The 57,671-nt window shown below is 33.2% G+C and carries 60 protein-coding genes and 6 tRNA genes (2 of these 66 cut by a window edge); 26 read left to right on the forward strand and 40 right to left on the reverse strand.

The features are described from left to right. Positions 1 to 137: the final stretch of a T9SS type B sorting domain-containing protein gene (locus DMZ43_RS00250; RefSeq protein ID WP_131505734.1), read on the forward strand. The gene continues 2,047 nt to the left of window position 1, outside the view; 137 of the gene's 2,184 nt are visible here — the last part of the coding sequence; its start codon lies beyond the left edge, outside the window; it ends in the stop codon at positions 135 to 137. Positions 138 to 148: 11 nt separating this feature from the next. Here the strand turns inward: DMZ43_RS00250 and ftsY are convergent, their stop codons facing one another. The 9 genes from ftsY to DMZ43_RS00295 all read right to left on the reverse strand — a co-directional run bounded on the left by ftsY (position 149) and on the right by DMZ43_RS00295 (position 5,889). Next, positions 149 to 1,102 carry a signal recognition particle-docking protein FtsY gene (gene ftsY, locus DMZ43_RS00255; RefSeq protein WP_131505735.1) on the reverse strand — a complete coding sequence of 318 codons (954 nt, stop codon included), beginning with the start codon at positions 1,100 to 1,102 and terminating at the stop codon, positions 149 to 151. A gap of 139 nt (positions 1,103 to 1,241) precedes the next feature. Further along, positions 1,242 to 1,394 carry a DUF4295 domain-containing protein gene (locus DMZ43_RS00260; RefSeq protein ID WP_129759011.1) on the reverse strand — a complete coding sequence of 51 codons (153 nt, stop codon included), beginning with the start codon at positions 1,392 to 1,394 and terminating at the stop codon, positions 1,242 to 1,244. Positions 1,395 to 1,401: 7 nt separating this feature from the next. Further along, positions 1,402 to 1,584 (reverse strand): 50S ribosomal protein L33, encoded by a 183-nt coding sequence (rpmG, locus tag DMZ43_RS00265; RefSeq protein ID WP_091426518.1) that lies wholly within the window; start codon positions 1,582 to 1,584, stop codon positions 1,402 to 1,404. A 27-nt stretch (positions 1,585 to 1,611) separates the two neighbouring features. Beyond that, complete coding sequence (gene rpmB, locus DMZ43_RS00270; protein ID WP_129759012.1) at positions 1,612 to 1,848, reverse strand: 50S ribosomal protein L28; 237 nt, start codon at positions 1,846 to 1,848, stop codon at positions 1,612 to 1,614. Positions 1,849 to 1,937: 89 nt separating this feature from the next. Continuing rightward, on the reverse strand, positions 1,938 to 3,176 hold the full coding sequence (locus tag DMZ43_RS00275) for a competence/damage-inducible protein A (protein WP_131505736.1): 1,239 nt from the start codon (positions 3,174 to 3,176) through the stop codon (positions 1,938 to 1,940). Next, entirely contained in the window at positions 3,176 to 3,517 is a 342-nt protein-coding gene (locus DMZ43_RS00280; RefSeq protein ID WP_131505737.1) for an Hpt domain-containing protein, read from the reverse strand. The genes DMZ43_RS00275 and DMZ43_RS00280 overlap by 1 nt, the downstream gene beginning before the upstream one ends. Beyond that, on the reverse strand, positions 3,518 to 4,129 hold the full coding sequence (locus DMZ43_RS00285) for a fumarylacetoacetate hydrolase family protein (RefSeq protein WP_129759015.1): 612 nt from the start codon (positions 4,127 to 4,129) through the stop codon (positions 3,518 to 3,520). It abuts the gene before it with no gap. 45 nt (positions 4,130 to 4,174) lie between these two features. Beyond that, the gene (locus tag DMZ43_RS00290; protein WP_131505738.1) at positions 4,175 to 5,077 is read right to left on the reverse strand and encodes a carboxypeptidase-like regulatory domain-containing protein; all 903 of its coding nucleotides are present in this window, start codon (positions 5,075 to 5,077) and stop codon (positions 4,175 to 4,177) included. A 35-nt stretch (positions 5,078 to 5,112) separates the two neighbouring features. Then, complete coding sequence (locus DMZ43_RS00295) at positions 5,113 to 5,889, reverse strand: 3'-5' exonuclease (protein WP_131505739.1); 777 nt, start codon at positions 5,887 to 5,889, stop codon at positions 5,113 to 5,115. A gap of 153 nt (positions 5,890 to 6,042) precedes the next feature. Between DMZ43_RS00295 and DMZ43_RS00300 the strand changes: the two genes are divergently transcribed. Beyond that, positions 6,043 to 7,332: a deoxyribodipyrimidine photo-lyase gene (locus DMZ43_RS00300; RefSeq protein WP_370450266.1), complete on the forward strand. Its 1,290-nt coding sequence runs from the start codon at positions 6,043 to 6,045 to the stop codon at positions 7,330 to 7,332. Between the two features lie 55 nt (positions 7,333 to 7,387). Here the strand turns inward: DMZ43_RS00300 and DMZ43_RS00305 are convergent, their stop codons facing one another. The 4 genes from DMZ43_RS00305 to DMZ43_RS00320 all read right to left on the reverse strand — a co-directional run bounded on the left by DMZ43_RS00305 (position 7,388) and on the right by DMZ43_RS00320 (position 13,140). After that, positions 7,388 to 8,710: a dihydrolipoamide acetyltransferase family protein gene (locus DMZ43_RS00305; protein ID WP_131505741.1), complete on the reverse strand. Its 1,323-nt coding sequence runs from the start codon at positions 8,708 to 8,710 to the stop codon at positions 7,388 to 7,390. Positions 8,711 to 8,790: 80 nt separating this feature from the next. Continuing rightward, positions 8,791 to 9,897 (reverse strand): glycosyltransferase family 2 protein, encoded by a 1,107-nt coding sequence (locus tag DMZ43_RS00310; RefSeq protein ID WP_131505742.1) that lies wholly within the window; start codon positions 9,895 to 9,897, stop codon positions 8,791 to 8,793. Positions 9,898 to 9,904: 7 nt separating this feature from the next. Further along, a complete protein-coding gene (gene recR, locus DMZ43_RS00315; RefSeq protein WP_131505743.1) occupies positions 9,905 to 10,522 on the reverse strand; it encodes a recombination mediator RecR in 618 nt (205 codons plus the stop codon). A gap of 95 nt (positions 10,523 to 10,617) precedes the next feature. After that, on the reverse strand, positions 10,618 to 13,140 hold the full coding sequence (locus DMZ43_RS00320) for a T9SS type A sorting domain-containing protein (RefSeq protein ID WP_131505744.1): 2,523 nt from the start codon (positions 13,138 to 13,140) through the stop codon (positions 10,618 to 10,620). Positions 13,141 to 13,223: 83 nt separating this feature from the next. On the opposite strand from DMZ43_RS00320, the gene DMZ43_RS00325 reads away from it, so the two are divergent. After that, positions 13,224 to 14,672, forward strand: coding sequence for a sodium:solute symporter (locus tag DMZ43_RS00325; protein ID WP_131505745.1), 1,449 nt, complete (start codon positions 13,224 to 13,226; stop codon positions 14,670 to 14,672). On the opposite strand, the gene DMZ43_RS00330 is transcribed toward DMZ43_RS00325, so the two are convergent. Further along, positions 14,643 to 15,005, reverse strand: a complete 363-nt coding sequence (locus DMZ43_RS00330; RefSeq protein ID WP_131505746.1) for a CoA-binding protein — start codon at positions 15,003 to 15,005, stop codon at positions 14,643 to 14,645. The genes DMZ43_RS00325 and DMZ43_RS00330 overlap by 30 nt on opposite strands. A 105-nt stretch (positions 15,006 to 15,110) precedes the next feature. On the opposite strand from DMZ43_RS00330, the gene DMZ43_RS00335 reads away from it, so the two are divergent. After that, a complete protein-coding gene (locus DMZ43_RS00335; RefSeq protein ID WP_131505747.1) occupies positions 15,111 to 17,492 on the forward strand; it encodes an outer membrane beta-barrel family protein in 2,382 nt (793 codons plus the stop codon). Positions 17,493 to 18,162: 670 nt separating this feature from the next. On the opposite strand, the gene DMZ43_RS00340 is transcribed toward DMZ43_RS00335, so the two are convergent. Further along, positions 18,163 to 19,173 (reverse strand): 3-oxoacyl-ACP synthase III family protein, encoded by a 1,011-nt coding sequence (locus tag DMZ43_RS00340; RefSeq protein WP_131506507.1) that lies wholly within the window; start codon positions 19,171 to 19,173, stop codon positions 18,163 to 18,165. A 178-nt stretch (positions 19,174 to 19,351) separates the two neighbouring features. On the opposite strand from DMZ43_RS00340, the gene htpG reads away from it, so the two are divergent. From htpG to DMZ43_RS00370, 6 genes are all read left to right on the forward strand, one after another. After that, positions 19,352 to 21,238, forward strand: coding sequence for a molecular chaperone HtpG (gene htpG / locus DMZ43_RS00345; RefSeq protein WP_131505748.1), 1,887 nt, complete (start codon positions 19,352 to 19,354; stop codon positions 21,236 to 21,238). A 190-nt stretch (positions 21,239 to 21,428) separates the two neighbouring features. Beyond that, positions 21,429 to 22,106, forward strand: coding sequence for a carboxypeptidase-like regulatory domain-containing protein (locus DMZ43_RS00350; RefSeq protein ID WP_238155744.1), 678 nt, complete (start codon positions 21,429 to 21,431; stop codon positions 22,104 to 22,106). Positions 22,107 to 22,114: 8 nt separating this feature from the next. Beyond that, positions 22,115 to 23,116 (forward strand): transglutaminase domain-containing protein, encoded by a 1,002-nt coding sequence (locus DMZ43_RS00355; RefSeq protein ID WP_131505749.1) that lies wholly within the window; start codon positions 22,115 to 22,117, stop codon positions 23,114 to 23,116. A 70-nt stretch (positions 23,117 to 23,186) separates the two neighbouring features. Further along, entirely contained in the window at positions 23,187 to 24,851 is a 1,665-nt protein-coding gene (locus DMZ43_RS00360) for a serine hydrolase (RefSeq protein WP_238155745.1), read from the forward strand. Between the two features lie 70 nt (positions 24,852 to 24,921). Continuing rightward, the gene (locus DMZ43_RS00365) at positions 24,922 to 25,836 is read left to right on the forward strand and encodes a bestrophin family protein (RefSeq protein ID WP_131505750.1); all 915 of its coding nucleotides are present in this window, start codon (positions 24,922 to 24,924) and stop codon (positions 25,834 to 25,836) included. A gap of 2 nt (positions 25,837 to 25,838) precedes the next feature. Continuing rightward, entirely contained in the window at positions 25,839 to 26,315 is a 477-nt protein-coding gene (locus DMZ43_RS00370; protein ID WP_131505751.1) for a nucleoside deaminase, read from the forward strand. On the opposite strand, the gene DMZ43_RS00375 is transcribed toward DMZ43_RS00370, so the two are convergent. Then, positions 26,312 to 26,728: a hypothetical protein gene (locus tag DMZ43_RS00375; RefSeq protein ID WP_131505752.1), complete on the reverse strand. Its 417-nt coding sequence runs from the start codon at positions 26,726 to 26,728 to the stop codon at positions 26,312 to 26,314. The genes DMZ43_RS00370 and DMZ43_RS00375 overlap by 4 nt on opposite strands. Further along, the gene (locus tag DMZ43_RS00380; RefSeq protein ID WP_370450246.1) at positions 26,709 to 27,374 is read right to left on the reverse strand and encodes an RNA polymerase sigma factor; all 666 of its coding nucleotides are present in this window, start codon (positions 27,372 to 27,374) and stop codon (positions 26,709 to 26,711) included. The genes DMZ43_RS00375 and DMZ43_RS00380 overlap by 20 nt, the downstream gene beginning before the upstream one ends. 63 nt (positions 27,375 to 27,437) lie before the next feature. On the opposite strand from DMZ43_RS00380, the gene DMZ43_RS00385 reads away from it, so the two are divergent. The 6 genes from DMZ43_RS00385 to DMZ43_RS00410 all read left to right on the forward strand — a co-directional run bounded on the left by DMZ43_RS00385 (position 27,438) and on the right by DMZ43_RS00410 (position 32,263). Further along, positions 27,438 to 27,785, forward strand: coding sequence for a DUF6249 domain-containing protein (locus DMZ43_RS00385; RefSeq protein WP_131505753.1), 348 nt, complete (start codon positions 27,438 to 27,440; stop codon positions 27,783 to 27,785). Between the two features lie 116 nt (positions 27,786 to 27,901). Next, positions 27,902 to 29,695, forward strand: coding sequence for a DUF885 family protein (locus DMZ43_RS00390; protein ID WP_131505754.1), 1,794 nt, complete (start codon positions 27,902 to 27,904; stop codon positions 29,693 to 29,695). 1 nt (position 29,696) lies between these two features. Continuing rightward, on the forward strand, positions 29,697 to 30,683 hold the full coding sequence (locus tag DMZ43_RS00395; RefSeq protein ID WP_131505755.1) for a hypothetical protein: 987 nt from the start codon (positions 29,697 to 29,699) through the stop codon (positions 30,681 to 30,683). Further along, positions 30,676 to 31,029, forward strand: coding sequence for a DoxX family protein (locus tag DMZ43_RS00400; protein ID WP_131505756.1), 354 nt, complete (start codon positions 30,676 to 30,678; stop codon positions 31,027 to 31,029). The genes DMZ43_RS00395 and DMZ43_RS00400 overlap by 8 nt, the downstream gene beginning before the upstream one ends. 64 nt (positions 31,030 to 31,093) lie before the next feature. Beyond that, on the forward strand, positions 31,094 to 31,537 hold the full coding sequence (locus tag DMZ43_RS00405; protein ID WP_129759032.1) for a hypothetical protein: 444 nt from the start codon (positions 31,094 to 31,096) through the stop codon (positions 31,535 to 31,537). 177 nt (positions 31,538 to 31,714) lie between these two features. Further along, positions 31,715 to 32,263, forward strand: coding sequence for a hypothetical protein (locus tag DMZ43_RS00410; protein ID WP_131505757.1), 549 nt, complete (start codon positions 31,715 to 31,717; stop codon positions 32,261 to 32,263). A gap of 12 nt (positions 32,264 to 32,275) precedes the next feature. On the opposite strand, the gene DMZ43_RS00415 is transcribed toward DMZ43_RS00410, so the two are convergent. Further along, positions 32,276 to 32,956: a M15 family metallopeptidase gene (locus DMZ43_RS00415; protein ID WP_131505758.1), complete on the reverse strand. Its 681-nt coding sequence runs from the start codon at positions 32,954 to 32,956 to the stop codon at positions 32,276 to 32,278. A 33-nt stretch (positions 32,957 to 32,989) separates the two neighbouring features. Here DMZ43_RS00415 and DMZ43_RS00420 point away from each other — a divergent pair, with 33 nt between their 5' ends. From DMZ43_RS00420 to DMZ43_RS00455, 8 genes are all read left to right on the forward strand, one after another. Then, complete coding sequence (locus tag DMZ43_RS00420) at positions 32,990 to 33,589, forward strand: alpha-ketoglutarate-dependent dioxygenase AlkB (RefSeq protein ID WP_131505759.1); 600 nt, start codon at positions 32,990 to 32,992, stop codon at positions 33,587 to 33,589. A gap of 374 nt (positions 33,590 to 33,963) precedes the next feature. Then, entirely contained in the window at positions 33,964 to 34,890 is a 927-nt protein-coding gene (locus tag DMZ43_RS00425) for an alpha/beta hydrolase (protein WP_131505760.1), read from the forward strand. Positions 34,891 to 35,132: 242 nt separating this feature from the next. Next, positions 35,133 to 35,993, forward strand: coding sequence for an SPFH domain-containing protein (locus tag DMZ43_RS00430; protein WP_131505761.1), 861 nt, complete (start codon positions 35,133 to 35,135; stop codon positions 35,991 to 35,993). A 4-nt stretch (positions 35,994 to 35,997) separates the two neighbouring features. Next, entirely contained in the window at positions 35,998 to 36,165 is a 168-nt protein-coding gene (locus tag DMZ43_RS00435) for a DUF4177 domain-containing protein (protein ID WP_129759039.1), read from the forward strand. After that, positions 36,165 to 36,674 (forward strand): hypothetical protein, encoded by a 510-nt coding sequence (locus tag DMZ43_RS14905; protein ID WP_187347828.1) that lies wholly within the window; start codon positions 36,165 to 36,167, stop codon positions 36,672 to 36,674. Before DMZ43_RS00435 ends, DMZ43_RS14905 begins: the two co-directional genes overlap by 1 nt. After that, entirely contained in the window at positions 36,667 to 36,846 is a 180-nt protein-coding gene (locus DMZ43_RS00445; RefSeq protein ID WP_129759040.1) for an Arc family DNA binding domain-containing protein, read from the forward strand. Before DMZ43_RS14905 ends, DMZ43_RS00445 begins: the two co-directional genes overlap by 8 nt. Before the next feature lie 58 nt (positions 36,847 to 36,904). Continuing rightward, positions 36,905 to 38,236 carry a DUF819 domain-containing protein gene (locus DMZ43_RS00450; RefSeq protein ID WP_131505762.1) on the forward strand — a complete coding sequence of 444 codons (1,332 nt, stop codon included), beginning with the start codon at positions 36,905 to 36,907 and terminating at the stop codon, positions 38,234 to 38,236. 23 nt (positions 38,237 to 38,259) lie between these two features. Continuing rightward, the gene (locus DMZ43_RS00455; RefSeq protein ID WP_131505763.1) at positions 38,260 to 38,982 is read left to right on the forward strand and encodes a DUF4369 domain-containing protein; all 723 of its coding nucleotides are present in this window, start codon (positions 38,260 to 38,262) and stop codon (positions 38,980 to 38,982) included. 148 nt (positions 38,983 to 39,130) lie between these two features. Here the strand turns inward: DMZ43_RS00455 and DMZ43_RS00460 are convergent. The 5 genes from DMZ43_RS00460 to idi form a co-directional block, all read right to left on the reverse strand. Next, positions 39,131 to 39,204: transfer RNA gene (locus tag DMZ43_RS00460), tRNA-Thr, on the reverse strand. A gap of 56 nt (positions 39,205 to 39,260) precedes the next feature. Then, positions 39,261 to 39,530 carry a hypothetical protein gene (locus DMZ43_RS00465; protein WP_129759043.1) on the reverse strand — a complete coding sequence of 90 codons (270 nt, stop codon included), beginning with the start codon at positions 39,528 to 39,530 and terminating at the stop codon, positions 39,261 to 39,263. A gap of 26 nt (positions 39,531 to 39,556) precedes the next feature. Then, on the reverse strand, positions 39,557 to 40,528 hold the full coding sequence (locus DMZ43_RS00470; protein ID WP_129759044.1) for a type I phosphomannose isomerase catalytic subunit: 972 nt from the start codon (positions 40,526 to 40,528) through the stop codon (positions 39,557 to 39,559). Between the two features lie 3 nt (positions 40,529 to 40,531). Continuing rightward, positions 40,532 to 40,942, reverse strand: coding sequence for a 6-carboxytetrahydropterin synthase (locus DMZ43_RS00475; RefSeq protein WP_131505764.1), 411 nt, complete (start codon positions 40,940 to 40,942; stop codon positions 40,532 to 40,534). Further along, entirely contained in the window at positions 40,939 to 41,463 is a 525-nt protein-coding gene (idi, locus tag DMZ43_RS00480) for an isopentenyl-diphosphate Delta-isomerase (RefSeq protein ID WP_131505765.1), read from the reverse strand. Before idi ends, DMZ43_RS00475 begins: the two co-directional genes overlap by 4 nt. 111 nt (positions 41,464 to 41,574) lie before the next feature. Here idi and DMZ43_RS00485 point away from each other — a divergent pair, with 111 nt between their 5' ends. Further along, positions 41,575 to 43,161: a peptide chain release factor 3 gene (locus DMZ43_RS00485; RefSeq protein WP_131505766.1), complete on the forward strand. Its 1,587-nt coding sequence runs from the start codon at positions 41,575 to 41,577 to the stop codon at positions 43,159 to 43,161. Positions 43,162 to 43,303: 142 nt separating this feature from the next. Beyond that, the gene (locus tag DMZ43_RS00490) at positions 43,304 to 43,531 is read left to right on the forward strand and encodes a (4Fe-4S)-binding protein (protein WP_131505767.1); all 228 of its coding nucleotides are present in this window, start codon (positions 43,304 to 43,306) and stop codon (positions 43,529 to 43,531) included. A 129-nt stretch (positions 43,532 to 43,660) separates the two neighbouring features. Here the strand turns inward: DMZ43_RS00490 and DMZ43_RS00495 are convergent, their stop codons facing one another. The 17 genes from DMZ43_RS00495 to DMZ43_RS00575 form a co-directional block, all read right to left on the reverse strand. Further along, the gene (locus tag DMZ43_RS00495; protein ID WP_131505768.1) at positions 43,661 to 43,978 is read right to left on the reverse strand and encodes a DUF3467 domain-containing protein; all 318 of its coding nucleotides are present in this window, start codon (positions 43,976 to 43,978) and stop codon (positions 43,661 to 43,663) included. A 200-nt stretch (positions 43,979 to 44,178) separates the two neighbouring features. After that, positions 44,179 to 48,480 carry a DNA-directed RNA polymerase subunit beta' gene (gene rpoC, locus DMZ43_RS00500; protein WP_131505769.1) on the reverse strand — a complete coding sequence of 1,434 codons (4,302 nt, stop codon included), beginning with the start codon at positions 48,478 to 48,480 and terminating at the stop codon, positions 44,179 to 44,181. A gap of 72 nt (positions 48,481 to 48,552) precedes the next feature. Further along, on the reverse strand, positions 48,553 to 52,365 hold the full coding sequence (gene rpoB, locus DMZ43_RS00505) for a DNA-directed RNA polymerase subunit beta (RefSeq protein ID WP_129759051.1): 3,813 nt from the start codon (positions 52,363 to 52,365) through the stop codon (positions 48,553 to 48,555). Positions 52,366 to 52,489: 124 nt separating this feature from the next. After that, positions 52,490 to 52,867: a 50S ribosomal protein L7/L12 gene (rplL, locus tag DMZ43_RS00510; RefSeq protein WP_129759052.1), complete on the reverse strand. Its 378-nt coding sequence runs from the start codon at positions 52,865 to 52,867 to the stop codon at positions 52,490 to 52,492. A gap of 63 nt (positions 52,868 to 52,930) precedes the next feature. Further along, positions 52,931 to 53,452 carry a 50S ribosomal protein L10 gene (gene rplJ, locus DMZ43_RS00515; RefSeq protein ID WP_129759053.1) on the reverse strand — a complete coding sequence of 174 codons (522 nt, stop codon included), beginning with the start codon at positions 53,450 to 53,452 and terminating at the stop codon, positions 52,931 to 52,933. 18 nt (positions 53,453 to 53,470) lie between these two features. Then, complete coding sequence (gene rplA / locus DMZ43_RS00520) at positions 53,471 to 54,160, reverse strand: 50S ribosomal protein L1 (protein WP_129759054.1); 690 nt, start codon at positions 54,158 to 54,160, stop codon at positions 53,471 to 53,473. 12 nt (positions 54,161 to 54,172) lie between these two features. Continuing rightward, positions 54,173 to 54,613, reverse strand: a complete 441-nt coding sequence (gene rplK, locus DMZ43_RS00525) for a 50S ribosomal protein L11 (protein WP_129759055.1) — start codon at positions 54,611 to 54,613, stop codon at positions 54,173 to 54,175. 70 nt (positions 54,614 to 54,683) lie between these two features. After that, positions 54,684 to 55,241, reverse strand: a complete 558-nt coding sequence (gene nusG, locus DMZ43_RS00530; protein ID WP_129759056.1) for a transcription termination/antitermination protein NusG — start codon at positions 55,239 to 55,241, stop codon at positions 54,684 to 54,686. A gap of 10 nt (positions 55,242 to 55,251) precedes the next feature. Then, positions 55,252 to 55,446, reverse strand: a complete 195-nt coding sequence (secE, locus tag DMZ43_RS00535) for a preprotein translocase subunit SecE (protein WP_129759057.1) — start codon at positions 55,444 to 55,446, stop codon at positions 55,252 to 55,254. Positions 55,447 to 55,462: 16 nt separating this feature from the next. After that, a tRNA-Trp gene (locus DMZ43_RS00540) sits at positions 55,463 to 55,535 on the reverse strand. A gap of 64 nt (positions 55,536 to 55,599) precedes the next feature. After that, entirely contained in the window at positions 55,600 to 56,787 is a 1,188-nt protein-coding gene (gene tuf / locus DMZ43_RS00545; RefSeq protein ID WP_129759058.1) for an elongation factor Tu, read from the reverse strand. 60 nt (positions 56,788 to 56,847) lie between these two features. Further along, positions 56,848 to 56,919, reverse strand: a tRNA-Thr gene (locus DMZ43_RS00550). Between the two features lie 9 nt (positions 56,920 to 56,928). Beyond that, a tRNA-Gly gene (locus tag DMZ43_RS00555) sits at positions 56,929 to 57,001 on the reverse strand. 31 nt (positions 57,002 to 57,032) lie between these two features. Beyond that, positions 57,033 to 57,115, reverse strand: a tRNA-Tyr gene (locus tag DMZ43_RS00560). Positions 57,116 to 57,147: 32 nt separating this feature from the next. Then, positions 57,148 to 57,221 (reverse strand) — tRNA-Thr (locus DMZ43_RS00565). Between the two features lie 101 nt (positions 57,222 to 57,322). Next, complete coding sequence (gene hpf / locus DMZ43_RS00570) at positions 57,323 to 57,625, reverse strand: ribosome hibernation-promoting factor, HPF/YfiA family (protein WP_129759059.1); 303 nt, start codon at positions 57,623 to 57,625, stop codon at positions 57,323 to 57,325. A 39-nt stretch (positions 57,626 to 57,664) separates the two neighbouring features. Beyond that, a protein-coding gene (locus tag DMZ43_RS00575) for a tyrosine-type recombinase/integrase (RefSeq protein WP_131505770.1) crosses the window boundary here: on the reverse strand, positions 57,665 to 57,671 show its 3' portion. 884 nt of this gene lie beyond the right edge of the window; the window shows 7 of its 891 coding nt (coding positions 885-891); its start codon lies beyond the right edge, outside the window; its stop codon occupies positions 57,665 to 57,667.

The following is a 57,671-nucleotide window of genomic DNA, read 5'->3' on the forward strand; positions in this document are numbered from 1 at the left end:
TTTTAAAACACCTAAACGCGACGTCTCGTTGGGATGGTACATACAATGGCAAATTAATGCCAACTAATGACTATTGGTTTGTCGTTACAAGAGAGAATGGTAAAACATACAAAGGACATTTTACTTTAAAAAGATAAAAAGTCTATAATTATTTAAAGAACGAATCTACAAACTCATATTTATTAAATACTTGTAAGTCTTCAATACCTTCTCCTACTCCAATATATTTTACTGGGATTTGAAATTGGTCTGAAATACCAATTACCACACCACCTTTAGCTGTACCATCTAACTTGGTTACTGCCAATGATGTTACTTCGGTTGCAGCTGTAAATTGCTTAGCTTGTTCAAATGCATTTTGACCTGTAGAACCATCTAAAACCAAAAGCACATCGTGTGGTGCATCACCAACTACTTTTTGCATTACACGTTTTACTTTAGTCAGCTCATTCATTAAATTGACTTTATTGTGCAAACGTCCTGCAGTATCAATAATGATAACATCAGCATTTTGGTTAACACCAGACTGTAATGCGTCAAAAGCTACAGAAGCTGGATCACTTCCCATGTCTTGTCTTACCATAGGCACATCTACACGATCTGCCCAAACCTGAAGTTGATCAATTGCAGCAGCTCTAAAGGTGTCAGCAGCACCAAGTACTACTTTTAATCCTTGCTTTTTAAACTGATAGGCTAACTTACCAATGGTTGTTGTTTTACCAACACCATTAACACCTACGACCATTAATACATAAGGTTTTTTATCGCTTGGTATTACAAAATCAGTTTCTTCACCTGAGTTGGTTTCACTTAGCAAACTAGCAATTTCCTCGCGAAGAATTTTATTTAACTCATCAGTACCTAAGTATTTATCTTTAGCTACACGAGCTTCAATACGTTCAATAACCTTAAGTGTGGTATTAACACCAACATCACTTGATACTAAAACCTCTTCTAGATTATCTAAAACTTCATCATCAACTTTAGATTTTCCGGCAACAGCTTTACTTAGCTTACCAAAAAAACTAGTATTGGATTTTTCGAGACCTTTGTTTAAGGTTTCTTTTTTTTCAGAAGAAAATATTTTTTTAAAAAAACTCATGACCTAAAATTTGTAATGTCTATGCAAAAATCTAGCCTAAAATAAATACTGCTATTCTGTCATAATAGGCTGTCAAATATAGACATAAAAAAACTGCTTTCAAATGAAAGCAGTTATAGAATTAAATATGATTATTTAATTATTTTGTCTTTAAAAAATCATCAACAAATTCTGGTGCCATAACTGACTCAACGAACATATAAGCTCCAGTTTTTGGTGATTTTACCATCTTTATGGCTTTAGTTAATCTTTTAGATCCTGTTTGTAACGATGCTACTGCTTTCTTTGCCATGATTCAATTATTTTATCTCTTTATGAATAGTCATACGCTTAAGGATAGGATTAAATTTTTTAATCTCCATTCTATCTGGCGTATTCTTTTTGTTCTTAGTTGTAATGTAACGAGAAGTTCCTGGTTGTCCAGACTCTTTGTGCTCAGTACATTCTAATATCACTTGTATTCTATTACCTTTCTTTGCCATTGTAACGTATCTTTATGCGTTATGCTTTTATTTTAAAAATCCTTTAGCTTTAGCTTCTTTTAATGCTGCTGTGATACCAATTTTATTGATAGTCTTTAACGCAGATGTAGAAACTCTTAAAGTTACCCATTTATCTTCTTCAGGAATATAAAAACGCTTTTTGATTAAATTCGCATCAAATTTACGTTTAGTTTTATTCATAGCGTGAGAAACATTGTTTCCAACCATCGCTTTCTTTCCAGTAAGTTCACAAACTCTTGACATTCTTTCTAACTTTAAATGTTGTTATTTTAAAACAGGCTGCAAATTTAGTAAATCTTTATAATATCAACAAACTAATATCGTTACTTTTTTTAAATTTCTTTTTGAATCATTTCAAAAGCTTTGTTTACCGCCTTTTTTATGACTTTTGTTCTATGGTTTCCAAAGTTAAATTCTTGAGAATATACTTTGTCTTTTGTAGCTATTGCAATAAATACTGTTCCAACTTCTGCATCGGCATCTCCTTTTGATGGTCCTGCATTTCCTGTTGTAGCAATAGCATAATCGGTATTGAACAATTGTAAAACTGAGGTTGCCATAGCTTCAGCAACTTGCGCACTAACCACAGAGTACTTCTTAATTAAAGCTTCATCAATCTTTAATACGTTTATTTTAGCTTCGGTAGCATAACTTACCACACTTCCTTTAAAATACTGTGATGCTCCTGCATTTGCAGTAAACGATTCTGCAATTTTTCCTCCTGTACAACTTTCAGCAGTTGCAATGGTTTTATTTAATTTTACTAAATGTTTACCTATAATTTCTTCTAGCAAGCCTTCATCTTCAAAGCCAACAAAAATATCTTCTATTTGAGGCAATAACTTATTAATTTCTTCTTGTATAGTGGTTTCCACCAACTCTTTATCTTGATGCTTAGCAGACAATCTTAAACGTACTCGACCTAAACTAGGTAAATAAGCCAGTTTTAAAAATTGAGGTAAGTTATCTTCCCATTCTTCAATTCTTTCTGCAAGAGTACTTTCTCCCAACCCATTAGTTAAAACCGTTTTGTGCTTTATATAAGGAAATTGAAACTGCTCTCTCAGTCTTGGCATCACTTCGTCTTTAATTAACGCCTTCATTTCAAAAGGCACACCAGGAAGCGAAACAAATACTTTTCCGTTTTTTTCAAACCACATTCCTGGAGCGCTACCATACTTATTCATTAACACTTTAGATTTGGTAGGCACTAAGGCTTGGTCAATATTAACCTGAGATAGTGGTTTTTTAATGTAATGCTCCCAAAGAAACTCGATATTTTTTCTAACTGAAAGGTCTTCGACCAATTTGTCATCAAAATATTCAGCAATAGTTTTTTTAGTAATATCGTCTTTGGTTGGTCCTAAACCACCAGTAATAATAATGATGTCTGCATTTTCTTCAGCTTCAGCTAAAGATTTTAAAATATGCGCTCTATCATCTTGAACCGAAGTAATTTGATAGACAGACACTCCTATTTTATTTAATTGTTCAGCAATAAACGCTGAATTGGTATCAATAACCTGACCGATGAGAATCTCATCACCAATAGTAATTATTTCTGCTTGCATTATAAGTTGAAGTCCGTTTTTAACTCGGCGGTTGCATTTTCAACAGCGTTTAAAACAAGTTCTAGTTCTTTGGAAATATCATCTCCAGTTTTTTCAAACTTCCCCCAATCTTGTACTGTTATTAAATCTTGTAAAACACCAAGCTCAAAAAGATCTACTGTTGGTTTCATTTTATGAGCTGCCTGGTAAGTAGTATAATAGTCATTATCTGCTACAGCGTTCTTTAATCGCTCAGCATCTTCTGGTACTTCTTCGAGAAAAGCTTCGGCTAATGACTTTACAAAATCTTCGTCACCACCTGCTAATTCTCTTACTCTAAATAGTTTATAATGTTGTTCCATTTATTTAACAGTTATTGAAAACATTTGTTTGTTTTCCAAAAATCCATCAAGCTTGTCGTTTGCAATTACCTTGCCAACACCTGATGGAGTTCCCGTAAAGATAATATCTCCAATCTTTAAAGTAAAATATTTTGACACATATTCGATGATTTCATCAATTTTCCACAGCATCAGGTTTGTATTACCTTTTTGTACTACTTCGCCATTTTTTTCTAAAGTGAAGGACAAATTATTAACATCTTTAAACTGCTGTTTATCAACCCAATTACCTACTACTGCTGCTCCATCAAAGGCTTTGGCTTTCTCCCAAGGTAATCCTTTGGCTTTTAATTGCGCTTGTAAATCGCGAGCAGTAAAGTCTATACCCAAACCTATTTGGTCATAATATTTATGTGCAAATTTTTTATCAATATACTTACCAACTTTATTAATTTTTACCAAAACTTCTACTTCATGATGCACATCGTTGGAAAAATCTGGAATAAAAAAAGGCTGTTTCTTTAAAAGAATTGCTGTATCAGGTTTTAAAAACACAACAGGATCGGTTGGTTTTTCGTTTTCTAGTTCTTTTATATGGTCAGTATAATTTCGACCTATGCAAATGAGTTTCATAACATCTTACCAAACCCTCTCTACAAGAGAAGGGATTTTTATTAATTAGTTTGACAAAGTTAATGTTATAGCTGGAACAGTTTTTAAATCACTTTGAAATTTATTTGAAGAATGGACTTTCCACTCTCCAGAAATATATGCTGCCATTTTGTATTTGCCTTCTTCTGCACAAATACCAGAAATTATAGGATTATGCCTTATACGTTTTTCCTTTTTTTTATTGTTTTTACCAAAATGAAATGTAACCTCCTCTTCGTTAAAAGGTATGTACAACCATTCAAAAGCCACATATAATCCTTCTCTTGGAAAAATTATAGCGTAGTCAGAAACATCTATATCTACAGTTTTTTGCTTCTTTTTTAGGGTAACTATTACATTTTCTTTTAGTAAATCTTTCTGCGGAAGACCATCATTTCCTATAGTGTACAAACGAAGTCTAAACTTTGCTTTATTGTTTTTAAAATTTCCAAAATGAAACCTAACAGACTTTAAGTACTCTGTATTTTCGTAATGTTCTTCGAAAGGAAAATATAAGGCTAATATCCAAGGGTTTCTAAAAGATGAACTAAAGCCTTGGCACAAATCATCTTCGGTAATTTTATTAATTTCTAAAGTTTTTTCTTCAAACTTTTTTGAAATTACAACTTCGTCTAGCTGCTCGTTTAAAGGCTGTAAAACTAGCTTTGAAACCTTTAAAAATGAAGATACTAAAAGTGTAGTGTCTTTATAACCCAACGAAGACAACTTAACATTTTTACGCAAGTTATTATTCTCTATAGCAAGTGTATAATTTCCTTCTTCATCGCTTGAAGTTCCTATTTCAGACTCAAGAACACTTATATTAACATAAGGAATTGGTAAATTCGTATCACCATCAACCACCACTCCTTTTGCTAATTGCTCTTGAGATAAAACAAAAAATGGAAAAAGAAATATTAAAAACTTCATCTTATAAAAATGGGATTTCTATCTTTCCTTAAAAGTTAGCTCAACTTATTATTAAACGCTCTTAACTTAATAGCTGTAAGCACTTTTTTGGTATACAAAGGAAAATCGGCATTTAACAACCAACCAAAATAACCTGGTTCATCATTAAGAACAGCCTCAACAGTTTTTCCTTTATGTTTTCCAAAAGAAAAGCATTCTTCTCCCTTTTTATTGTATGCAATAAAACCTGCAAAATCTGCAAACTTTTTACGAGAACTAAACTCTGCTAAAAACTTTGTATCGTTTTCTAAGTCGTCATATTTTGCAACTTGAGCTTTTAAAACTTCGTATGTAGCTAAAGTATCAGCTTCGGCACTATGGGCATCATCTAAATTTTTATCGCAGTAAAACTTATATGCAGCACTTAAAGTACGTTGTTCCATTTTATGAAAAATAGTTTGCACATCAACGGCAACCCTTCCTTTCATGTCAAAATCAACATCTGCGCGAAGCATTTCTTCTGCTAGTAATGGAATATCAAACCTGTTGGAGTTAAAACCTCCTAAATCGGCATCTTTAATAAGGTTATGTACTTCTTTAGAAATTTCTTTAAATGTTGGTGCATTGGCTACATCAGCATCTGAAATACCATGAACTTTAGTAACTTCTGGCGGAATTGGAATTGTTGGATTGACACGCTTGGTGTAAGTTTCCTCTTTACCATCAGGATATACTTTAAGAATAGAAATTTCAACAATCCTATCGCTAGAAATATTTATTCCAGTAGTTTCTAAGTCAAAAAAACAGATAGGTTTTGTAAGATTAAGCTGCATGTTATTAATTTTTAGGCAAAGATAATGAGATAAAACAAACCTTGAGTATGGTATTTGATTTTATCAAATAATTAACCGAAATTCGTTTTAATACTTAACAAACAGTTTTGAAACGATATTTTATGATTCAAAATTGCATTTAACACATTAATTATCAAAGAAAAAGTTACACTATTTTGGTTTAGAAGAGATTTACGCTTTGAAGACAATCATGCCTTATGGAAAGCTCAACAAAGCGAATATCCTGTACTTCCTGTTTTTATTTTTGACACCAATATTATTGAAGAATTGGATGAAGCAGACTCTAGAGTTACATTTATTCATAATTTACTTACTCAACTATCCAACAGCTTAAAATCGCACTCAAAAAGTTTGTATTGCAAAGTTGAAGATCCAATTAAAGTATGGGAAGAGATTGTAAATACGTTTGATGTACAAACCGTTTTTGCTAATGAAGATTACGAACCTTATGCTATTACTAGAGATAAGAACGTTAAACAATTGCTAGCAAAACATGATGTTAACTTTACCTTATTAAAAGACCAGGTTATTTTTGAAAAAAATGAAGTATTAAAAGCCGACAATACACCTTACACTGTTTACACACCTTACAAAAACAAGTGGCTTGAAAATTTTAATACTAAACATTTAAATTCTTACGCTTCAAACTCTGAAACTAACTTTTTAGATTCTGATTTTAAACTACCATCGCTATCTGAGTTAGGTTTTAAACGTTCTTCTATTACAGTTAAAGACTACGATTTAGAATCTCTAGAAGATTATAAAAAAGTAAGAGATTTTCCAGCTTTAGACCAAACGAGCCATTTATCACCTCATTTAAGATTTGGCACTATTAGTATTAGAAAGGTTATTAAAAAAACATTAAAACATCAAGCCTTTTTAAACGAACTCATATGGCGTGAATTTTTCATGCAAATTCTTTTTCACTTTCCTAAAGTTGTGGACTCAAACTTTAAAAGCAAGTATGATAACATAAAATGGAGAAACAATACTGAAGAATTTGAAAAGTGGAAAAAAGGACAAACAGGTTACCCAATGGTTGATGCTGGCATGAGAGAATTAAACGCTACAGGCTACATGCACAATCGCGTTAGAATGATTGTTGCTGGTTTTTTATGTAAACATTTATTAATTGATTGGAAATGGGGAGAAGCTTATTTTGCTGAAAAACTATTAGATTATGAACTGTCTTCAAATAATGGCAATTGGCAATGGGCTGCAGGAACTGGTTGTGATGCTGCTCCATACTTTAGAGTATTTAATCCCACAACACAAATAAAGAAATTTGACCCTAAATTAACTTATATCAATTCGTGGATTCCAGAACTAAACTCTTTAGAATATCCTACACCAATGGTAGAACATAAAGACGCTAGAGAACGTGCTATTGAAACCTACAAAGTAGGACTAAATAACACTTAAGACATAAAAAAAAGCACAATCTAGGATTGTGCTTTTTTATATGATTTATAGAATTTTAAATTTCTCTGTTAGAATCCCAAGCTTCAAGATAATCTTTTACAGCCTTAACAAATTGTCCTCCTAACGCTCCATTTACAACTCTATGGTCATAAGAGTGCGATAAGAACATTTTATAACGAATCCCAATAAAATCACCTTCAGGAGTTTCAACAACTGCAGGTACTTTTCGGATAGCTCCTAATGCTAAAATACCTACTTGAGGTTGATTAATAATTGGTGTTCCCATAATACTACCAAAGGTTCCTACATTAGTTACAGTATAGGTTCCTCCTTGTATATCGTCTGGTTTTAATTTATTATCTCTTGCTCTAGTTGCTAAGTCATTTACTTTTTTGGTCATACCAACCAAGTTAAGTTGGTCAGCATCTTTTATAACTGGCACAATAAGGTTTCCATCTGGTAATGCAGCTGCCATACCTAAATTGATATGCTTTTTCTTAATGATGCTATCACCTTGAACTGAAATATTCATCATAGGAAAATCTCTTAATGCTTTAGCTACAGCTTCCATAAAAATTGGTGTAAAGGTTAGGTTTTCACCTTCTCTCTTTAGGAAAGCATCTTTCACCTTTTTTCTCCAGTTCCATATTTTAGTAACATCAGCTTCAATAAAACTTTGCACGTGAGCAGAAGTTTGTACTGACTCCACCATATGATGTGCAATTAATTTGCCCATTCTAGTCATTTCAATAATCTCATCGTCTCCACTACTTACTACTGGAGCAGCTTTTGGTTGTGCAACTCCATTGTTTTGCGTTGGAGCTACTTTAGCTACTTCTTGAACAGGTTTAGGTTGTGAGTCTCTATTTTCAATATAAGATAACATATCATTTTTAGTGACACGTCCTTCTTTTCCTGTACCAGGAATAGCATCTAACTCTGCTTGACTAATACCTTCTTGTTTTGCCATATTTTTTACTAATGGCGAATAAAAACGGTCTCCAGAAGATACTACAGGAGCTACAGTTTCTTTAGCAACCTCAACGGTTTTTGCAACTTCAGCAACTGCTACTTGTTCAGCTTTTTCTTCTTTAACAGGCTCAGTAGTTACAGCAGGAGCCTCAGCTGAAACTTCTCCTTCAGTTTCAATAATAGCAATAGTTTGACCAACTTGCACAACATCATCAGCATTGAAAAGTTTTTCTACTAAAACACCATCTACTTCACTTGGAACTTCACTATCCACTTTATCTGTAGCAATTTCAAGAACAGCCTCATCAGCCTCAATAGTATCACCAACTTCTTTTAACCAAGATGTTATTGTTGCTTCTGCTACGCTTTCTCCCATCTTAGGGAGTTTTAATTCAAATTTTGCCATATTAATAATGAAAAAGTGTTTTTGGGTTTTTCGTTTGCAAAATTAATAAAAAAACATCTAATCTGTTGTTGTTTCTTCAATTAATCTTTTTTAAAATGGATAACTTCACCTCTGTTTTTAGAGCTATTGCTTCCGATGATAAAATTAGCATTTTTTGGTAAAATCTTAAAAAATGCCTTATTATTAATTTCAGGATTTGAAATATGCTCAATTATAGATTTATAGGTTACATATTCAGCATCAAAAATTATTTCGGTATACTCTTCAACCGTATCAATTGATGCCACTTGTGTAATAGGTTTATTTAAAGCTTCTTTTAAACCTCTAGGAATATCTTTAGAAACTAATGTATAACTATCTATTCTGTTTTTAGCAACTAAAGGTTCAGATCGCATTAAATAAGCGCCTCTAATCCCTAACCAAACCAATGAATTGAATATAAAATTGCTTTTAAAATGCTTTTTGTAAAAAATTTGCATTGCACCATAAAAACGCTTGGCATAGTTAAGGTCTTTTAATGTGCTCTCACCTTTATAATGAATAATAGTAGTGTTACCATTATAATAGTTGTCATAACCAGCTTTTAGGACTTTGTATGATAAATCCACATCTTCTCCATACATAAAATAGTCCTCATCAAACCCACCTACTTCTTTATACACCTCTTTTTTCAATATCATAAAAGCACCAACAAAAACAGGAACTTCACCTACCGCTTCTTCTTCAATTTGTGTTGCATAATACGATTGAGGTTTACCAAGCAGCTTTTTAAGCGCTACATTGGGTTTTGGGATGTTTCGCTTGCTTTCTGGTAAAAAGTGACCTGTACCATCTACTAACCTGCAACCTAAAATACCTAAGTTTTCAATGCCATTAGCAAACTCTAAAAGTATCTTAAATGTGTCTTCAGCAACAATCGTATCTGGATTTAAAACACATAAGTACTCTCCTTTGGCTTGTGATACACCAATATTATTTCCTTTGGAAAATCCTGAGTTTTCTTTATTCTCTATTAAAACAACATCAGGAAAATGCGTTTTTACCATATCACAACTTCTATCACTAGAGTTGTTATCTACTACAATTATTTCGGCTTCAATACCATCAATAGCTTTTTGAACACTTTTTAAACAGGATTCTAAAAAGTATTGCACATTATAGTTTAATATGACAACTGATAATTTCAATATAACTTTACGATTTTAAAGAGGTTTCAAAAGGAATTCTGTTAATGATACTTCTACCTAAGGTGATTTCGTCAGTATATTCTAACTCATTACCTACCGAAATACCTCTAGCAATAGTAGATGTAGTGATATTAAACTCTTGTATTTGCTTATAAATATAGAAATTAGTGGTATCGCCTTCCATAGTTGAACCCAAGGCAAAAATAAGCTCTTTGATTTTTCCTTCTCTAGCTTTTTGAACCAATGGTTCAATGTTTAAATCGTTAGGACCAACACCATCCATAGGAGAAATTTTGCCTCCAAGCACATGATACAATCCTTTAAAAGAACTTGTGTTTTCAATTGCCATTACATCCCTAATATCTTCAACTACACAAATAACATCTTCTACTCTATTAGGGTTTGAGCAAATTTCGCATAAATCGGTATCGCTAATATTATTACAGTTTTTACAAAACTTAATATCATTACGCATAGTGTTTAATGCTTCGGCTAACTGAAATGTATTTTCTTTTGGCTGTCCCAATAAATGTAGTACTAAACGTAACGCAGTACGCTTACCAACACCTGGCAATTGAGACATTTCATCAACAGCTTTTTCTAATAATTTTGAAGAAAATTCCATACAAGCAAAGGTACTACAATTTATGAGTTTATTACTTACAAAAAACCCAATACTCTTTTTTACAGTATTGGGTTTTTATAATGTTTTATAAAGCTTTATTCTATAATAAGCTTTTTAGTTACCACTCCATTTAAGGTGTTTACTTTAACAAAATAAAGACCAGAAGCGTATTGAGCAACATCTATTGTGTAAGTATCTAAAAGATTTTCATCCTTAGCATAGTACATTAATTTACCAATAGAGTTATAGATTCTTATTGACACGTCATCTCCTTTATCCCAACGTAGATTAATTTGAGTTTTTGCTGGGTTAGGATACATATTTAACGATTGTAAGTCAAACTCACTAACACTTAAGCTAGCATCATACAAATTAGATCTCCACACACCTCTACCATAAGTAGCTGCATAAATTTTGTTTTCAACTGTATTTATTTCAAGCTCGCTAATAATTACATTAGGTAAGTTATTACTAAATGGTTGCCAGCTATTTCCTGTAGTATTATCAATATAATATACACCATAGTTCATACCTAAGTATAAACCATCCTCACCATTGTCATGCCAGGTTAAAGCCTGAGCGCTAAAGTTAGGTAAATCAAATCCATAAGGCGTCCAAGTTATTCCTCCATTTGAAGACACATATACTTTTTGAGTAGATGTTGTAGCTATTGCTACTTTATTTGGATCTGTTGGATGAATTGCTATCGAATTTACAGAACCCGAAAACCCAGAGAGCTGCGACCAACTGTTAACAATACCTACAAATGTATTTTTATATAAGTTTCCATTTATTGACAAGTACATATAGCTACTATTTGAAGGCGCTACTTTTAAATTATCTATATTAGCACCAAAGTTTTGCGACACTGAAGTCCAACTTGTACCTCCATTACTAGACATATAAACCTCGTCAAAAGCAATATAAATAGTATTTTGAACAAGTGGATCTTGCTCAAAAGGTACAACCCAATTGTAACTATTTTGACCTCCTTTTCCGTCAGGCTTAACTAAATTAGATATGTTTGATCCTCCATTAATAGTTTTGTATGTAGTACCATATTGAGAAGTACCATACATTATATTGCTATTATTCTTATCAACAAACGACTCCATTCCATCTGCACCTAACCAATCAATCCAATCTCCATTAGCCAAATACGCTGACGTTCCATTATCTTGAGAACCTCCACTAATAATTACAGGATCAGACTGCGTAATACCAAACTTATAAAACTGCTTGATACTCATTCCAGCAGATAAATCAGTATAAAAATTTGCTGTTAATGCTGAAGAAGGGTTATTAGCAACATAAATACCTCCATCAGTTCCTGCATATAACTTATCACCTACAAACTCCAAAATATCTACATCAGCATGACAATACCCAATCCCCTGTGCTGCAGCATTCTGCGGAATCCACTGAGAAGAAATATTAAATGAAACACCTCCATCTAAAGAGCGCCACGTATTAATACCAGCAATATGTACTTCATTTGCATCTGCTGGATTAACTGTTATATCCATATCTCTAGGTGCTTGACCAGAACCAACATCGCTTGGATCTTCAGGGTCAGAGCTATATCCAAAATAATTTTTACCATCGTGGTCTAACTCACTAAAAGTAATAGCACTATCTGTCGATTTGTACAAGCTTCCGAATGCACTTCCACTGGCTTCAATAACATATACTGTTGAAGGACTATTAGCTGAAACACCTATCATCTTAGGTCCATTTGAAAATACACCTGTAATTTCAGAAAAGTTAGTTCCTCCATCTGTTGACACAAATACACCTTGCCCTGAAGCATAAATGGTATTAGAATCTCCTGGTTTAAACTCAACATCATAACCATTTGTTGCAGACTCGTTTATTAATGTCCAGTTAGCTCCAGCATTTGAAGATTTAAAAATACCTCCACTTTGCACACTGCAATACATTTTGTTAGAATTTGCCGGATCAATAATGATTTTATTTACACTTCCATTTCCAGTATCAGACCAAAAATTCCATGTAGCTCCTGCATCAGTAGACTTAAATATATTTCCGCTTGTGGTTCCCCAATAATATGTTGATGAGTCATTAGGATCTATTGCTAATGCATATACATATAAATTCGACATATTGTCTGTTAACACCTCCCAAGTAGCGCCTCCATCAAGAGTTTTCCAAACACCTCCAGAGTTTGCTCCTGCAATAATATGATTAGAGTTTGAAGCATCTACAGCAATAGATGTTACTCTTCCTACTCCTGGATTCCATCCACTTGTTTGGTTCCAATTTGTTGGTCCTAATTGCTCCCAAGTACCAACAGTAGTTCTTGCTAATCCTGAATTTTGATTAATATAATTATTGTAGTTTTCAAGTTCTTCAAAATAAAACTCAGGCGTTTTAAGCATTCCGTTTTCATCCATATTTCTCAAGGCTTGGTATTCCCATCTTTTGTAAGGTTTGTAACCTTTACCTTGTCCAGTTCCTTCTATTGCAAAATAAGCTTCAGCCTCAGCTATGATTTCTTCTACAGTGTAGGTACCTGCATCCATCATTCTTTTATATTCTTGAGACCAAGATGTCATCATGAATAATGAGAAAACTAAAGAAATGTAAATTTTTTTCATTTTAATTTAGTTAATATTGTGTTTTATTAAATTTTTCAAAAATAGTATTTTAAAAACAATAGTATTGTTAATATTTCATTTTTATGTCTCCTAGTTCAATAGCGCTACTTATCATTGGTTACTTTGTCGTATTAATTTTAATTTCTTACTTCACAAGTAAAGAAGATTCTAACGAAGCGTTCTTTAAAGCCAATAAATCTGCTCCTTGGTACCTTGTTGCTTTTGGAATGATTGGTGCTTCACTTTCGGGAGTTACTTTTATTTCGGTTCCTGGTGCTGTAGAGAGTAAGCAGTTTGGTTATCTACAAGTTGTTTTTGGGTATTTGTTTGGCTACCTAGTAATTGCCTATGTATTATTACCTATTTACTACAGGCTAAACCTAACTTCAATTTACACCTATTTAAGAGATAGATTTGGAAACACGAGTTATAAAACCGGTTCTGTTGCTTTTTTAATTTCAAGAACTGTTGGTGCTGCATTTCGTTTATTTTTAGTAGCAAAAGTGCTACAATTACTAATTTTTAATCAGTTTGAAATTCCTTTTTTTATAACGGTTATCATCACTATTGCGCTTATTTGGCTCTATACTTTTAAAGGCGGAATTAAAACCATCATATTTACTGATACGCTTCAAACACTTTTCATGTTGGTTTCAGTAGTTGTTACTATTGTATTTTTAGCGTCTGCACTAGACTTAAATAGTGTTTCTGATATTTATAGTAATGTAAAAGAAAGCACAATGAGTAAAGTATTCTTTTTTGAAGATGTAAATGATGCTCAATATTTCGCTAAAAGCTTTTTGGCAGGTATGTTCATAACTATTACCATGACTGGACTTGACCAAGATATGATGCAAAAAAACCTAACCTGTAAAAACCTAAAAGAAGCTCAAAAAAACATGGTAAGCTTTAGTGTGGTTTTAATTTTTGTAAACATTCTCTTTTTAGTGCTTGGTCTTTTACTTACTCAATATGCACAACAAAATAGTATTACTGCAAGCAAAGACGACCTTTTTCCAACCATAGCTATGCTACCTGAAATAGGAATCATAACTTCAGCATTTTTTATTCTTGGTTTAATCGCTGCTGCTTACTCTAGTGCAGACTCAGCGCTTACTTCACTAACGACTTCGTTTTGCATTGATATTATTGAGCTAGACAAAAAACCAAAAGAACAACAAAAGAAAATCAGAAAAAGAGTACATATTTTCACAAGTATAGTTTTAGTACTTGTAATTATACTTTTTGATTTAATTTTTAAAGATGTTTCTGTTATCTGGGAATTATTTAAAGCTGCTGGTTACACCTATGGACCATTACTTGGGTTGTTTGCTTTTGGTATTCTAACCAAATCTCAAATAAAAGACAAACATGTATGGATTATTGCTATAATTGCTCCTATTGTATCTTATCTTTTAAACGCCTATTCCGAAACTTTATTCAACGGTTATCAAATTGGCTTTGAAATCCTTATTATAAATGGGTTACTAACCTATTTAGGATTAATATTGATTCGTAGACAAAAGCACTAAAGTGCAAGACGCTTCATGAGGAATATTGTGCTTATCTAATAATTTATAAAACTCATCATTTTCGGTTCCAGGGTTGAAAATAACTCGCTCAGGTTTAAGTCTAATAATATAATCGTAATACTGTTTTTGAACTGTTGGGTTAAGATAAAGTGTAACAGTATTTAAATCTTTATAAGGTAATAATTCAGTATCAATTTCTACTCCTGAAATCGTCCCACTTTTGCTTCCATAAGCTACTACCTCATGGTTATTATTCACTAATCGTTCTACAGCATAGTTTGAATATCTATTAGGCTTAATAGAGGCTCCAAATACTAAGGTTTTTTTGCTCATATGTTAAAATGTTGTTAAGTAGTGTTAAAAAGAGTAACACAAAATTCATAAAGGCGTCTATCAAATACAATCGTAAAAAAACAAAACTAATCAATCAATCAAAAAATGAAAAAGTTATTATTGCTTTGTCTATTTGCTTTTACCCTATCTTTAACTGCAAATGCTACATTAGCTAACACTGAAAAAGATGGAACCGTGACCGGAAAAGTATTAGACGTAAACCTCAACCAACCCTTACCTTACGTAAACATTATTATTAAAAATGCTGCTGGTACAACTATTACTGGTGGGATTACTGATGACCAAGGTAATTTTGAAATTAAAAACATACCTGAAGGTAAAAGTTTTTTAAGCGCTCAATACATTGGTTACAAAACAGTAACCAAAGAAATAATTGTCGATAAAGGCAGTTACAGAATTGACCTTGGTAATATTATGCTTGAAGAAGATATTGCAAGCCTTGACGAAGTGACTGTTGTAGCAGAAGTATCTTCAATTCAACAAAAAGTTGACAGAAAAGTCATTACTATTGGTAAAGACCTTACTACTACTGGAGCAACTGCTTCAGAAATCATGAACAATCTCCCTGCAGTAAGTGTTGACAGCCAAAACGGAAACATTAGTTTGCGTGGTAATGAAAATGTACGTGTACTTGTAGACGGTAAACCAACCAATGTACCTGCAGCTCAATTGTTAAAACAAATTCCTTCTACATCAATTAAAAGTGTTGAGTTAATTACAAACCCATCAGCTAAATACAATCCTGAAGGAATGAGTGGTATTATCAACATCATTCTTCATAAAAACACAAACATTGGTTTTAATGGTAATGTAAACATAGGTTTCGCTAAAGAAATCAGTCCTAACTTCAACAGTTCAATTGATATGAACTACAGAAATGGAAAGCTTAACTTTTACGGAAACTACGGTAACAATATTGGGAAAAGTACTAACTACGGAATGATAGAGCGATTTGACAACAATACTGAGCAATTGTTCGATTTTGGTAACAACAACAAATCGCACCTTTATAAAATTGGAGTAGATTACTATATTAACGATCGTAATACACTTTCATTTTACACCAATCAAAATATATACGACGGTAAAGGTAACGGAACTACAGATGTATTATATTTAAATAATGATTTTCCTGATTTCCGTCAGGTGTTCAATAACTCAAATGAAAATAACACTTCAACCTACAATGGAGCTTATAAACACGACTTCAAAAAAGAAGGTCATAATATAAGTTTAGAAGCTGACTATAGCACGTTTGATAGTGATGAGTTTGCTAACTTCGCGTTTAATGACAACACTGGTTATATTGATGTTGTTGATAACAAAAGAGACAATACTGTTATAAATTTAGACTATGTTAACCCTTTATCTGAAAAGGCTAAACTAGAAATTGGTGCAGAATACAGATCTAATAACTCTGATAATATTTATGACACTACAAATGCTAATTTATTCGATTCTAATTATGAGTACAATAGAAGCATATATTCGTTTTACACCACTTATGGTAAAACGTTCGAAAAATGGTCTTACCAAGTTGGAGCGCGTTTAGAGCAGTATGAAGTTGAAGCTAACTTTGCTCAAGACACTCAAGACAATGCCAAATTTACTGATGAGCAATTCAGTATTTACCCATCGGTATTTGCAACCTATAATCTTTCAGAAAAAAACACTTTACAATTTAGTTATAGTAGACGTGTTGATCGTCCTGGTTTAGGGCAAATTAACCCAATTAGAGAATGGAGTACACCTCGAGTAACTTCAATTGGTAACCCTGAATTAAGACAACAGTTCACCAATTCATTTGAAATTAACTACACTAAAATCATAAAAGGTGGTAGCATAACCGCTGGTACATTTTACAGAAATATTGAAGATGAAATTAACAGAGCTGTTTATATAGATCCAGAAGATCCAACAGGAGAAAGCGTAATATTAACTTACGATAACTTTGACAACAATTCAGCTTATGGTGTTGAAGCCTCTACAAACTACAGACCAACAAAATGGTGGAGTTTAAATGCAAGTGCTGAGTTTTATTACAGAACTGTAAGAGGTGTTGTAGAACAAGAAAACGTTGATGTAGACAACTCTACTTTTAACTTTAGAATGAACAACAACTTTAAAGTTACTAAAAGCTTGAATTTATCTGTTTTTGGAATGTATAGAGGGCAAGAAAAAGGGCTTCAAAACACAAGAAAACCAATGACATTAGTTAACACAGGTTTACGTTACACGTTCCTTGAGGACAAAGCAACTTTTAGTTTTAGCTACAATGATATTTTCAACTCAATGAAATTTGCTTTTGATGGTACAAGACCTTTTCCTACTGAAGGCGAATTTAACTGGGAAAGCAACCAATGGCGCATAGGATTATCTTACCGATTTGGTGGTGGAAAATACAGAGCGTTAAGCAGAAAACAAAGAGATGATAATGAAACCCAAGGAAGTGGTGGTTTCATGTAAAAATATTTGATAGCCAGCGTAATAGTTGATGGTTAGTGTTAATGCTTGGTTATTGAATAAGAAAACCCGGAACATTTTTGTTTCGGGTTTTTACTTTTTATAAAGTTAATAAAATGTTATTCTTCATTATTTATGAAGGATAAATCACCAAAAAGTCATTTTTTTGCAGTCATAATGTAATCGACAAGTTTAAGTTAATTTGAATTAGCCTTCATAAACTATAAAAAGCTTGAAAACAGCACATTATACACAAAAGCTCAAAGTGAAAACTTTGGGCTTTTTTTCTTTAAAAATTTATTAAAAACTGTAATACATACGCAATTAACTCGTCTATTATATAACTAGCTACTTTCTTAAAGAATTTAGATTAATTTGAATTAGCCTTCATCAATCAAAATTCAAAAAATAGTAGTAAGTGTTAAACTTAAAACCCAAGGTTATTGCTTTGGGTTTTTTAATTTTTGTTAATTGATAGTTAAAAGTGTTAACGAATGAAATAAATTTTAATTTTCTACGTCTAAGATATAGTGATAAGTTTTAAAGTTAATCAATTAAAATATCACTGTTTTATAGTTTAGTGTTAGTAAGTTGGTTAATAGCGAAAAAACCCGAAACTTTAAAACGTTTCGGGTTTTTTTATGGTTATAAATTTTACTTTTTTATTGAGCCTTTACCACTTTATAATAGCGCTTCCCCAAGTAAATCCACTTCCAAAGGCAGCAAGAACTACAGTATCGCCTTCTTTTATTTTTCCTTGTTCCCAAGCTTCAGTTAAAGCAATAGGAATAGAAGCTGCTGTTGTGTTTCCGTATTTTTGAATATTATTAAATACTTGGTCGTCTTCCAATTGGAATTTCTTTTGAATAAACTGCGCAATACGCAAGTTGGCTTGATGCGGAATTAACATATCAATGTCATTTACCTGCAACTTGTTTTTCATTAAGCCTTCCATAATTACTTCACTAAAACGAACTACAGCATTTTTAAATACAAACTGCCCGTTCATGTAAGGATAGTAGCTCTCATCATCAGGATTATTATCTGCTATAATATCATTTACCCAGCGTTTTCCCATTCCTGGAGCTATCAAGCTTAACTCTTCGGCATGTTCTCCTTGAGAATGCAAGTGCGTTGATAAAATACCTTTACTATTATCTTCTTCACGTGTTAAAACTGCTGCTCCTGCTCCATCTCCAAAAATCACCGAAACACCTCTTCCACGAGTAGTTCTATCTAATCCGTGAGAATGTAATTCACTTCCAATAACAAGCACGTTTTTATACATTCCTGTTTTTATAAAATTATCAGCAACCGATAATCCATAAACAAAACCAGAACATTGATTACGTACATCTAATGCACCAACTGTTTTTATGTCTAATTCTTTTTGAACGGTAACTCCTGGTCCAGGAAAGTAATAATCTGGACTTAAGGTTGCAAAAATGATAAAATCAATGTCATCTTTATCAATTCCTGCACGTTCTATAGCAACTTTAGCTGCTTTTACACCCATTGCAGATGTGGTATCACCACTTCCTGGTTTTACCCAACGACGCTCTTTAATTCCTGTTCGCTCTTGAATCCATTCATCACTGGTATCCATCAACTTGGTTAAATCATCATTGGTAACCACATTATCAGGCACATAAGAACCTAAACCTATTATTTTTGAATTATACATATCATAAAAATTAGCTTCGCAATTTAAATATTTCAAAATAAAACCTCTTTAAAAAAAATAATCTATCGTTATGCATGCATAACATTTTATATAATGTCACTTTGTCACTTTTTTGGGCTTGGTATTTTTTTTGTCTTTAGAAAGAGCATAATTATAAATACAATAAAACACATATATTATGGCAAAAGGAAACATTAATGTATCGGTAGAAAACATCTTCCCGCTCATTAAAAAATTCTTATACAGTGACCACGAAATCTTTTTACGTGAGTTAATTAGTAATGCAACTGATGCAACTTTAAAGCTTAAGCACTTAACCAGTATTGGTGAAGCTAGCGTTGAATACGGCAATCCGCAAATTGAAGTAAAAGTTGATAAAGACGGTAAAAAACTTCACATTATTGACCAAGGATTGGGGATGACTGCTGACGAAGTTGAAAAATACATCAACCAAGTTGCTTTTTCTGGTGCCGAAGAATTTCTTGACAAATACAAAGATTCTGCAAAAGATTCAGGAATTATAGGACATTTTGGTCTTGGGTTTTATTCAGCGTTTATGGTTGCTGAAAAAGTAGAAATCATTACAAAATCTTACAAAGATGAACCAGCTGCACATTGGACTTGCGATGGTTCACCAGAGTTTACATTAGAAGCCCACGATAAAACTGAAAGAGGTACTGAAATTATTCTTCATATTGCAGAAGATTCTACCGAATTTTTAGAAGACAACCGCATAAGCGAACTACTTACAAAGTATAACAAGTTTATGCCTGTGCCAATTAAATTTGGAACAAAAACAGAAACCTTACCAAAACCTGAAGATGCAAAAGAAGACGATCCTGCACCTACAAAAGAGGTTGACAACATCATAAACAATCCAAATCCTGCTTGGACAAAGCAACCAACAGATTTAGAAGACAATGATTACAAGAGCTTCTACCGTGAGTTGTACCCAATGCAGTTTGAGGAACCATTATTTCACATTCACTTAAATGTTGACTATCCGTTTAATTTAACTGGGATTTTATATTTCCCAAAAATGACTAACGACCTCAACATCCAAAAAGATAAAATTCAACTGTACCAAAACCAAGTGTTTGTAACAGATAACGTAGAAGGTATTGTTCCAGAATTTTTAACCATGCTTCGTGGTGTTATTGATTCTCCTGATATTCCGTTAAACGTTTCTCGTAGTTACTTACAAGCCGATGGTGCTGTAAAGAAAATTTCGTCTTACATTACACGTAAGGTGGCTGATAAATTAAAATCGTTATTCAATAACAACCGTGAAGATTTTGAAGCAAAATGGGATGACATTAAAATTGTGATTGAATACGGAATGCTTTCTGAAGAAAAATTCTTTGAAAAAGCTGATGCCTTTGCATTGTACCCAACTGTAGATGGTAAACACTACACGTATGACGAACTTTACAATGCTATAAAAGCAAAACAAACTGATAAAGACGACAAACTTGTTATTCTTTATGCATCAAACAAAGATGCGCAACACAGCTACATTGAAGCTGCAAAAGCAAAAGGTTACGAAGTGTTATTTTTAGATTCTCCTATTGTTTCTCACTTAATGCAAAAACTAGAAACGACAAAAGAGAATATTTCGTTTGCACGTGTTGATGCTGACCATATAGACAACTTAATTAAGAAAGATGACAACAAGATTTCAAAATTAAGTGATGATGAAAAGAAAACACTAGACGAACTTCTTAAAGAAGTAATTCCTGCTGAAAAATTCACAGTGCAATTAGAACCTATGGATAGCGATGCTGCACCATTTATGATTACACAACCAGAGTTTATGCGTCGTATGAAAGAGATGCAACAAACTGGTGGTGGCGGTATGTTTGGTATGGGCAACATGCCAGATATGTACAACTTGGTTGTAAACACAAATCATGAATTGGTTGGTGAAATTTTAAACACCGAAACCAAAGAAAACAAAGAACGTTTAATAAACCAAAGTTTAGATTTAGCACGTTTAAGTCAAGGCTTACTTAAAGGTGAAGAACTTACAAACTTTATTAAGCGTAGCTACGACATGATAAAGTAAACAAATTATCAAGCTGAAGTTCATTTAGTAGTTCTTATAGTAAAAAACCACTTCCTAACACGAAGTGGTTTTTTTTATCCTAAACAAAAAGTGATGTTCCCTCACTAAAACATACCTTTTACCAATTCCTCATTTTACAACATCTTGGTCTTTACTAGGTTTGACAGGTATAACATTAACACTTTGTATTATGAAAAACCCATTCAACTTAAGTATTAAATCACCTTGTCAAGAAAACTTTCAAAAATTTACGCCAACTGTAAAAGGTGGTTTTTGTGGCTCATGTGAAAAAGAAGTTGTTGATTTCACTAAAATGACGTCAGATGAAATTATTGCTTTTTTTAAGGCAAAAGAAACTCAAAATGTATGTGGCAGATTTAACAATAATCAGTTAAAAACCTACTCACCTACTCCAAAACGAAAAAAATTAAGCTTTATAAGCGCTGTTGGTTTAGCATGTTTGTCATTATTCTCATTTGGAACTGCTCAAGCACAAAACACATCAAAAACGTCTGACAGTTCAGATAAAAACAATTCAAAAGTGCTTCAAGAATCTCAAGAAAGTAATATAACCGTTGAAGGCACAGTTACTGATGGCGAGTTGCCACTTCCTGGAGTAAACATTGTGTTGCAAGGTACCACAGTTGGAACTTCTAGCGACTTTGATGGCAACTTCACTTTTCCGCAGAAACTAAAAAAAGGAGATATTTTGGTTTTTAGCTATTTAGGAATGAAATCTCAAAAATTGGTTATTAATGATAAAAATTCTGCTTCTAGTGTAGCATTACAAGTTATGATGGAAGGTGACACTTGTATCATTATGGGAAAAGTAGCAACAAAAGAAGTTTACAAGTCTAAAAGGAATTAAACTACAACATGAGAAAAACACTCGTTATAATAACCTTTAGTATTGTAAGCTTTTCAGTAGCGCAAGTATCGGATTTTAACACTGTCGATTTTACACGTGCAGATAATATTGCGAAATTAAATGAAGGAGAAGATCTTGACAACCTTCCTGTACTTGCGCATAAGCTTACCGCTAATCTTAAAACTGATGTTGAAAAATTTAGGGCTATTTACCTTTGGGTATGCCAAAATATAAAAGGAGATACTAACCAAGATAGTAAAGTTTTTAAATATAAAAGTAAGCTAGCACACGACACTGTAGCTTATTTAAAATGGAATAATGAGTTTAAGGTTAAAGCCTTTAAAAAACTACTTAAACGTAAAAAAACCATGTGCACAGGTTATGCCTATTTGGTAAAAGAACTTTGTTTTTTAGCTGACATTGAATGCGTGATTGTTGATGGTTACGGAAGATCAGTTTCTGCCAATGTTGAAGCATTAGACTTTGCTAACCATTCTTGGAATGCTGTAAAACTCAATAATAAATGGTACTTGTGTGATGCCACTTGGTCTAGCGGATTTTCTATAAACACAAATTTCATAAAAGATTATAATGATGGCTATTTTTTAACAGACCCTATTCTTTTTGCTAAAAATCATTTTCCGTTGGATAAAAAATGGTTTTTAAATGATTCGTTAGCAAATACCAAATTTACACCTCAAGCTATCGTGTATGGTGAAACGTTTGAGCACAAAATTATTCCTACGTATCCAAAAACACTTAATGTGACCACTAAAAAAGACGAAGCATTACATTTTAGTTTTAAGACATTAGCATCTAACCCTCAAGACCGAGTAGAGCTTGTGCAATTTGTTGGCTCAAAGGAACACTCATTTAAAATCGAAGACTTACAAAAAACCGACACTAGCATTTCATTCAACAACACCTTTAAACACAAAGGTTATCATGATGTGCATATAAAAGTCAATAACGACATTGTTGCAACATACACAGTAAAGGTTATTAAGTAAAACTGTAACTAAAAAACTATTTGGTCGTCTTATAATAAACTGTAAATTATCACTTTAAAAAAACCGACCAATGATTTCACAACGTTTCACCTTAGCAATATGTTTTTTAGTTAGCATGTTGCTTCCTGTACCACATTTATTTTCTCAAGAGAATATTGAACCTAAAATTGATGTCTTAGCATCTGAGACATACAAAACTAATGAACCTGGAGTTTCAATTTTAGTCGCCAAAAACGGTAAAGTCATTTATCAAAAAGCTTTTGGTAAGGCAAGTCTTGAATTAGATGTGCCAATGACACCAAATCATGTTTTTGAAATTGGTTCAATTACCAAACAGTTTACAGCAATTGCTATTTTAATGCTACAAGAGCAAGGTAAACTAAAGGTTAGTGACGACATTACTAAATACATACCTGATTACCCAACTAAAGGCAAAACAATAACCATTCATAATTTATTAAACCATACTAGTGGCATTAAAAGTTATACAAACATTCCTAGTTTTAGGCAATTTGCAGCTAAAGACATGAGTCCTAAAGAACTTATAGATGTTTTTAAGGATGAGCCTATGGATTTTAATCCTGGAGAGCAATACAGCTATAACAATTCAGGATATATCCTTTTAGGATACATCATTGAAGTTGTTTCAGGAATGACTTACGAAGACTTTGTTGAAAAGAATATTTTTGAAAAAATAGGTATGACAAATTCCTATTACGGAAGTAAAAAAGAGTTAATTAAAAACAGAGCTTTAGGATATCAAGAAGGTGAAAATGGTTATGAAAACGCAGATTATCTAAGCATGACATTACCTTATGCTGCTGGATCATTAATGTCTACAACCAATGATTTACTTAAATGGCAAAATGCCCTAAACAATTATACATTTATTACTAAAGATAGTTATGAAACAGCCATTCATGGTTCTACACTCAACAATGGCGAGCATATTCCTTATGGTTATGGCTTAGGAGAAAACACTATTAGTGGTTCTCCAAGCATTCAACATGGAGGAGGAATTTTTGGATATACCACTATGGGTATTTACTTACCTGAAGAAGATATTTTCGTTTCTGCATTAAGCAACTGCAACTGTAAAAATGTAACTGATTTAGCGACTAGAATTGCAGCAATTGCCATTGGAAAACCTATACCATCAAAAGCTGATGCAATTACCTTGTCTGAAAATGAATTAAACACTTGGGTTGGTGCTTATGAATTTGATGGCAACATCATAAGACACATTACTGTTGAAAACGGAAAGGTTTATAGTTTACGAGAAGGCAGTGTTAAACTTGAAATTTTCCCGTTATCAAAAACACATTTCTTTTTTGAATCTGGTACAACTGCTTACAAGTTTTCCAAAGATGATAATGGTAAGAAACAAGTTATTATGATTAATGATAACAACGAAACTTTAGGTCATGAAACTGATAAAGCTCCACCAGCCGAAAAAGAAAGCATCACTGTTTCACAAGACATACTAAATACGTACGTTGGTAAATATGAATTACAACCAGAATTTATAATAACCATAACAACCAATAACGAAGGACAATTATTTGCAGAGGCAACAGGTCAACCAAAGTTTGAAGTTTTTGCTGAAGCTAAAGATCGCTTCTTCCTAAAAGTTGTTGCTGCAAGTATTAGTTTTAATGTTGATGATAAAGGAGTCGTTACAGGTTTAACATTGCATCAAAATGGTGCAAATATGCCAGCTAAAAAAGTGGAGTAATTAAGCGTTGTCTTTCATTTTGGCATTTTTATAAAAAAGCACGACCTTCGTCCGGTAGAAAAAACTACTTATGCTTATTTCAAAAACTGTAAGAATTACTAGAATTATTTCTGGTACTTGGAAGCACTTTGTGTTTAATATTATCATTTGTGTTGCCACTTATTTAGTGTACCATTTTTTATTTCATGATCGTATTGAAGTACCTATGCTTTTACCTAGCATTTTAGGCACAGCACTTTCATTTTTTATTGGTTTTAAAAACAATCAGGCTTATGACAGATGGTGGGAAGCCAGAAAAATTTGGGGTGAATTGGTAAACGATTCTCGAACTTGGACAAGAAACATTTTAAGCTATGTAAACCCTAACGAATCCATCAACGGAAATGAACTTAACAAAATAAAGCGACAAGCTGTTCATAATCATATTGCATTTGTATATGCACTTAAAAAAGGACTTCGATCATCTGCTGACATGGAATATCGCAACTATCTTACCAGTAAAGATGTTGAAGCAGTAGAGTTGGAAAGTAATGTACCCAATGCTATTTTAAACCTTCAAACCAACCTGTTAGAATCTCTTTATAAAAATGGTCTGGTAGATGGTTTTAAATTTATGCAACTTAACCAAACACTTACTAAGTTTTGTGACGAAATGGGAAAATCTGAACGTATTTCAAACACAGTATTTCCTACAAGCTATAACTATTACACAAAACTTTTTATTTGGATTTTTATAGTTTGTGCTACTCTTGTAGCGGCTTCAAGTATTGGACCTTGGTCAATAGTGTTAGGAATATCAATTGGATATGTATTCTTAACTACTTATAAAATTGGATATTCACTACTAAACCCTTTTGAAGACATTACTTCAGGAATTCCTTTAAATCAAATTTCAAGAACTATAGAAATCAATTTACTACAGGCTTTAGGAGAAAAAGACATACCAGAACCTGTACAAGCTGTTGATAACGAATACATAATGTAACTATGACAGAACAAGATAAAATTTTCATGAAACGTGCCATTGCTATGGCAGATAAAGGAATGAGCTCAAACGCAGGAGGTCCTTTTGGTTGTGTTATTGTAAAAGACGGAACCATTATTGCCGAAGGTCATAACTGTGTAACGTCTACCAACGACCCAACAGCACATGCCGAAGTTGTTGCTATTCGTAAAGCTTGTGAAGCCCTAGGCAGTTTTCAATTAGACGATTGTATTGTTTACACCTCTTGCGAACCTTGTCCTATGTGTTTAGGTGCCATTTATTGGGCTAGACCTAAAAAAGTTTATTATGCTTGTAACAAAGTAGATGCTGCTAATATAGGTTTTGATGACCAATTTATATACGAAGAAATTGACAAACCAATAACAGTTAGAAGTATTCCGTTTGAGCAAATGCTACAAGACGAAGGTGTTACCGTTTTTAATAAATGGGCTGGTAAAGGTGATAAAACCGAATACTAAACGCTTAGTCGTTTATCAAAATAGTTTTTTAACCAAGATATTTGAACACATAGCATAATTGCAAACAGCAACATGGCGTAAACAAAAATATTTGAAAACTGTAAGTTAGAAAACAGTTTTGCGAGCGCATTGTCAAAAATTAACGAGAAGTCAATATTAGTGAACCATTCGCTACTAGACTTAGTATTCTTTTGAAAGAGCAAATACGCAACAAACGATAGAAACCCAATAGATATAACAACCCAAACAGGTTTTGAAATCAAAGGCTTATATCTTGTCGCTTTTGAATACTGAATAGCCTCTACTTGCGACATTACAGCATCTGTAAAATCAAATGAAGGCGACTCTAGTTTTGTATCTTTTAAAACCTTGTCAGTAAACGCTTCAACATATTTATTTTCGTTCTCTTTCATAAGATTCAATTAATTGAGGTTCTAATTTCTGTTTTAAAATTGTCATTAGTTTTTTTCTACTTCTAAACAATTTTACTTTTACATTATTCACTGTTAAACCAACCACTTTCGAAATATCTTCGATAGATTGTTCTTCAAAGTAATACAATGTCAATAAAAACGCATCATCATTTGGCAACATTTGTATACACTCTTGTATGGTTTGCCTTCGTTCTGCTTCAACTAAGTTTTCAAAAGCATTATCAATGGTTTTTACCTCATGCTCAGTAAACTCATTAATAGCAACAATATTATATTGTGCTTTTTGCTTTTTCAACCTATCTAAGCAATTATTGTAAGCAACTCTATAAATCCAAGTAGACAGTTTTGAGTCTCCTTTAAATTTATGTAAGGACTTAAATACTTTTATAAAAGTATCTTGCGAAACCTCTTCAGCCTCTTCCCTATGCTTTAACATTCGCAACGCCAACGTAAACACCAAGTCCTTGTACTGATTTACCAAAACAGCAAAAGCTTTGGTATCTCCAGCAAGTATTTGATTGATGATGTGTTGGTCGTTGTTGGTTGTCATTTTTGCATTGGACGACAAATCCGAACCAAAGGTTACAGTATAAATTGAAAAATATTTTGGAAAAGTTGTAACCATAATTCAATTCATATCGTCATAGGCTATGAACACTTAAAAATAATCAATTAAAAACAAACCGTTATGGGATCAGAATTTGTAATTATGCCGTTAATGATTGCGGCCGTTTTTGGAATCTTTTATCTTTATTTTTCAACAAGAAACAAAGAGCGTTTAGCACTTATTGAAAAAGGAGCAGATGCAAGCATTTTTGTAAAAGGAAGACAACAAGCAGCACCAATTTGGAAAGTTTTAATTTTAAACTTAGCCTTATTATTAATGGGTATTGGTCTTGGTTCTTTTATTGCTTTACTTTTAGAAACCTACACAAGCATTAATGATGGAGGTATTTATCCTGCTTGTATTTTTACAATGGCTGGTTTAGGGCTTTTTGCAGGTTTTAATATGACTAAAAAATTAGACAAAGAATAAAACATTAAAATTACCAACCAAAAACCTAAAACTACTGTTCAATATTGAGCAGTAGTTTTTTTTATGATTGAATATTAGATTATGTATCTTTAAGGTTTAATTCAAAAATTCAATCAATGAAAAAAATTCTAGCATTTAGTTGTTTATTTCTAAGTATTATTGCCTGTAAAGAGGATACTAAAAGTAACCAAACCAATGAAGACGTTGATGTTGTAAACAATGAAGCTTTTGATAAGGTTTTAAGGCTTTATCATGAAGATGGACTTAAACTTTACCCTTTAAATGCAACCTCAGCTGGTGACAATAGATATAATGATAAGCTACCAAATACCTTATCAAATCAGTTTGAATCTGATGAAAAAGCCTATTACAGTAATTACAAATCTCAAGTTAGTGCTTTTAATAATGATAGTTTATCTGAAAGTCAGCGATTAAGTAAAGCCATTTTAATTTGGGAATGTGATACCAACTTAGAGCGTTTTGAATTTAATGAAGATTTAATGCCTATCAATCAGTTTTGGGCACAACACCTAATTATTGGTCAGTTGGCTAGCGGTTCATCTTCGCAACCGTTTAAAACAGTTGAAGATTATAACAACTGGTTAAGTCGTTTAGACGGTTACTTACAATGGATGAATTCTGCTGAAGAAAAAATGAAAGAAGGTGTTAAAGCAGGTTATGTGTTGCCAAAATCTTTAATCAAAAAAGTATTACCTCAACTTGAGGCTTCAACCACAACCAATCTTGATGAGCATTTATTTTATGCTCCTGTAAAGAATTTACCTGATACGTTTTCTGATGAAGATAAGACTAAAATAACCGAAGCTTACAAAAATATGGTTTTAAACAAAGTTGTGCCTGCCTATAAAAAACTTCACACTTACATGAGTACAGATTACTTAGCGGCTGGTAAAACTGAAAGTGGCATTTCTGCTACACCTAATGGTAATGACTATTATCAGCATTTAATAAAACGCTACACTACCACTAACATGACTGCTGATGAAATCCATCAACTAGGGCTTAGTGAGGTAAAGCGTATACTTTCAGAAATGGAAAAAGTAAAGGAACAAGTAGGTTTTGAAGGTGATATTATTGCATTTTTTGATTTTGTAAGAACCAATAAAGAGCTTATGCCTTACAAAACTGCAGAAGAAGTTATTGCGCACTTCAACAGAATACATGAGACTATGCAACCTCAATTGGATAAACTATTTAATGTAAAACCAAGAACACCTTTTGAAGTAAGACGCACTGAAGCTTTCAGGGAAGCATCGGCAAGTGCTGAGTACAACCCAGGATCGTTAGATGGTACTCGACCAGGTATTTTTTATGTTCCTGTGCCAAATGCTGAAAATTATAATAACTTCTCTGACGAGTCTTTATTTTTACACGAAGCTATTCCAGGACATCATTATCAAATTTCCTTACAACAAGAAAACAAAGAACTACCAGACTTTAGAAAAACATTGTATTACAGTGCTTACGGAGAAGGTTGGGCTTTATATACTGAATCCTTAGGAAAAGAACTTGGACTATACACAAACCCTTATCAATATTTTGGAATGTTAAGTGCTGAAATGCACAGAGCCATTAGACTGGTTGTTGATACAGGAATTCATACCAAAGGATGGACAAGAGAGCAAGCCATAAAATATTCATTAAAAAATGAAGCTGAAACTGAAGCAAGTATCACTGCCGAAATTGAGCGTTATATGGCTATTCCTGGTCAAGCTTTATCCTATAAAATCGGTCAGTTAAAAATTAAAGAATTACGCGCTAAAGCTGAAAAAGAACTTGGTGATGCTTTTGATATTGCTGAGTTTCACAATCAAATTTTAGAATCAGGAAACATGCCTTTAGCATTGTTAGAAGACAAAATAAACGCTTGGATAGCCAATAAAAAATAAGGTGTTTAAAACACAGCAACTCATACTATATTTAGGTATTCTTTATTCTGGTTTTGCAGTATCGCAAACCAGAATAAAGGATGCACAAAGCAAAACACCTGTTGCCTATGCAACCGTATCTTTTGGTAATGGACATGGTATTTTTGCCGATGATGAAGGTATGTTTGTTTTCAGTAAAAAATTATATCCAGATGTTGACTCGCTGTTTATTTCGGCATTAGGTTACAAAAATGTTTCAATTGCAGCAAACAACCTCTCGGAAACTATCAATTTAGAACCTTACATTGACCAATTGGATGAAGTAGTCATTAATGTAACCATCAATAGAAAGTTTAAGGAAGAAACGCTTAAACCGTATTTGGATGACGATTATTACAAATGCTGGTTACCAACAATTGAATCGGAAATTGCTGTGTTTTTTAACAATACCGATTCGCAACTCAAACAAATAAGCACTGTTCATTTTCCTATTACTTTAGAGTCTAAAGATTGGAAAAAACGCAAACGTTCCAATGCCAACAAACGTGAATTCTCAACACTGTTTAAAGTAAAGTTTTACAAGAACAATAATGGTTTTCCTGGAGAGGTTCTCACTTATGACAACATTGTGTTTGTAGCTACCGAAAAACATGGTGATGCATACGAACTGGATGTCTCTAAACACAATTTGTTCATTCCTGAAAATGGTTTTTTTGTATCCATACAGGTTTTAGGTTACACAGATAAAACAGGAAAATTACTTCCTAATAAAAAATACAAGGAAATAAAAACAGCAAGAGGCATTGTAAAAATCCCAACTAATTTTAGACCTCTTTTTCCATTTACTGATGAAATTGAAGCACACAACACCTATATAAAACGTGTGTTTTTAGATAATAATAAGTGGGTACAATTCAAAAAAGGAAGTGGTATTGAATCTAGTTTATTAAAGTCAGACCTTACCAATTATGGTGTAGGACTCACTTATAAAGTATTTAAAGATGAATAACCCTTGGCACTTATACCTTATGGCTGCAATTTATGTTTTTGCAGGCTTTATGCATTTTATAAAACCTAAAATGTATATGCGTATTATGCCTAGGTATTTACCAAACCATAAATTACTGGTGCTTTTAAGTGGTATTGCAGAAATTGCTCTAGGTATTGCCTTATGTATTCCTGTTTTAAAAACTACTGCTATATATGGTATTATAGCAATGTTAGTAGTGTTTTTACTAGTACATTTTTATATGTTATCTGGTGAAAAAGCAAGTGCTGGCATCCCAAAATGGATTTTAATACTACGTATTCCTTTACAATTTGTATTAATGTATTGGGCTTGGTCATATTTGTAGTTGATTATTATTATTTTAGAATTACAAATAATTAAACAGAACTCTAAATAAATTATAGAATAAAATGAAAAGAACACTAATCATAATAATGATTTTAGGATCAAGTAACTTATTTGCACAATCTAGTCCGCAAAAATTGATTGACACTTTTTTTGAAACCTATAAGAAAGACGCTGGAAAAGCTGTTAAAGATTTATATGCGACAAATAAATGGACTGAAAGAATAAAAGATGATATTGATAAAATTATTGCAACAGTAAATGGGTTTACTGAAAGTTATATGGGTAAGTATTACGGTCATGAATTAATCACAACTAAAAAGTTTGCTGAAAGTTTTGTTTTATATTCATACCTTGTAAAATACGACCGTCAACCGATTAGATTTATCTTTAAATTTTACAAACCAAATGATGAATGGGTTCTTTACTCATATTCACTTGACGACAGTTTAGATAATGAAATTCAAGAAGCTGCAAAACTGTATTATCTGAATTTAGATAAAGAATAAATAACTATCCATAAAATGTATGATCGTAATTACGAGTGGATTTGACTAGGTCTGAAACTCGTAATTACTAAAATCTGTGTTAAACTTAAAATTAATGCATATTAATCCGTAACTGACAATTATAATTGAAACTATCTGGACACAAAAAAGACATATACGACCAACTAAACTTAAAAAATGGAACCAACCGAAAGAACACTTGAAGTGCAACGTACTGAATTTAAAAACGGTAAGTTTATAGCAACTCCATTAGCAGGATTAATTGCTTGGTTACTAGTTGGAATTTCTGGTCTTACATTATCAGTGCAAACCACTGTTTGGGTATTATTTATTGCAACAGGTAGTATTGTATATTTAGGCATATTTATTTCAAAGTTTACAGGTGAAAACTTTCTGGATAAACAAAAACAGAAAAATGAGTTTGACAAACTGTTCTTTTTTACTGTTGCTCAAGCAGTGTTAGTTTATGCTATTGCTATTCCCTTTTTTCTTATTGATTATACTTCTTTACCACTTACAGTTGGTATTTTAACAGGATTAATGTGGCTTCCTTTTTCATGGATTATCAATCATTGGGTTGGTATTTTTCATTCGGTAACAAGAACTATTGTGGTTTTAGCATTATGGTATTTACTACCAGAACTTAGGTTTGTTGCTATTCCTTTTGCAATTGTAATAATCTATATTATTACGCTAATAATTTTAAAAAACAGGAAAAGAGCATAAAGCCATTAACTGCTACTCCACCTCAAAATCGAAATAAGTATCAGGAAATGGTTCCCAACGCAGTGTAAAGTGCCACCATTCTTTTGAGTAATTTCTAAAATTATGTTTTAGCATAACCTGTTGTAGTAGCTGTCGGTTGGCTTTCTGTTCATCGGTTATGTTTTCGTAATTCACCCAAGACTGTTGTCCAAAAAAATCATACGGACTTCCCATATCCAATGGCTCATTGGTATTACCATCAATAATGGTTAAATCAACAGTGCTTCCTCTACTATGACCTGATCGTGTGGCAATATATTCTTCTCTAAACAAAAAGCGTTTTTCAACTTCAGGATAAAACTCTTGCTTATTTATAGTATCATTTAAATCTTTTGCCCAACGCATAAAATGGTTTACTGCACGTTGTGGTCTATAACCATCATATACTCTCAAACAAAGGTTTTGCTGTTGTAATTCATCTTGTACTTTTTTCAAAGCTTCGGCAGACTGCTTGGTTAAAATAAGTGTATTGGCTTTGTAACCTACTATGGTATCTCCAACAAAATTATGCGTACTATAGTAGCGTAGTTCAACATCAATATCTGGGATAATTGTTTTTACATACACAAAACCTTCAGGCAAGTTGGTAGTATCTTGTTTGGTAAAACCAAAAGATATGAGCAATAGAAGACAAATGATTATTTTGTTTTTCATAATGTATAAGCTAATTTAGAAAAAATTTAGGCTATGACTTTGTTTTTAAACGAAAAAACAACCTTTCAGCTTCCAAATGCTGAACTTATTTATATTCCTAATTTTTATAACAACTCTCAAGCCGACCAGTATTTTAGCAGACTAAGAAAAGTCATATCATGGCAGCAAGATGATATTAAGGTTTTTGGTAAAACTTACAAACAACCAAGACTAACTGCATTGTATGCCAACAATAACAAACCCTACGCTTACTCTAACATAACAATGACTCCTTTACCTTTTACTGACGAGTTAAAACGGATTAAAACTGATGTAGAGAAAACTGCTGAACATCAATTTACATCGGTACTTTTAAACTTATACCGAAATGGTAACGACAGTAATGGTTGGCATGCTGATAATGAAAAAGAATTGGGTAAAAATCCAGTAATAGCTTCATTGAGTTTTGGAGCTCCAAGAGCATTTCATTTTAAACACAGACAGCTAAAAGACGAAAAACACAAGCTTATTTTAGAACATGGTAGTTTGCTAATAATGAAAGGAGAAATGCAACACTATTGGCTACACCAAATTCCAAAGACCAAAAAAATTATTGGAGAACGCATCAACTTAACATTTAGAACTATAGTATAGCTATAAAAAGAAAAAACCGAGATCCCTCAATCTCGGTTTTCCTAATTTGCTTTTTATTACGGTTGTAGATTTAGGGTCTCTAAGCCAACAACATAATGCAAATATTAATTAATTAATCCATTGAACTAAAAACTAAATTTTAGTACACTTCAAATGTAGAATTATATTTTAAAAAATCTGTTTAAATACATATTAAATCGATGAAATGCATCAAATTTTAACATTTAACGATAAAATAATACGTTTTACCGATGAAACACACTTTTAAAACTTCTGTTTAGGTTCTAATATTTTAAATAATTTGTCGTTATACAATCAAACAAATATTGATTTTCTATACTTTTGAAACAGACTTGACAAGATTGAAAAACACAATGAAACACTATATAAATTTTGCAATTGTATTGCTTTTGTTTTCATCAAAAGGATTTTCACAAAATTTTACTGCAAAAGAGATTGCTGTAAATACTCTTATTGAAGGTACTTTACTAGTTCCAAACGCTGTTGAACAACCTGCATTGGCGATTATTATCGCAGGATCAGGACCTGTTGACCGAAATGGTAATCAAAACTTTGCAAGAAATAACAGTCTTAAAAAACTTGCTGAAGGCTTAACCAATAATGGTATTGCAACCTTTAGGTATGACAAACGCACCATAAAGTTGATAGCAACAGGAAAGTTGGATAACACTATAATGTTTGACGATTTTGTAACTGATGCCATTGAGGTAGTAAACTATTTTAAATCTCAAAACACCTACTCAAAAATTTATATTATTGGTCATAGTCAAGGGAGTTTAATAGGAATGATTGCTGCTGAAAAAGATGTTGATGGGTTTATTTCCATAGCTGGAGCAAGTCAAACCATTGATAAAATCATTATTAAACAAGTAGAGCAAACTGCTCCAGCCTATTTAGAAGACACTAAGAAAATATTTTCGATATTGCAAGAAGGTAAAACCACCAGCAACTACCCTCCTGTTTTGTCTTCTTTTTTAGGTAAAGACATACAACCGTTTATGATAAACTGGATGCAATACAATCCACAAGACATTTTAAAATCTCTACAAATACCTATACTTATTGTAAATGGTACTAACGACTTGCAAGTTGGCGTTGAAGATGCTAACCGACTAAAAGACTCAAATCCTAGTGCTGAGTTGAAGCTAATAGATAAAATGAACCATGTTCTTTTTAGTATTGAAGGTGATGACTTGGTCAATTTTAAATCGTATAACGAATCACATCATAAAGTAACACCAGAGCTTATTGATACCATTTCTAGTTTTATAACAAAGTAATTTCAACATTTTACTACAAACAAAAAAGCACCTGAAACCAGGTGCTTTTCTTATTAACTAACCAACCAAATGTAATATTTAACTCGCTTCTAAAGCTATTAATCAATTACACTTATTTAAACACAATAGTCGTGCCAAAAATTATTTTTTTGGCTTCTGTAACAAAAATTAATTTTTGCATACTAATGAGATAAATTATATCTTTATAATATCATTTTAATATCATTTTAAATTAATCAATCATGAAAGAAGAGAAAATTATCGTTCCAGCTAATGGCTATTTAATGTTATTCCTTTTTTTAGTACTATTCTTTGGAAGCATTGCACTAATATTTATTACAGAAACAGGATGGTCAGCTTTTGGTATTGTTGCTGCATTAATCTTAGCCTTTGGGTTTCTTATGGTACAACCTAATGGCTCTAGAGTTTTATTACTTTTTGGTAAATATGTAGGAACCGTAAAAAAGAATGGCTTCTATTGGGTAAACCCATTTTACTCTAAAAAGAAGATTTCTTTAAGAGCAAGTAACTTTGATAGCGAACGTTTAAAAGTGAACGACAAGCTAGGAAACCCTGTTATGATCAGTACAATTTTAGTTTGGAGAGTACAAAACACTTACAAAGCGGCCTTTGATGTAGATAATTATGAAAATTTTGTACGTGTACAAACTGATGCTGCTGTTCGTAAACTGGCAAGTATGTACCCTTACGACAATTTTGCCGATGAAGGTCACGACGAAGACATCACACTTCGTTCAAGTGTAAATGAAGTAAGCAACGCTCTTGAAAAAGAAATTGACGAGCGACTATCCATTGCAGGAATTGAAGTATTAGAAGCTAGAATTGGTTACCTAGCGTATGCACAAGAAATTGCAAATGCAATGCTTAAGCGTCAACAAGCTACTGCTATTGTTGCTGCACGACATAAAATTGTTGAAGGCGCAGTTAGTATGGTTGAAATGGCACTAGACGAACTAAACAAAAAAGAAATTGTTGAGTTAGACGACGAACGCAAAGCAGCAATGGTAAGCAACCTTATGGTTATATTATGTGGAGACAAAGAAGCTTCACCAGTTGTAAATGCAGGAACTTTAAGTCATTAAGATTATGAAAGAATACAAAGTCATAAAACCAAAATTAGGATGGAGAAACCCAACCGAAAAACTTGAGGAAATATTAAACAAATATGCCAAAGAAGGTTGGCGTGTCACAACTATTACACCCAATCAACACATTATTTCATTTATAGTTTTTGAACGCGATAAAAATAGATAATGAGAGTTTTTAAAGAAGAACAACGATTTAATCAATTATGGTTAATTGCACTTATTGCAATAAGTGCAATTATTCCTATTATATTGATATGCGTTGAATATTTTAAAAACCAAAACTCCATTTCAACGCTAGAACTTATTTTAATAATTCTGCTTCTTGTATTTTTCTCAGGACTCATATTTATATTTAAACTCTCCACTAAAATTGACGAATTAGGAATTCATTATAAATTCTTTCCCTTGAATTTAAAATACAACACCATTTCTTGGAAATCAATAAACAACGCCTATGTTAGAACTTACGAACCTATTTCCGAATATGGTGGTTGGGGAATAAAAGGTGGTTGGAATAAATCTAAAGGAAAAGCTATTAATGTTTCAGGAACTATTGGTATTCAACTAGAGTTAGCTGATGGAAAAAAACTACTCATAGGTACAAAAAAGCAAATAGAAGCTGAAAACACTATAGCATATTACAAAACACAGTTAAACCATAGTAACAATGTCTAAAAAGAAAGCCTTTGCACTAAGAATAAATGAAGATATGCTCAAAGCAATTGAAAAATGGGCTTCAGACGAGTTTAGAAGTACCAATGGTCAAATTGAGTGGATGCTCATGCAGTACCTTAAAGAAAAAAACAGACAACCAAAACCTAAAAAAAATAACGAGAGCGACACTTAACAATGTCGCTTTTTTATGCGCTTTTATTTTGGTATTTTGCGCCTTTAAATTTTAGTTTATGGACACAACGCAATTAACCGAAGTAAAACCTTTATTCACCCAAGACACTATAGTATTTGGGTTATTAATGCTAGCATTAGGTTTTGTTTTTTATACTTCCACAAGTGAAAATAGTTTTTGGAAAAAATTCTACAAATACATACCTGCATTATTAATGGCATATATGCTGCCTGCAGCTTTAACTACTTTTGGGATAATTGCTCCAGAATGGGGATTTGAAAACGCCGAAGGCTCATTAGTAGAAGTAACAGGTAAATCTCAAGCCTATTACATTGCAAGTAGATTTATGCTTCCTGCTGCTTTGGTACTTATGACTATTAGTATCGACCTAAAAGCTGTATTTAACCTAGGCTGGAAAGCTCTTGCTATGTTTGGAACAGGTACGTTAGGAATCATAATTGGCGGACCTATTGCTGTATTTTTAATTGCATTAGTATCTCCTGAAACTGTTGGTGGAGCTGGTCCTGACGCTGTTTGGAGAGGTCTTTCTACTTTAGCAGGAAGTTGGATTGGTGGAGGTGCTAATCAAGCTGCTATGTTAGAAATTTATGAATACAATACAGCAAATTATGCAGGAATGGTAATTGTTGATATTGTTGTTGCTAATATATGGATGGCTATCCTTTTATTAGGAATTGGTAAACAAGAAAAAATTGATAAATGGCTGAAAGCTGATAACAGTTCTATTGAAACCCTTAAAGAAAAAGTATCTAGTTATGCTGCTAGTATTTCTAGAAACCCAACATTAGCCGATTTTATGGTGATTTTAGGTATTGCTTTTACTGTTGTAGGAATTGCTCATTTTGGCGCTAATGAAATTTCTGAATTTTTAGTAGCTAACTTCGATGCTGTAAGTGATAAAAAATCCGCTTGGTCTTCATTTGGATCTCAATTTTTCTGGATGATTACAATAGCTACTATTTTAGGAATCATCTTATCCTTTACCAAAATGAAAAAATATGAAGGTGCAGGAGCTAGTAAAATTGGTAGTGTATTTATTTATATTCTCGTTGCCTCTATTGGTATGAAAATGGACCTTACTAAAATAGTTGACAATCCAGGACTAATTGTTGTTGGTTTAGTTTGGATGGCAATACACGTTGCTTTACTATTTTTAGTAGCAAAACTAATTAGAGCGCCATATTTCTTCTTAGCTGTGGGTAGTAAAGCAAATATTGGTGGTGCTGCCTCTGCTCCTGTGGTTGCTGCAGCCTTTCATCCATCGCTTGCAACTGTAGGTGTTATTCTAGCAGTATTTGGATATGTTGTTGGAACCTATGGTGCTATGCTTACTGCAGAACTTATGAGAATAGTTGCTCCAATAACTTAATTAATGATTTTTTAAATTTTAATATGACAAAACACTTTAAACTTTTTAGCCTTTTAGTAATAGCTTTACTAATTATTTCTTGTGGAGAAAATAAAAAAGACACAAACTTCACTTTAAAAGGCCATGTAACAGGATTAAAAAAAGGTACTGTTTATTTACAAAAGCAACAAGATAGCTTAATGGTAACGCTAGATTCCTTAGCTATTAATGGCAATTCTGAGTTTGAATTACACAGCGACTTAGAAGAGCCAGAAGTTTTGTTTTTAACCTTAGACAAAAACGACAATGACGAAGGCGTTATTGCTTTCTTTGCAGATAAAGGTGTTACTGAAATAAGTTCTACACTTAAAAACTTTAATTATGATGCTCAAATAAAAGGCTCTGAGCAACAAAAACGATTAGACGAATACATAATGATGATGTCTCGTTTTAATGACAAAAATCTTGACCTTATAAAAGAAAACTTTGAAGCTAAAAAAGAAAACGATACCACTAGTTTCGATTTTGACAAAGAATACAATAGCCTTTTAAAACGTAAATACCTTTACACAATAAATTTTGCTGTAAATAATAAAAACAGTGAAGTTGCTCCTTATTTAGCGTTAAGCGAAATACCAAATACTACGGTAAAGTATTTAGAAACCATATATGATTCGCTTGATGAAAATATTAAAAACTCTAAGTACGGTAAGCAATTAAAAGAAACTATTGAGCAACGGAAAACTGACGAAGAAAACATTGAATAAAAAAAATCCCAAACATAACGTTTGGGATTTTTTTTTGAGCCGATAGAGGGACTCCCTTCGACTTCGCTCAGGATAAACTTCTCATCCCTATTTAATAGTTTTAAATAAAAAAACTCTAACTGTAAAACAGTTAGAGTTTAATATTAAGAGCCGATAGAGGGACTCGAACCCACGACCTGCTGATTACAAATCAGCTGCTCTAGCCAGCTGAGCTATATCGGCGAAACAGGATGCAAATATAATCGCGAAAATTATATTTGCAAACATTTTTTTCTGTTTTAGCTTAGTTTATTAATTTTTTCGATTAAAGCTCTTCCTTTATCTTCTAACTCTTGGTTGATAGATTTAAAATGTGCTTTCTTATCTTCTACTTTTTTATCGTTCACCTTTGCTATTAAAGAATCAAAAGTTTCTATAGCTTCATCAATAATTGCTTCGCTTTTTTTAGTGTCTTTATCAGTGTTGTTGTATTCCCATACATAAACAGCTTCAATAATATCACCTAAAACGTAATTAATGTCTTTTTTAAGGTTTCTAACGTTTGCCATAATTATAAATTTTTATTGTCGCAAAATTAAACATAAACTTCCAATAGCTTCGCATTTTCCGAAGTTATTTCATAATTCTTTACTGCTGCAGGAAGTAGTATTGTTTCTCCTTTTTTAATAGTTTCAGTTCCACTATCTGTAGTTATTTGTGCTTCTCCTTCAACACACATGTAAATCAAAAATGAATCGTGATTATTTTCTTTTTTAAGTGTACTATCAACATCTAAATAACTTGTGGTAAAATATGGGCAACTAACCATTTTATTAGATTGATTTTTAGCTTTTTCATAACTAACTCTAAAATTATCTTCCATTTCAAAGTCAATAGCATCAATGGCTAAATCGTTGTGAAGTTCTCTTTCGTTTCCTTCATCATCTACTCTATCCCAATCATAAACTCTATAAGTAATATCGCTGGTTTGTTGTATTTCAGCAACCACCACTCCTGCTCCAATAGCGTGCACACGACCAACTTCTATAAAATAAGTATCACCTACTTTAACTTTATCAAAATTTAAAATTTCTGTAAGCGTTTTATTTTCTAAATGCGATAAATAGGTTTCAGCATCCATTTTTTGGTTAAACCCAACTATTAAATTCGAACCTTCATCGGCTTGCATCACATACCACATTTCGGTTTTTCCAAATGAATTGTGTCGCTTTGCAGCCAATTCATCATTGGGATGCAATTGAATAGATAAATCTTGTTTTGCATCGATAAACTTGATAAGTAACGGAAACTTATTACCAAAAACTCTATAGTTTTGAAGTCCTATTAAATCTTCTTTATAGGTTTCTTGTATTTGCTTTAAGGTTTGACCTTTTAATGCTCCATTTGCAACTACAGATGTATCACCTTCTACATCACTAATTTCCCAGCTTTCTCCAATATTTGGTAAATCTGAAGTCTTATTTAATAGTGTTTTTAGTTTTTGTCCACCCCAAATTTTATCTTTTAAAATAGGTGTGAATTTTATAGGATAAAGAATATTTTTCATGTGTTATAATCCAGAATAGGTTACAAAATTTCTAGGTGTCTCAAAAAGTTTAATTTCTAAGTCTAGTGTTGAATTTAGTCTAGGTTTTACCTTATTATAAATAACTACTGCTATGTTTTCGGCTGTAGGGTTTAAGTCTTTAAACTCTTCAACTTCTACATTTAGGTTTTTATGGTCAAAGGCATCTTCAACTTCTTCTTTTATAATGTCTTTTAAGTCTTGAATGTCTATGACATAACCAGTTTCTTTATTTATAGGTCCTGTTACACTTACTATCAACTCGTAATTATGTCCATGAAAATTTGGATTGCTACATTTTCCAAAAACATCGGCATTCTTTTCATCGCTCCAATCTTTTCTGTACAATCTATGAGCTGCGTTAAAATGTGCTTTTCTACTTACGGTAACAATCATTTTACAACGTTTATGTGTTGGTAGAATTTATCAAAAATAATTTTAAACCAAGCTGTGTAAATTTCTGGTTGTTGCTTGATGTCTTCTTTTACAGCATCAAGAGTCATCCACTTCCAATCTGCAACTTCATCAGGATTTATGTTTGGTGTATCATTATAGTATCCTATCATGATGTGGTCATATTCATGTTCTGTCAAGCCATTATCAAAAGGTGCTTTATAAATAAAAGATGTTGTCTCTTCAAGTTCAGTAACAAATCCCATTTCTTCAAATAAACGTCGCTTACCAGCTTCTATATTTGCTTCGCCTTCTCTTTGGTGACTACAGCAAGTATTTGTCCATAATAAAGGCGAATGGTACTTATCAGCTGCACGTTGCTGTAACATTAGTTCGTTGTTGCTGTTAAAAACAAATACAGAAAAAGCTCTATGCAGTAATGCTTTTTCGTGCGCTTCCATTTTAGGCATTAAGCCTATTTGCTTATCGTTTTCATCAACAAGTATAACGTGTTCTTCAATCATATTACAAAAATACCACTAAAAAATTAATAATAACATTCTCTATACAAAATCTGAAATCGTAATTCTGAAATCTTAATATAAACAGTATCTTTGCAGCCTATTTGCAAGATTATGAGTTTTATCAACGAAATAAAGAAACGTAGAACCTTTGGTATCGTTTCGCATCCAGATGCTGGAAAAACAACACTTACTGAAAAACTATTACTTTTTGGTGGTGCAATACAAGAAGCAGGAGCTGTAAAAAGTAACAAAATAAAAAAAGGAGCTACTAGTGACTTTATGGAAATTGAGCGTCAGCGTGGAATTTCTGTTGCTACTTCTGTTTTGGCATTTGAATATGATGGTATAAAAATTAATATTCTTGATACTCCTGGACACAAGGATTTTGCTGAAGATACTTTTAGAACACTAACAGCTGTTGATAGCGTAATTGTTGTTATTGATGTGGCTAAAGGTGTTGAGGAGCAAACCGAAAAACTAGTAGAAGTTTGCCGAATGCGTAATATTCCAATGATTGTGTTTATCAATAAATTGGATAGAGAAGGTAAAGATGCATTTGATCTTTTAGATGAAGTTGAGCAAAAACTAGGTTTGAGCGTTGTACCTATGAGTTTCCCAATTGGTATGGGTTATGACTTTAAAGGTATTTATAACCTTTGGGAGAAAAACATTAATCTTTTTAGTGGTGACAGTAGAAAGAATATTGAAGAAACCATAGAAATTAACGATTTAAGCTCTTCGGAATTAGATAAACTCATAGGAGAAAAATCGGCAAATACACTAAGAGAAGAAATAGAATTAGTTGAAGGCATCTATCCTGCTTTTGAAAAAGAAGACTACTTAAACGGTACACAGCAACCTGTGTTTTTTGGTTCTGCTTTAAACAATTTTGGTGTAAGAGAGTTATTAGATTGCTTTATAGAAATTGCTCCTAAACCTAGACCAAAACAAAGTGAAGAGCGCTTAGTTAACCCAGAAGAAAAAGATTTTACTGGTTTTGTGTTTAAAATTCATGCTAATATGGACCCTAACCATAGAGACCGTTTAGCGTTTATAAAAATTGTATCAGGAACTTTTAAAAGGAATACACCTTATTTACATGTGCGTCATGGTAAAAAACTTAAGTTTTCTAGTCCTAATGCCTTTTTTGCTGAAAAGAAAGAAATTGTTGATGTTTCTTATCCTGGAGATATTGTAGGATTACACGATACAGGAAACTTTAAAATTGGTGATACCTTAACTGAAGGTGAAACTATAAACTACAAAGGTATACCTAGTTTCTCACCTGAACATTTCAGGTATATTAATAATGCTGATCCTTTAAAATCCAAACAGCTTTACAAAGGTATTGACCAGTTAATGGATGAAGGTGTTGCCCAATTATTTACTTTGGAATTAAATGGTAGAAAAGTTATAGGTACAGTTGGAGCTTTACAGTACGAGGTTATTCAATATCGATTAGAACACGAATATGGAGCTAAGTGTACTTATGAAAACCTTAATGTACATAAAGCATGTTGGGTTGACCCTGAAGATGAAAAAAATGAAGAGTACAAAGAATTTTTAAGGGTAAAACAACGCTTTTTGGCAAAAGACAAACAAGGGCAACTTGTATTTTTAGCAGATTCGGCATTTTCATTACAAATGACACAGCAAAAATACCCAAGTATTAAATTTCATTTTACATCAGAATTTTAATTAAAAACCCTGTTTTTCAGTAAGAAATTTTATACGAAAAGGCTTTTTTAGTGTTAAAAATGTGTCAGTTATCGAAAATTTCATTGAAATTCGGTTTTGAATTTTTACATTGATTTACAGATAACCCCAAATTGATCTACTTATGGAAACTTTTTCTAATAGTTTCAGTAATAAAGATATTACTGTAACCTTCAAACCATGTAAGTGTATCCATGCTGAGCGTTGTGCTAACGAATTATCTAATGTTTTTAGGCAATCGGTTATACCATGGATAGATCTTGATGGTGCATCCACTAAAAAAATTATCAAACAAGTTAAGAAATGTCCTTCGGGAGCTTTAAGCTATTCGTATAATAAAGAAGTTGCTTAATAAAAAAGCCTTTTGAAAATTCAAAAGGCTTTTTTATTATTTACGCTTGACCTGTTGGTCCGAAATTTAACGGAATTGGTGGTTGCTGGTGTAAAACATGTCGAGCAACAACAAATTCAAATCTCTAAATTAAGCTTGACCTGTTGGTCCAAAATTTAACGGAATTGGTGGTTGCTCGTAATCTTTAATTTCACCATGGGCTTTTTCAAATCGATGTACATTATCACCTAATGCCTTAAGTAATCGTTTAGCATGCTGTGGTGTTAATATAATTCTTGATTTTACCTTACTCTTTGGAGTCCCAGGCATAATACTTACAAAGTCAACAACAAATTCTGAAACCGAATGGTTAATAATTGCCAAATTAGAATAAGTGCCTTCAGCTACTTTCTCGTCTAGTTCTATATTAATTTGTCCTTGCTTCTTTTTATTTTGTTCGTCTGCCATTGAAATTTTATTTTTTATTTCCACATAAGCGGAAACCTTATTATTACGTTTTACAATTTAAAAAAAGAATCCCGAGATATAGTCACGGGATTCTTAAATTTTATATAATTTACTCTTTTAAAGAGTTCCCAATTTATATTGGGATAAAATCAACCTAAAGACTTCAATTTGTTTTACAACACTTAAAGTCTTGGTATCATTTAATTATAGTTCATTTCTTCTTTTGCTTTCATCATCTCATCAAACTCCTCTTTAGAACCAACGATAATACTATCATATCGTCTTACACCTGTTCCTGCAGGAATTCTATGACCAACAATTACATTTTCTTTTAGACCTTCTAAATCGTCTACTTTAGCATTTACAGCAGCTTCATTCAGTACTTTAGTAGTTTCCTGGAACGATGCAGCAGATATAAATGACTTAGTTTGTAACGAAGCTCTTGTAATACCTTGTAAGATTGGAGTTGCAGTTGCTGGTTGTGCTTCTCTAGCAGTTACCAATTGCTTATCTTCTCTTCTTAATATTGAGTTTTCGTCTCTTAACTGTCTTAAAGTAATGATTTGTCCTGGTTTTAAAGTTGCAGAATCTCCCGCATCTTCTACCACTTTCATTCCAAATATCTTATCGTTTTCTTCGATAAAATCAGATTTGTGAACTAATTGGTCTTCTAAGAAAATCGTATCACCAGAATCAATAATACGTACTTTACGCATCATTTGTCTTACAACAACTTCAAAGTGCTTATCGTTAATTTTCACACCTTGTAAACGATATACTTCTTGTACTTCGTTAACTAAGTATTGTTGCACTGCGGATGGTCCTTTGATGTTTAAGATGTCATCTGGAGTAATTGATCCATCAGATAAAGGCATACCTGCTTTTACATAATCATTTTCTTGTACAAGAATTTGATTAGATAACTTCACTAAGTATTTCTTTACTTCACCAACTTTAGACTCGATAATGATTTCGCGGTTACCTCTCTTGATTTTTCCGAAAGACACAACACCATCAATCTCACTTACAACAGCAGGATTAGAAGGGTTACGTGCTTCGAACAACTCGGTTACACGAGGTAAACCTCCTGTAATATCACCTGCTTTTGCAGATTTACGAGGTATCTTAACTAAGATTTTACCAACCTTAATTTTTTCTCCATCATCAATCATAAGGTGAGCTCCAACAGGTAAGTTATAAGAACGAATAACTTCTCCTTTAGAATCTTCGATATGAAGTGTTGGTATTAACTTCTTATTTCTAGATTCAGAAATTACTTTTTCTTGGAAACCTGTTTGTTCATCGATTTCTACTTGGTAAGTGATACCTTGCTCAATGTTTTCATATTTTACTTTACCTGCAAATTCTGAAATAATAACTCCGTTATATGGATCCCATTGACAAATTGTATCTCCTTTGCTTACTTTTTGTCCACTCTTAACATAAATGAACGAACCGTAAGGTATATTATTAGTACTTAAAGTAATACCAGTTTTAGCATCAACAAGTTTAAGCTCAGAAGTTCTTGATATCACTACATCCACTTCATTACCTTCACTATCAGTACTCTTAACTGTTTTAAGATCTTCAATTTCTGCAATACCATCAAACTTAACAATAAGTTTGTTTTCTTCTGAAATGTTACCTGCAATACCACCTACGTGGAATGTACGAAGTGTAAGCTGTGTACCAGGTTCTCCAATAGATTGTGCAGCAACTACACCTACAGCTTCACCACGTTGTACCATTTTACCAGTAGCTAGGTTACGTCCATAACACTTAGCACAGATACCTTTTTTAGCTTCACAAGTTAATGCTGAACGTACTTCGATAGACTCAATTGCAGAGTTACCAATAGCTTTAGCGATGCTATCATTAATATGCTCACCAGCACTTACTAATAACTCTTCAGTAATAGGATCATAAACATCATTTAATGAAGTACGACCTACTATTCTATCTTCAAGTTTTTCAACAATTTCTTCATTTTTCTTAAGTGCAGAAACTTCAATACCTCTTAATGTTCCACAATCTTCACTGTAGATAATTACATCTTGAGATACATCAACTAAACGACGTGTTAAGTATCCAGCATCTGCAGTTTTAAGTGCTGTATCGGCAAGACCCTTACGAGCACCATGCGTTGAGATAAAGTATTCAAGAATTGAAAGACCTTCTTTAAAGTTAGAAAGAATTGGGTTTTCAATAATTTCTCCACCTCCTGCATTAGATTTTTTCGGTTTTGCCATCAAACCACGCATACCTGTAAGCTGACGAATCTGTTCTTTAGATCCACGAGCTCCAGAATCAAGCATCATATATACCGAGTTAAATCCTTGTTGGTCTTCACGAATACGCTTCATAGACAACTCTGTCAATTCAGCATTTGTAGAAGTCCAAATATCAATAACCTGATTGTAACGTTCGTTATTGGTAATTAATCCCATGTTATAGTTAGCCATAATACCATCAACTAAACCGTTGGCTTTGTCAATCATAGCATGCTTTTCAGCTGGAATAATAATATCACCTAAACTAAACGATAATCCTCCTTGGAATGCAAACTTATATCCTAAAGTTTTGATTTCATCTAAAAACTCAGCTGTTTCAGGTACACTAGTAACTTTTAAAATGTTACCAATAATATCTCTAAGCGATTTTTTAGTTAAAACCTGGTTGATATAACCTGCTCTTTCAGGTACTTTTTCGTTAAATAATACACGACCTACTGTAGTTTCAATAATTTGGGTAGTTAACTCACCGTTTTCATTGAAGTCTTTAGTTCTTACTTTAATTCCAGCATTTAAATCAACTTTCTTCTCATTGTAAGCAATAGTTACTTCTTCTGGAGAATAGAAAGTTAATCCTTCACCTTTTACAGTAAAAGTTTCGTCAGTTTTACGAAGCTTAGTCATGTAGTAAAGACCAAGAACCATATCCTGAGATGGTACTGTTACTGGTGAACCGTTAGCTGGGTTTAAAATATTGTGAGAAGCTAACATTAATAATTGTGCTTCTAATATAGCTTCTGGTCCTAATGGTAAATGCACAGCCATTTGGTCACCATCAAAATCGGCATTAAATGCAGTACACACTAATGGGTGTAACTGGATTGCCTTACCTTCGATAAGTTTAGGCTGAAATGCTTGAATACCAAGTCTGTGTAATGTAGGAGCACGGTTTAGTAATACTGGATGTCCTTTAAGAACATTTTCTAAGATATCCCAAACTACAGGCTCTTTTCTATCTATAATTTTCTTTGCAGATTTTACTGTTTTTACAATACCTCTTTCAATCAGTTTTCTAATGATGAAAGGCTTGTAAAGTTCAGCTGCCATGTTTTTAGGCAATCCACATTCAAATAATTTTAACTCAGGTCCAACAACAATTACCGAACGTGCAGAATAATCAACACGTTTACCTAGTAAGTTTTGACGGAAACGTCCTTGTTTTCCTTTTAATGAATCGGATAACGATTTTAATGGACGGTTAGAATCGGTTTTTACTGCTGATGACTTACGTGTGTTATCAAATAATGAATCAACAGACTCTTGTAACATACGTTTTTCGTTACGTAAGATTACTTCAGGAGCTTTGATTTCAACCAATCTCTTAAGACGGTTGTTACGGATAATTACACGACGATAAAGATCATTTAAGTCAGATGTAGCAAAACGACCACCATCTAAAGGCACTAAAGGTCTCAATTCTGGTGGAATGATTGGAATAGCTTTCATAATCATCCACTCAGGCTTATTCTCACGATTAGCATTTGAGTCTCTAAACGCTTCTACAACTTGTAAACGTTTTAAAGCTTCAGTTTTACGTTGTTTAGACGTTTCGTTGTTTGCTTTATGACGCAAGTCGTATGATAATTCGTCTAAATCAATTCTTGCTAAAAGGTCTATTAAGCACTCAGCTCCCATTTTAGCAATAAACTTATTAGGATCGTTATCTTCTAAATATTGATTTTCTTGTGGAAGCGTTTCAAGAATATTTAAGTATTCTTCTTCCGTTAAGAAATCCATTTTTTGTAATGGTTCACCTTCGGCATTTTTAGCATTACCTGGTTGAATTACTACATAACGTTCGTAGTAAATAATCATATCCAATCTCTTAGATGGTAATCCAAGAAGGTAACCTATTTTATTTGGAAGTGAACGGAAATACCATATATGAGCTACAGGAACCACTAAGTTAATGTGTCCTACTCTATCTCTACGTACTTTCTTTTCAGTTACTTCAACACCACAACGGTCACAAACAATTCCTTTGTAGCGTATTCTTTTATATTTACCACAAGCACACTCAAAATCCTTAACAGGACCAAAGATACGCTCACAGAATAAACCATCACGTTCAGGTTTATGTGTTCGATAATTAATAGTTTCTGGTTTTAAAACTTCACCACGTGAAGCTGCTAAAACAGATTCAGGAGATGCTAAACCAATTGAGATTTTATTAAATCTCTGTACTGTATTCTTATCTTGTTTTCTAGCCATAATAACTTTATAGTCTATAGTTAATCGCTTTGGTCTCCATTAAAAGAAGACCAAAACGAATTCACCTAAAATTTATTCTTCTAATCTAATATCTAATCCTAATCCTTTCAATTCGTGCATTAATACGTTGAAAGATTCAGGTAGTCCTGGTTCTGGCATTGGCTCTCCTTTTACGATAGCTTCGTAAGTTTTAGCTCTACCTATAACATCATCAGATTTTACTGTTAAGATTTCACGTAGAGTACTTGATGCTCCATAAGCTTCAAGTGCCCAAACTTCCATTTCTCCAAAACGCTGACCACCAAATTGTGCTTTACCACCTAGTGGTTGTTGCGTAATTAATGAGTATGGTCCAATAGAACGAGCGTGCATCTTATCGTCAATCATGTGACCTAATTTGATCATGTAAATTACACCTACTGTTGCTGGTTGATCAAAACGATCTCCTGTACCACCATCATATAAGTATGTATGTCCAAATCTTGGTACACCTGCTTCATCAGTAAACTCATTAATTTGATCTAATGTAGCTCCATCAAAAATTGGTGTTGCGTAAGTACGGTTTAATTTTTGACCTGCCCAACCAAGAACAGTTTCATAAATCTGACCAATGTTCATACGTGATGGTACACCAAGTGGATTTAATACAATATCAACTGGAGTTCCATCTTCAAGGAAAGGCATATCTTCTTGACGAACGATACGTGCTACGATACCTTTGTTACCGTGACGTCCTGCCATCTTATCACCTACTTTAAGTTTACGTTTTTTAGCAACATAAACCTTAGCTAATTTGATAATTCCTGCTGGTAACTCGTCACCAACAGAGATGGTAAACTTCTCACGACGTAATGAACCTTGAAGATCATTTTCCTTAATCTTATAGTTGTGGATTAAGTCTGCAACTAGTGCATTGGTATGATCATCAGTAGTCCAAGTACCAGATGTTAAGTGCGTATAATCATCAACAGCATTTAACATTTTTAGCGTGTACTTTTTACCTTTAGGTATAATTTCCTCTCCAAGATCGTTAAAGATACCTTGAGCAGTTTTACCATTTACGATAGCAAATAGTTTTTCTACTAATACATCTTTTAAGTCGTCAAACTTCTTGTAGTAGATGTTCTCTAGAGCTTCGATATCTTCTTTATCTTTTGCTCTTTTACGCTTATCTTTAATTGCTCTTGAGAATAATTTTTTGTCGATTACAACTCCATGTAATGAAGGTGAAGCTTTAAGTGATGCATCTTTAACATCTCCTGCTTTATCTCCAAATATTGCTCTTAAAAGTTTTTCTTCAGGTGTTGGATCACTTTCTCCTTTTGGTGTAATCTTACCAATTAAGATATCACCTGGTTTAATCTCAGCACCAATTCTAATCATACCGTTTTCATCAAGGTCTTTAGTTGCCTCTTCAGAAACGTTAGGAATATCATTAGTAAGCTCTTCGTTACCTAACTTGGTATCTCTAACTTCTAATGAGTACTCATCAATATGAATAGAAGTAAATATATCATCACGAACTACTTTTTCAGAAATCACAATCGCATCCTCAAAGTTATACCCTTTCCAAGGCATAAAGGCTACTTTCATGTTTCTTCCTAAAGCAAGTTCTCCGTTTTCAGTTGCATAACCTTCACAAAGTACTTGTCCTTTTACAACTTTATCACCTTTTGTTACAATTGGCTTTAAGTTGATTGAAGTACCTTGGTTAGTTTTTCTGAATTTTACAAGTGGATAAGTTTTAGTATCGCTATCAAAACTTACCATTGCTTCTTCTTCTGTACGCTCGTATTTAATTACAATTTCATTAGCATCAACATACTCTACAACTCCATTTCCTTCAGCATTTATTAATACTCTTGAATCTGAAGCTACTTGACGCTCAAGACCTGTTCCTACAATAGGAGCTTGCGGACGTAATAATGGTACTGCTTGACGCATCATGTTTGATCCCATCAATGCACGGTTTGCATCATCATGCTCCAAGAATGGAATTAACGATGCAGATATAGATGCAATTTGGTTAGGAGCAACATCAGTATAATGAACGTTTACAGGGTCTATTACAGGGAAATCACCTTCTTGACGAGCAATAATCTTGTCTTCAAGGATTTTTCCTTTATCATCTACTTGAATATTAGCCTGAGCAATCAACATATCTTCTTCTTCTTCAGCACTTAAATATGTTGGCGCATTTTTGATATCAACAACTCCTTCTTCAGCTTTTCTATAAGGCGTTTCAATGAATCCCATTGAGTTTACTTTAGCATAAACTGAAAGTGAAGAAATTAATCCAATGTTTGGTCCTTCAGGAGTTTCAATTGGACATAATCTTCCGTAGTGTGTATAGTGAACGTCACGTACCTCGAAACCTGCTCTTTCTCTTGAAAGACCTCCAGGTCCTAAAGCTGATAAACGACGTTTGTGAGTAATCTCAGCTAATGGATTGGTTTGATCCATAAATTGAGATAACTGGTTTGTACCAAAAAACGAGTTAATTACTGAAGATAAAGTCTTCGCGTTAATTAAATCGATAGGTGTAAACACTTCGTTATCACGAACGTTCATACGCTCACGAATAGTACGAGCCATACGAGCTAAACCAACACCAAACTGAGATGACAATTGCTCTCCTACTGTACGTACACGACGGTTAGATAAGTGATCGATATCATCAATCTCTGCTTTAGAGTTAATAAGCTCAATTAAATATTTTATAATGGTAATGATATCCTCTTTGGTAAGTACTTGCTTATCCATTCCAATATCAAGACCTAATTTTTTGTTCATTCTGTAACGACCTACTTCACCTAATGAGTAACGTTGGTCTGAGAAGAATAATTTGTCAATAATACCACGTGCTGTTTCCTCATCTGGCGGCTCAGCATTACGCAATTGACGGTAAATATGTTCAACAGCTTCTTTTTCAGAGTTTGTTGGATCTTTTTGTAATGTATTGTGAATAATAGCATAATCTCCTTGTTGTGCACTTTCTTTATGTAAAAGAATAGTTTTTACACCTGCTTCAAGGATTTCTTCTATATTATCTTTATCTATGATTGTATCACGGTCCAAAACAATTTCGTTACGCTCGATAGATACAACTTCTCCAGTATCCTCATCAACGAAATCTTCATGCCATGTGTTAAGTACACGAGCAGCTAGTTTACGACCAATTACTTTCTTTAATCCTGATTTTGATACTTTAACTTCTTCAGCTAAATCAAAAATTTCAAGAATATCTTTATCGCGCTCAAAACCGATAGCACGGAAAAGTGTTGTAACAGGTAATTTTTTCTTTCTATCAATATAAGCGTACATAACGCTATTGATATCTGTAGCAAATTCTATCCAAGAACCTTTAAAAGGAATTACTCTTGCCGAATATAGCTTGGTTCCGTTTGCATGGAACGACTGGCTAAAGAAAACACCAGGTGATCTATGCAATTGGGAAACAACCACACGCTCTGCTCCATTTATAACAAATGTACCACTAGGTGTCATATAAGGTATTGTACCTAAATACACATCCTGAACAATAGTTTCGAAATCTTCATGCTCAGGGTCTGTACAATATAATTTTAACCTTGCTTTAAGTGGAACACTATATGTTAGACCTCTTTCTATACATTCCTCAATGGTATATCTTGGTGGATCAATAAAATAATCCAAAAACTCTAATACAAATTGATTACGTGTGTCTGTGATTGGGAAATTTTCCATGAAGGTATTGTAAAGACCTTCGTTCCCTCTTTCTTCTGATTTCGTCTCTAACTGGAAAAAATCCTGGAAGGATTTAATCTGAATATCTAAAAAATCTGGATATTCAGTTCTATTTACAATAGAAGAGAAATTTAATCTTTCAGCTTTTTTTGCTAACATCGATGAACGAGATTTTGATTAAAAAAATAATTTTGTTTGCGTATACATTTATATACACAAAAGGGTTTAGGTCTTAGAGGCAACCTCTAGACCTAAACCATAATTTGTAGGCTATGGGTTAAGCTTACTTAAGCTCAACTTCTGCTCCAGCTTCTTCTAAAGAAGTTTTTAAACCTTCAGCTTCGTCTTTAGAAACGCCTTCTTTGATAGCGCTTGGTGCACCATCTACTAATTCTTTAGCTTCTTTTAATCCTAAACCAGTTAATTCTTTAACTAATTTTACAACTGCTAATTTAGAAGCACCTGCTGCTTTAAGGATTACATCGAATTCTGATTTTTCTTCTGCAGCTTCACCACCTGCAGCAGCTCCACCTGCAGCAACTGCAACAGCAGCAGCAGCTGGTTCGATACCATATTCGTCTTTTAAAATTGTAGCTAATTCGTTTACTTCTTTTACTGTTAAATTAACTAATTGTTCTGCGAAATCTTTTAAATCTGCCATTTTCTATCGTTTTAATAATTTTTTAAATAATATAATTTGTTTAAGTGCGTACTTAATTGATTATTATCCTTCTTTTTCGGATAATGTTTTAATGATACCTGCTAGTTTACCACCTCCTGATTTAAGAGCTGAAACAACGTTCTTAGCTGGTGATTGTAACAATGTTACTATGTCACCAATTAACTCTTCTCTAGATTTGATATCAACTAAAGTATCTAATTGCTCATCACCAATGTAAATTGCTTCTTCAATAAAAGCTCCTTTAAGCAAAGGCTTATCAGATTTTTTACGGAATGCTTTAATTACTTTTGCTGGAGCATTACCAGTTTCAGAATACATTACTGAAGTGTTACCTTTAAGTACAGATGGTAAATCTCCAAAATCTTTTTCTGAAGCATCCATAGCTTTTGTTAGTAATGTATTTTTAACTACAGCTAGTTTTACGTTAGCTTTAAAGCAAGCTCTACGTAAATCTGAAGTGTTTCCTGCGTTTAATCCAGATATATCAGCAATATAAATATTGGTATTATCTGCTAGTTGAGCAGTTAACTCTTCAATTACTTGTGATTTTTCTTGTCTTGTCATAATATTAAAGTTTAACTACTATCCTATTTTTGTATCTATTGATATACTTGGACTCATTGTGCTAGACATGTAAATACTTTTTACGTAAGTACCTTTAGCTGCAGTTGGTTTTAATTTTATTAAAGTTGATAGTAACTCGTTTGCGTTACCTACCAATTTATCTGCACTAAAAGATGCTTTACCTATTGGCGCGTGTACAATACCTGTTTTATCTACTTTAAAATCAATTTTACCTGCTTTTACTTCAGCTACAGCCTTAGCAACATCCATTGTTACAGTTCCAGTTTTAGGGTTTGGCATTAAACCTCTTGGTCCTAATACTCTACCTAATGGTCCTAACTTACCCATAATAGCTGGCATAGTGATGATAACATCAACATCTGTCCAACCATCTTTAATTTTTTGTAAGTACTCGTCTAAACCAACATAATCAGCACCAGCTTCTTTAGCCTCTGCTTCTTTATCTGGTGTTACAAGTGCCAACACTTTCATGTCTTTACCTGTACCATGTGGAAGAGAAACTACACCTCTTACCATTTGGTTTGCTTTACGAGGGTCAACTCCTAATCTTACAGCTAAATCAACTGAAGCATCGAATTTTGTGTAAGTTATTTCTTTTAATAAAGCCGAAGCTTCTTCAAGAGAATATAATTTATTCTTCTCAACTTTAGCTCTTGCTTCTTTTTGCTTTCTTGTTATTCTTGCCATTTCAAAAATTTTTTAGTTAGGTGCTTCACCGCCTTTAACTGTGATACCCATTGATCTTGCAGTACCTGCAACCATTTTCATAGCTGATGAAATTTCGAATGCATTTAAATCTTGCATTTTATCTTCAGCTATCGCTTTAACTTGATCCCAAGTTACTTTAGCTACTTTTTTTCGGTTAGGTTCACCAGATCCTTTTTTTACTTTGGCCGCTTCCAATAATTGTACAGCTGCAGGTGGAGTTTTAATTACAAAATCAAAAGATTTGTCTTTGTAAACAGAAATTACAACTGGAAGAACTTTACCAGGTTTATCCTGAGTTCTAGCGTTGAATTGCTTACAAAATTCCATGATATTAACTCCAGCAGCTCCTAAAGCGGGTCCAACTGGTGGCGACGGATTCGCTGCACCTCCCCTAACTTGTAGCTTAACTACTTTACTTAATTCTTTTGCCATTTTAATAAATTTAGTTTTGTACGCCTTTTAATTTGGAAGCAAAAAGACATACTATATATGGTAACAATTATTAAACTTTTTCAACTTGCATATAACTTAACTCTAATGGTGTTTTTCTTCCGAAAATTTTAACCATTACTTCAAGTTTACGCTTTTCTTCATTTATTTTTTCGATAGTACCATCAAATCCATTGAATGGTCCATCTATAACTTTTACAGTTTCTCCTAAAGTAAAAGGAATAGCGATATTAGCATCAGCATCTACAGACAACTCGTCTACTTTACCTAACATTCTATTTACTTCAGACTGTCTTAAAGGCACAGGATCTCCTCCTTTTGTTTCGCCTAAAAACCCAATAACATTTGTTATTGACTTTATAATATGTGGTATTTCACCACTTAAATTAGCTTGAATCATAATGTAACCTGGAAAATACACACGTTCTTTATGTGTTTTTTTTCCGTTACGTATCTGAATCACTTTTTCAGTAGGAACCAAAACTTGATCAACAAAATCTTCTAAACCTAATCGAGAAATTTCATTCTCTATATAAGTTTTAATTTTGTTTTCCTGACCACTTACAGCTCTAACTACATACCACTTTTTATTTCCTTTTGTTTCAGACATCAAATTTGTTTTAGCCAATTAAATCAAAATACGCTTTAATAACTTTACTAAAAACAGTGTCAACACCCCAAATAGCGAGTGAGAAAATAATTGAAAACACTGCAACCAATACTGTTAGGTTTTGTGCTTCAGACCAAGTTGGCCATGATACATTATTCTTTAATTCCTCAAAGGATTCTTTTATATAATTAATAATTCCTGCCATCTGTTTTTCTTATTTGCACGGGTTGAGAGACTCGAACTCCCGACACCTGGTTTTGGAGACCAGTGCTCTACCAACTGAGCTAAACCCGTAAATATAAATCAAGGCGTCTTGCTAAAAACAAGACACCTTAATTTAATATTCTATATTAAAATTTTAATCTAAAATTTCAGTTACCTGACCAGCACCTACTGTTCTACCACCTTCACGGATCGCAAAACGTAAACCTACGTTCATTGCAATTGGTTGAATTAATTCAACAGTAATAGTAAGGTTATCTCCAGGCATTACCATTTCAACTCCATCAGGAAGCGCAATGTTTCCAGTTACGTCAGTTGTACGTACGTAGAACTGTGGACGGTAGTTGTTGTGGAATGGAGTGTGACGTCCACCTTCTTCTTTCTTAAGGATATAAACCTCAGCTTTGAACTTTTGGTGCGGAGTTACAGAACCTGGCTTAGTAATTACCATACCTCTAGAGATTTGAGTTTTCTCAATACCTCTTAATAAGATACCAGCGTTATCTCCAGCCTCACCTCTATCAAGAATTTGACGGAACATTTCAATACCAGTAATTGTAGAAGTTAATTTCTCAGCTCCCATACCAATAATTTCTACTGGATCTCCAGTTTGAGCAACACCAGTCTCGATACGACCAGTTGCTACAGTACCACGACCTGTAATAGAGAATACATCTTCGATAGGCATTAAGAAAGGCTTATCCATATCACGTTGTGGCTCTTCAATCCAGTTATCAACAGCTTCCATAAGCTCCATTACTGTATCAACCCACTTTTGTTCTCCGTTTAATGCACCTAATGCAGAACCTGAAACTACAGGACCATTATCTCCATCATACTCATAGAAGTTTAATAAATCTCTAACTTCCATATCTACTAACTCTAATAACTCCTCATCATCAACCATATCAACTTTATTCAAGAATACAACGATTCTTGGAATACCTACTTGACGACCTAAAAGGATGTGCTCACGAGTTTGTGGCATAGGACCATCAGTTGCAGCAACAACTAAAATAGCTCCATCCATTTGAGCAGCACCAGTTACCATGTTCTTTACGTAATCCGCGTGACCTGGACAGTCAACGTGAGCATAGTGACGATTAGCTGTTTGATATTCAACGTGAGAAGTATTAATAGTGATACCTCTTTCTTTCTCTTCTGGAGCGTTATCAATTTGATCAAATGATCTTGCTTCTGAAAAACCTGCATCAGCTAATACTTTAGTAATAGCAGCAGTTAAAGTTGTTTTACCGTGATCTACGTGTCCAATAGTACCAATGTTTAAGTGTGGTTTTGAACGATCGAAAGTTGCCTTTGCCATGTTTAATTTATTTAATCTTATTTAATATTAGTGTTCAATTTTAATTGTACGTTTCAAATGAGCCAATGACGGGATTTGAACCCGTGACCTCTTCCTTACCAAGGAAACGCTCTACCCCTGAGCTACACCGGCTAAAAAATGAGCGGGAGACCGGGTTCGAACCGGCGACATTCAGCTTGGAAGGCTGACGCTCTACCAACTGAGCTACTCCCGCATTTTTAAAAGGTCTAGTCTTAGAATAATTGTGGGGAGAGCAGGATTCGAACCTGCGAAGTTAAAAAACAACAGATTTACAGTCTGTCCTCGTTGGCCGCTTGAGTATCTCCCCAAAATTTATCAATACTTTTTTTAAAGAACTTGAGCCGATGGAGGGACTCGAACCCACGACCTGCTGATTACAAATCAGCTGCTCTAGCCAGCTGAGCTACATCGGCTTTTATTCACTTTTTTTGCAATAAAAAAAGCCCGCTATTTCTAACGGACTGCAAATGTAAAGATTTATTTATTTATTCAAAACATTTTTTGAAAATTTTTATCACATATGTGCTCTTAATTTTTCTTTGCGCTTTTTTAACTGTCTTTCTAACGATGAAACTGCAGTGTCTGCACCTTCTTCAAAAGTTTTACATTGTTTTTTTACAACAAAGCGATCTCCAGGAACGCTAAGCCTTGCTTCAAAGATTTTATTTTCTTTCTCACTTGTGTTTTCTACTTTAAGATATACATCTGCTTGTATAACTTTATCATAAAACAAATCTAACTTATCCATTCTTTTTTGGATGAAGTCTAGTAACTTTTTGTCAGCACTAAAGTTAACGGATTGCGTGTTTACTTTCATACTCTTCTTTTTTAGTGGTTAGACATTAATTTATCTTGTTCATTTT

The organism is Meridianimaribacter sp. CL38 (assembly GCF_004328055.1).
Classification (GTDB): domain Bacteria; phylum Bacteroidota; class Bacteroidia; order Flavobacteriales; family Flavobacteriaceae; genus Gaetbulibacter_B; species Gaetbulibacter_B jejuensis.

Coding starts and splice junctions, on each gene's coding strand:
- DMZ43_RS00490 (WP_131505767.1), top strand. CDS start 43,304: ATGGAAACTTTTTCTAATAGTTTCAGTAATAAAGATATTACTGTAACC.
- DMZ43_RS00355 (WP_131505749.1), top strand. CDS start 22,115: ATGAGAAAAACACTCGTTATAATAACCTTTAGTATTGTAAGCTTTTCA.
- rpoC (WP_131505769.1), bottom strand. CDS start 48,480: ATGGCTAGAAAACAAGATAAGAATACAGTACAGAGATTTAATAAAATC.
- DMZ43_RS00325 (WP_131505745.1), top strand. CDS start 13,224: ATGTCTCCTAGTTCAATAGCGCTACTTATCATTGGTTACTTTGTCGTA.
- hpf (WP_129759059.1), bottom strand. CDS start 57,625: ATGAAAGTAAACACGCAATCCGTTAACTTTAGTGCTGACAAAAAGTTA.
- rplJ (WP_129759053.1), bottom strand. CDS start 53,452: ATGACAAGACAAGAAAAATCACAAGTAATTGAAGAGTTAACTGCTCAA.
- DMZ43_RS00470 (WP_129759044.1), bottom strand. CDS start 40,528: ATGAAAAATATTCTTTATCCTATAAAATTCACACCTATTTTAAAAGAT.
- DMZ43_RS00495 (WP_131505768.1), bottom strand. CDS start 43,978: ATGGCAGACGAACAAAATAAAAAGAAGCAAGGACAAATTAATATAGAA.
- DMZ43_RS00350 (WP_238155744.1), top strand. CDS start 21,429: ATGAAAAACCCATTCAACTTAAGTATTAAATCACCTTGTCAAGAAAAC.
- DMZ43_RS00320 (WP_131505744.1), bottom strand. CDS start 13,140: ATGAAAAAAATTTACATTTCTTTAGTTTTCTCATTATTCATGATGACA.
- DMZ43_RS00305 (WP_131505741.1), bottom strand. CDS start 8,710: ATGGCAAAATTTGAATTAAAACTCCCTAAGATGGGAGAAAGCGTAGCA.
- DMZ43_RS00410 (WP_131505757.1), top strand. CDS start 31,715: ATGGAACCAACCGAAAGAACACTTGAAGTGCAACGTACTGAATTTAAA.
- DMZ43_RS00280 (WP_131505737.1), bottom strand. CDS start 3,517: ATGGAACAACATTATAAACTATTTAGAGTAAGAGAATTAGCAGGTGGT.
- DMZ43_RS00360 (WP_238155745.1), top strand. CDS start 23,187: ATGATTTCACAACGTTTCACCTTAGCAATATGTTTTTTAGTTAGCATG.
- nusG (WP_129759056.1), bottom strand. CDS start 55,241: ATGTCTGAAACAAAAGGAAATAAAAAGTGGTATGTAGTTAGAGCTGTA.
- DMZ43_RS00455 (WP_131505763.1), top strand. CDS start 38,260: ATGACAAAACACTTTAAACTTTTTAGCCTTTTAGTAATAGCTTTACTA.
- DMZ43_RS00465 (WP_129759043.1), bottom strand. CDS start 39,530: ATGGCAAACGTTAGAAACCTTAAAAAAGACATTAATTACGTTTTAGGT.
- DMZ43_RS00405 (WP_129759032.1), top strand. CDS start 31,094: ATGAAAAGAACACTAATCATAATAATGATTTTAGGATCAAGTAACTTA.
- DMZ43_RS00435 (WP_129759039.1), top strand. CDS start 35,998: ATGAAAGAATACAAAGTCATAAAACCAAAATTAGGATGGAGAAACCCA.
- DMZ43_RS00365 (WP_131505750.1), top strand. CDS start 24,922: ATGCTTATTTCAAAAACTGTAAGAATTACTAGAATTATTTCTGGTACT.
- DMZ43_RS00375 (WP_131505752.1), bottom strand. CDS start 26,728: ATGAAAGAGAACGAAAATAAATATGTTGAAGCGTTTACTGACAAGGTT.
- DMZ43_RS00330 (WP_131505746.1), bottom strand. CDS start 15,005: ATGAGCAAAAAAACCTTAGTATTTGGAGCCTCTATTAAGCCTAATAGA.
- rpoB (WP_129759051.1), bottom strand. CDS start 52,365: ATGTTAGCAAAAAAAGCTGAAAGATTAAATTTCTCTTCTATTGTAAAT.
- DMZ43_RS00430 (WP_131505761.1), top strand. CDS start 35,133: ATGAAAGAAGAGAAAATTATCGTTCCAGCTAATGGCTATTTAATGTTA.
- DMZ43_RS00415 (WP_131505758.1), bottom strand. CDS start 32,956: ATGAAAAACAAAATAATCATTTGTCTTCTATTGCTCATATCTTTTGGT.
- idi (WP_131505765.1), bottom strand. CDS start 41,463: ATGATTGAAGAACACGTTATACTTGTTGATGAAAACGATAAGCAAATA.
- rplL (WP_129759052.1), bottom strand. CDS start 52,867: ATGGCAGATTTAAAAGATTTCGCAGAACAATTAGTTAATTTAACAGTA.
- rplA (WP_129759054.1), bottom strand. CDS start 54,160: ATGGCAAGAATAACAAGAAAGCAAAAAGAAGCAAGAGCTAAAGTTGAG.
- DMZ43_RS00340 (WP_131506507.1), bottom strand. CDS start 19,173: ATGTATAATTCAAAAATAATAGGTTTAGGTTCTTATGTGCCTGATAAT.
- htpG (WP_131505748.1), top strand. CDS start 19,352: ATGGCAAAAGGAAACATTAATGTATCGGTAGAAAACATCTTCCCGCTC.
- DMZ43_RS00420 (WP_131505759.1), top strand. CDS start 32,990: ATGACTTTGTTTTTAAACGAAAAAACAACCTTTCAGCTTCCAAATGCT.
- DMZ43_RS00290 (WP_131505738.1), bottom strand. CDS start 5,077: ATGAAGTTTTTAATATTTCTTTTTCCATTTTTTGTTTTATCTCAAGAG.
- DMZ43_RS00370 (WP_131505751.1), top strand. CDS start 25,839: ATGACAGAACAAGATAAAATTTTCATGAAACGTGCCATTGCTATGGCA.
- DMZ43_RS00385 (WP_131505753.1), top strand. CDS start 27,438: ATGGGATCAGAATTTGTAATTATGCCGTTAATGATTGCGGCCGTTTTT.
- DMZ43_RS00260 (WP_129759011.1), bottom strand. CDS start 1,394: ATGGCAAAGAAAGCAGTAGCATCGTTACAAACAGGATCTAAAAGATTA.
- DMZ43_RS00425 (WP_131505760.1), top strand. CDS start 33,964: ATGAAACACTATATAAATTTTGCAATTGTATTGCTTTTGTTTTCATCA.
- DMZ43_RS00335 (WP_131505747.1), top strand. CDS start 15,111: ATGAAAAAGTTATTATTGCTTTGTCTATTTGCTTTTACCCTATCTTTA.
- DMZ43_RS14905 (WP_187347828.1), top strand. CDS start 36,165: ATGAGAGTTTTTAAAGAAGAACAACGATTTAATCAATTATGGTTAATT.
- DMZ43_RS00400 (WP_131505756.1), top strand. CDS start 30,676: ATGAATAACCCTTGGCACTTATACCTTATGGCTGCAATTTATGTTTTT.
- rpmB (WP_129759012.1), bottom strand. CDS start 1,848: ATGTCAAGAGTTTGTGAACTTACTGGAAAGAAAGCGATGGTTGGAAAC.
- rpmG (WP_091426518.1), bottom strand. CDS start 1,584: ATGGCAAAGAAAGGTAATAGAATACAAGTGATATTAGAATGTACTGAG.
- DMZ43_RS00295 (WP_131505739.1), bottom strand. CDS start 5,889: ATGCAGCTTAATCTTACAAAACCTATCTGTTTTTTTGACTTAGAAACT.
- tuf (WP_129759058.1), bottom strand. CDS start 56,787: ATGGCAAAGGCAACTTTCGATCGTTCAAAACCACACTTAAACATTGGT.
- DMZ43_RS00390 (WP_131505754.1), top strand. CDS start 27,902: ATGAAAAAAATTCTAGCATTTAGTTGTTTATTTCTAAGTATTATTGCC.
- DMZ43_RS00475 (WP_131505764.1), bottom strand. CDS start 40,942: ATGATTGTTACCGTAAGTAGAAAAGCACATTTTAACGCAGCTCATAGA.
- DMZ43_RS00445 (WP_129759040.1), top strand. CDS start 36,667: ATGTCTAAAAAGAAAGCCTTTGCACTAAGAATAAATGAAGATATGCTC.
- DMZ43_RS00380 (WP_370450246.1), bottom strand. CDS start 27,374: ATGGTTACAACTTTTCCAAAATATTTTTCAATTTATACTGTAACCTTT.
- rplK (WP_129759055.1), bottom strand. CDS start 54,613: ATGGCAAAAGAATTAAGTAAAGTAGTTAAGCTACAAGTTAGGGGAGGT.
- DMZ43_RS00450 (WP_131505762.1), top strand. CDS start 36,905: ATGGACACAACGCAATTAACCGAAGTAAAACCTTTATTCACCCAAGAC.
- DMZ43_RS00485 (WP_131505766.1), top strand. CDS start 41,575: ATGAGTTTTATCAACGAAATAAAGAAACGTAGAACCTTTGGTATCGTT.
- ftsY (WP_131505735.1), bottom strand. CDS start 1,102: ATGAGTTTTTTTAAAAAAATATTTTCTTCTGAAAAAAAAGAAACCTTA.
- recR (WP_131505743.1), bottom strand. CDS start 10,522: ATGGAATTTTCTTCAAAATTATTAGAAAAAGCTGTTGATGAAATGTCT.
- secE (WP_129759057.1), bottom strand. CDS start 55,446: ATGGCAGGAATTATTAATTATATAAAAGAATCCTTTGAGGAATTAAAG.
- DMZ43_RS00285 (WP_129759015.1), bottom strand. CDS start 4,129: ATGAAACTCATTTGCATAGGTCGAAATTATACTGACCATATAAAAGAA.
- DMZ43_RS00275 (WP_131505736.1), bottom strand. CDS start 3,176: ATGCAAGCAGAAATAATTACTATTGGTGATGAGATTCTCATCGGTCAG.